General features: G+C 71.4%; 53 protein-coding genes and 1 pseudogene (2 of these 54 only partly in view). 22 read left to right on the forward strand and 32 right to left on the reverse strand.

Annotation, left to right across the window (positions count from 1 at the left end; translation table 11 throughout):
* Positions 1–1,444, forward strand: the 3' portion of a protein-coding gene (locus tag BG482_RS02915) for an ATP-binding cassette domain-containing protein (RefSeq protein WP_069767223.1). Its footprint begins 1,253 nt before the window's first position; 1,444 of the gene's 2,697 nt are visible here — the last part of the coding sequence; its start codon lies beyond the left edge, outside the window; its stop codon occupies positions 1,442–1,444.
* 70 nt (positions 1,445–1,514) lie between these two features.
* Here BG482_RS02915 and BG482_RS02920 read toward each other — a convergent pair whose 3' ends face one another.
* From BG482_RS02920 to fabG, 5 genes are read right to left on the reverse strand one after another with little or no spacing between them, the layout of a single operon-like run.
* Complete coding sequence (locus tag BG482_RS02920; protein ID WP_069767224.1) at positions 1,515–2,309, reverse strand: SDR family NAD(P)-dependent oxidoreductase; 795 nt, start codon at positions 2,307–2,309, stop codon at positions 1,515–1,517.
* A gap of 18 nt (positions 2,310–2,327) precedes the next feature.
* Positions 2,328–3,533 carry an acetyl-CoA acetyltransferase gene (locus BG482_RS02925; RefSeq protein ID WP_069767225.1) on the reverse strand — a complete coding sequence of 402 codons (1,206 nt, stop codon included), beginning with the start codon at positions 3,531–3,533 and terminating at the stop codon, positions 2,328–2,330.
* Positions 3,533–4,969, reverse strand: a complete 1,437-nt coding sequence (locus BG482_RS02930; protein ID WP_069767226.1) for an OB-fold domain-containing protein — start codon at positions 4,967–4,969, stop codon at positions 3,533–3,535. Before BG482_RS02930 ends, BG482_RS02925 begins: the two co-directional genes overlap by 1 nt.
* Position 4,970: 1 nt before the next feature.
* On the reverse strand, positions 4,971–6,221 hold the full coding sequence (locus tag BG482_RS02935; RefSeq protein ID WP_218108762.1) for an acetyl-CoA C-acetyltransferase: 1,251 nt from the start codon (positions 6,219–6,221) through the stop codon (positions 4,971–4,973).
* Positions 6,222–6,244: 23 nt separating this feature from the next.
* Entirely contained in the window at positions 6,245–6,991 is a 747-nt protein-coding gene (fabG, locus tag BG482_RS02940; protein ID WP_069767227.1) for a 3-oxoacyl-ACP reductase FabG, read from the reverse strand.
* Positions 6,992–7,071: 80 nt separating this feature from the next.
* Here fabG and BG482_RS02945 point away from each other — a divergent pair, with 80 nt between their 5' ends.
* A complete protein-coding gene (locus BG482_RS02945) occupies positions 7,072–8,331 on the forward strand; it encodes an acyl-CoA dehydrogenase family protein (protein ID WP_256096222.1) in 1,260 nt (419 codons plus the stop codon).
* 119 nt (positions 8,332–8,450) lie between these two features.
* Here BG482_RS02945 and BG482_RS02950 read toward each other — a convergent pair whose 3' ends face one another.
* Both BG482_RS02950 and BG482_RS02955 read right to left on the reverse strand, forming a co-directional pair.
* Entirely contained in the window at positions 8,451–9,041 is a 591-nt protein-coding gene (locus BG482_RS02950) for a DUF2889 domain-containing protein (protein ID WP_069767228.1), read from the reverse strand.
* On the reverse strand, positions 9,038–9,877 hold the full coding sequence (locus BG482_RS02955) for an enoyl-CoA hydratase-related protein (RefSeq protein WP_069767229.1): 840 nt from the start codon (positions 9,875–9,877) through the stop codon (positions 9,038–9,040). The genes BG482_RS02950 and BG482_RS02955 overlap by 4 nt, the downstream gene beginning before the upstream one ends.
* 177 nt (positions 9,878–10,054) lie before the next feature.
* Here BG482_RS02955 and BG482_RS02960 point away from each other — a divergent pair, with 177 nt between their 5' ends.
* Together BG482_RS02960 and BG482_RS02965 are read left to right on the forward strand one after the other, a co-directional pair.
* Positions 10,055–10,858: a FadR/GntR family transcriptional regulator gene (locus BG482_RS02960; protein WP_069767230.1), complete on the forward strand. Its 804-nt coding sequence runs from the start codon at positions 10,055–10,057 to the stop codon at positions 10,856–10,858.
* A 110-nt stretch (positions 10,859–10,968) separates the two neighbouring features.
* Positions 10,969–12,150 carry an amidohydrolase family protein gene (locus BG482_RS02965; RefSeq protein WP_069767231.1) on the forward strand — a complete coding sequence of 394 codons (1,182 nt, stop codon included), beginning with the start codon at positions 10,969–10,971 and terminating at the stop codon, positions 12,148–12,150.
* Here BG482_RS02965 and BG482_RS02970 read toward each other — a convergent pair.
* Genes BG482_RS02970 through BG482_RS02995 form a run of 6 tightly spaced genes read right to left on the reverse strand, consistent with a single transcriptional unit; the run spans position 12,140 to position 17,057 of the window.
* Complete coding sequence (locus BG482_RS02970; protein ID WP_256096223.1) at positions 12,140–13,336, reverse strand: serine hydrolase; 1,197 nt, start codon at positions 13,334–13,336, stop codon at positions 12,140–12,142. The two genes, BG482_RS02965 and BG482_RS02970, sit on opposite strands and share 11 nt — an antisense overlap.
* Positions 13,326–14,798 carry a class I adenylate-forming enzyme family protein gene (locus tag BG482_RS02975; RefSeq protein WP_079141547.1) on the reverse strand — a complete coding sequence of 491 codons (1,473 nt, stop codon included), beginning with the start codon at positions 14,796–14,798 and terminating at the stop codon, positions 13,326–13,328. The genes BG482_RS02970 and BG482_RS02975 overlap by 11 nt, the downstream gene beginning before the upstream one ends.
* A 4-nt stretch (positions 14,799–14,802) precedes the next feature.
* Entirely contained in the window at positions 14,803–15,225 is a 423-nt protein-coding gene (locus BG482_RS02980) for a MaoC/PaaZ C-terminal domain-containing protein (RefSeq protein ID WP_069767232.1), read from the reverse strand.
* Entirely contained in the window at positions 15,222–15,674 is a 453-nt protein-coding gene (locus BG482_RS02985; RefSeq protein WP_069767233.1) for a MaoC family dehydratase N-terminal domain-containing protein, read from the reverse strand. The genes BG482_RS02980 and BG482_RS02985 overlap by 4 nt, the downstream gene beginning before the upstream one ends.
* Before the next feature lie 23 nt (positions 15,675–15,697).
* Positions 15,698–16,561 (reverse strand): enoyl-CoA hydratase-related protein, encoded by an 864-nt coding sequence (locus BG482_RS02990; RefSeq protein ID WP_069767365.1) that lies wholly within the window; start codon positions 16,559–16,561, stop codon positions 15,698–15,700.
* A 4-nt stretch (positions 16,562–16,565) separates the two neighbouring features.
* Entirely contained in the window at positions 16,566–17,057 is a 492-nt protein-coding gene (locus BG482_RS02995) for a PaaI family thioesterase (RefSeq protein ID WP_069767234.1), read from the reverse strand.
* A 146-nt stretch (positions 17,058–17,203) separates the two neighbouring features.
* On the opposite strand from BG482_RS02995, the gene BG482_RS03000 reads away from it, so the two are divergent.
* On the forward strand, positions 17,204–18,415 hold the full coding sequence (locus BG482_RS03000) for a CaiB/BaiF CoA-transferase family protein (RefSeq protein ID WP_069767235.1): 1,212 nt from the start codon (positions 17,204–17,206) through the stop codon (positions 18,413–18,415).
* Positions 18,416–18,420: 5 nt separating this feature from the next.
* Here BG482_RS03000 and BG482_RS03005 read toward each other — a convergent pair whose 3' ends face one another.
* From BG482_RS03005 to BG482_RS03020, 4 genes are read right to left on the reverse strand one after another with little or no spacing between them, the layout of a single operon-like run.
* Positions 18,421–19,176, reverse strand: a complete 756-nt coding sequence (locus BG482_RS03005; RefSeq protein WP_069767236.1) for an SDR family NAD(P)-dependent oxidoreductase — start codon at positions 19,174–19,176, stop codon at positions 18,421–18,423.
* Complete coding sequence (locus BG482_RS03010) at positions 19,176–19,688, reverse strand: nuclear transport factor 2 family protein (RefSeq protein ID WP_069767237.1); 513 nt, start codon at positions 19,686–19,688, stop codon at positions 19,176–19,178. The genes BG482_RS03005 and BG482_RS03010 overlap by 1 nt, the downstream gene beginning before the upstream one ends.
* Complete coding sequence (locus BG482_RS03015) at positions 19,685–20,863, reverse strand: acyl-CoA dehydrogenase family protein (protein WP_069767238.1); 1,179 nt, start codon at positions 20,861–20,863, stop codon at positions 19,685–19,687. Before BG482_RS03015 ends, BG482_RS03010 begins: the two co-directional genes overlap by 4 nt.
* A 20-nt stretch (positions 20,864–20,883) precedes the next feature.
* Positions 20,884–22,008, reverse strand: a complete 1,125-nt coding sequence (locus BG482_RS03020) for an acyl-CoA dehydrogenase family protein (RefSeq protein ID WP_069767239.1) — start codon at positions 22,006–22,008, stop codon at positions 20,884–20,886.
* Positions 22,009–22,117: 109 nt separating this feature from the next.
* Between BG482_RS03020 and BG482_RS03025 the strand changes: the two genes are divergently transcribed.
* Together BG482_RS03025 and BG482_RS03030 are read left to right on the forward strand one after the other, a co-directional pair.
* A complete protein-coding gene (locus tag BG482_RS03025) occupies positions 22,118–22,939 on the forward strand; it encodes an enoyl-CoA hydratase/isomerase family protein (protein ID WP_069767240.1) in 822 nt (273 codons plus the stop codon).
* Between the two features lie 27 nt (positions 22,940–22,966).
* The gene (locus BG482_RS03030; RefSeq protein WP_069767241.1) at positions 22,967–23,467 is read left to right on the forward strand and encodes a MaoC/PaaZ C-terminal domain-containing protein; all 501 of its coding nucleotides are present in this window, start codon (positions 22,967–22,969) and stop codon (positions 23,465–23,467) included.
* Here the strand turns inward: BG482_RS03030 and BG482_RS03035 are convergent.
* Positions 23,446–24,861, reverse strand: a complete 1,416-nt coding sequence (locus BG482_RS03035; protein ID WP_069767242.1) for a family 1 glycosylhydrolase — start codon at positions 24,859–24,861, stop codon at positions 23,446–23,448. The two genes, BG482_RS03030 and BG482_RS03035, sit on opposite strands and share 22 nt — an antisense overlap.
* Before the next feature lie 1,077 nt (positions 24,862–25,938).
* Here BG482_RS03035 and BG482_RS40480 point away from each other — a divergent pair.
* Positions 25,939–26,163 (forward strand): annotated as a pseudogene (locus BG482_RS40480) (2Fe-2S iron-sulfur cluster-binding protein); the annotation flags it as partial.
* 69 nt (positions 26,164–26,232) lie between these two features.
* Here BG482_RS40480 and BG482_RS03040 read toward each other — a convergent pair.
* Complete coding sequence (locus BG482_RS03040; protein ID WP_069767243.1) at positions 26,233–27,126, reverse strand: crotonase/enoyl-CoA hydratase family protein; 894 nt, start codon at positions 27,124–27,126, stop codon at positions 26,233–26,235.
* An 84-nt stretch (positions 27,127–27,210) separates the two neighbouring features.
* On the opposite strand from BG482_RS03040, the gene BG482_RS03045 reads away from it, so the two are divergent.
* From BG482_RS03045 to BG482_RS03055, 3 genes are read left to right on the forward strand one after another with little or no spacing between them, the layout of a single operon-like run.
* A complete protein-coding gene (locus tag BG482_RS03045; protein WP_069767244.1) occupies positions 27,211–28,020 on the forward strand; it encodes an enoyl-CoA hydratase/isomerase family protein in 810 nt (269 codons plus the stop codon).
* A 3-nt stretch (positions 28,021–28,023) separates the two neighbouring features.
* Positions 28,024–29,184, forward strand: a complete 1,161-nt coding sequence (locus BG482_RS03050) for an acyl-CoA dehydrogenase family protein (protein ID WP_069767245.1) — start codon at positions 28,024–28,026, stop codon at positions 29,182–29,184.
* Positions 29,181–30,206, forward strand: coding sequence for a TIGR03617 family F420-dependent LLM class oxidoreductase (locus BG482_RS03055; RefSeq protein WP_069767246.1), 1,026 nt, complete (start codon positions 29,181–29,183; stop codon positions 30,204–30,206). Before BG482_RS03050 ends, BG482_RS03055 begins: the two co-directional genes overlap by 4 nt.
* A 3-nt stretch (positions 30,207–30,209) precedes the next feature.
* Here the strand turns inward: BG482_RS03055 and BG482_RS03060 are convergent, their stop codons facing one another.
* The 6 genes from BG482_RS03060 to BG482_RS03085 form a co-directional block, all read right to left on the reverse strand.
* Positions 30,210–30,959: a FadR/GntR family transcriptional regulator gene (locus BG482_RS03060; RefSeq protein ID WP_069767247.1), complete on the reverse strand. Its 750-nt coding sequence runs from the start codon at positions 30,957–30,959 to the stop codon at positions 30,210–30,212.
* 170 nt (positions 30,960–31,129) lie between these two features.
* Entirely contained in the window at positions 31,130–31,525 is a 396-nt protein-coding gene (locus tag BG482_RS03065) for a Zn-ribbon domain-containing OB-fold protein (RefSeq protein WP_069767248.1), read from the reverse strand.
* Positions 31,522–32,673: a thiolase family protein gene (locus BG482_RS03070; RefSeq protein WP_069767249.1), complete on the reverse strand. Its 1,152-nt coding sequence runs from the start codon at positions 32,671–32,673 to the stop codon at positions 31,522–31,524. Before BG482_RS03070 ends, BG482_RS03065 begins: the two co-directional genes overlap by 4 nt.
* Before the next feature lie 4 nt (positions 32,674–32,677).
* Positions 32,678–34,252, reverse strand: a complete 1,575-nt coding sequence (locus BG482_RS03075) for an AMP-binding protein (RefSeq protein WP_069767250.1) — start codon at positions 34,250–34,252, stop codon at positions 32,678–32,680.
* A gap of 37 nt (positions 34,253–34,289) precedes the next feature.
* Entirely contained in the window at positions 34,290–35,780 is a 1,491-nt protein-coding gene (locus tag BG482_RS03080) for an aldehyde dehydrogenase (protein WP_069767251.1), read from the reverse strand.
* A 103-nt stretch (positions 35,781–35,883) separates the two neighbouring features.
* Positions 35,884–37,026, reverse strand: coding sequence for an acyl-CoA dehydrogenase family protein (locus BG482_RS03085; RefSeq protein ID WP_069767252.1), 1,143 nt, complete (start codon positions 37,024–37,026; stop codon positions 35,884–35,886).
* Positions 37,027–37,111: 85 nt separating this feature from the next.
* On the opposite strand from BG482_RS03085, the gene BG482_RS03090 reads away from it, so the two are divergent.
* The 6 genes from BG482_RS03090 to BG482_RS03115 are packed head-to-tail and all read left to right on the forward strand — an operon-like array spanning position 37,112 to position 42,472.
* On the forward strand, positions 37,112–37,867 hold the full coding sequence (locus BG482_RS03090; RefSeq protein WP_069767253.1) for an SDR family NAD(P)-dependent oxidoreductase: 756 nt from the start codon (positions 37,112–37,114) through the stop codon (positions 37,865–37,867).
* Between the two features lies 1 nt (position 37,868).
* On the forward strand, positions 37,869–38,648 hold the full coding sequence (locus BG482_RS03095) for an enoyl-CoA hydratase/isomerase family protein (protein ID WP_069767254.1): 780 nt from the start codon (positions 37,869–37,871) through the stop codon (positions 38,646–38,648).
* A gap of 37 nt (positions 38,649–38,685) precedes the next feature.
* Entirely contained in the window at positions 38,686–39,840 is a 1,155-nt protein-coding gene (locus BG482_RS03100) for a CaiB/BaiF CoA-transferase family protein (RefSeq protein WP_079141548.1), read from the forward strand.
* Between the two features lie 23 nt (positions 39,841–39,863).
* On the forward strand, positions 39,864–40,775 hold the full coding sequence (locus BG482_RS03105; protein WP_069767256.1) for an SDR family NAD(P)-dependent oxidoreductase: 912 nt from the start codon (positions 39,864–39,866) through the stop codon (positions 40,773–40,775).
* Positions 40,772–41,284 carry a DoxX family protein gene (locus BG482_RS03110; protein WP_069767257.1) on the forward strand — a complete coding sequence of 171 codons (513 nt, stop codon included), beginning with the start codon at positions 40,772–40,774 and terminating at the stop codon, positions 41,282–41,284. The genes BG482_RS03105 and BG482_RS03110 overlap by 4 nt, the downstream gene beginning before the upstream one ends.
* 30 nt (positions 41,285–41,314) lie before the next feature.
* Complete coding sequence (locus BG482_RS03115; RefSeq protein WP_069767258.1) at positions 41,315–42,472, forward strand: acyl-CoA dehydrogenase family protein; 1,158 nt, start codon at positions 41,315–41,317, stop codon at positions 42,470–42,472.
* 58 nt (positions 42,473–42,530) lie between these two features.
* Here the strand turns inward: BG482_RS03115 and BG482_RS03120 are convergent, their stop codons facing one another.
* The 7 genes from BG482_RS03120 to BG482_RS03150 are packed head-to-tail and all read right to left on the reverse strand — an operon-like array spanning position 42,531 to position 49,521.
* A complete protein-coding gene (locus BG482_RS03120) occupies positions 42,531–43,649 on the reverse strand; it encodes an acyl-CoA dehydrogenase family protein (RefSeq protein ID WP_069767259.1) in 1,119 nt (372 codons plus the stop codon).
* Positions 43,646–44,890, reverse strand: a complete 1,245-nt coding sequence (locus BG482_RS03125) for an acyl-CoA dehydrogenase family protein (protein WP_069767260.1) — start codon at positions 44,888–44,890, stop codon at positions 43,646–43,648. Before BG482_RS03125 ends, BG482_RS03120 begins: the two co-directional genes overlap by 4 nt.
* 40 nt (positions 44,891–44,930) lie before the next feature.
* Positions 44,931–46,079, reverse strand: coding sequence for a thiolase family protein (locus BG482_RS03130; RefSeq protein WP_069767261.1), 1,149 nt, complete (start codon positions 46,077–46,079; stop codon positions 44,931–44,933).
* A complete protein-coding gene (locus BG482_RS03135) occupies positions 46,076–46,552 on the reverse strand; it encodes a Zn-ribbon domain-containing OB-fold protein (RefSeq protein ID WP_069767262.1) in 477 nt (158 codons plus the stop codon). The genes BG482_RS03130 and BG482_RS03135 overlap by 4 nt, the downstream gene beginning before the upstream one ends.
* A 1-nt stretch (position 46,553) precedes the next feature.
* The gene (locus BG482_RS03140; protein WP_069767263.1) at positions 46,554–47,465 is read right to left on the reverse strand and encodes an SDR family oxidoreductase; all 912 of its coding nucleotides are present in this window, start codon (positions 47,463–47,465) and stop codon (positions 46,554–46,556) included.
* A gap of 23 nt (positions 47,466–47,488) precedes the next feature.
* On the reverse strand, positions 47,489–48,199 hold the full coding sequence (locus BG482_RS03145) for a hypothetical protein (protein ID WP_069767264.1): 711 nt from the start codon (positions 48,197–48,199) through the stop codon (positions 47,489–47,491).
* Positions 48,199–49,521, reverse strand: coding sequence for a phenylacetate--CoA ligase family protein (locus tag BG482_RS03150; RefSeq protein ID WP_069767265.1), 1,323 nt, complete (start codon positions 49,519–49,521; stop codon positions 48,199–48,201). The genes BG482_RS03145 and BG482_RS03150 overlap by 1 nt, the downstream gene beginning before the upstream one ends.
* Positions 49,522–49,682: 161 nt before the next feature.
* On the opposite strand from BG482_RS03150, the gene BG482_RS03155 reads away from it, so the two are divergent.
* The 5 genes from BG482_RS03155 to BG482_RS03175 form a co-directional block, all read left to right on the forward strand.
* Entirely contained in the window at positions 49,683–50,444 is a 762-nt protein-coding gene (locus BG482_RS03155; protein WP_079141558.1) for an electron transfer flavoprotein subunit beta/FixA family protein, read from the forward strand.
* Between the two features lie 40 nt (positions 50,445–50,484).
* Entirely contained in the window at positions 50,485–51,447 is a 963-nt protein-coding gene (locus BG482_RS03160; protein WP_069767267.1) for an electron transfer flavoprotein subunit alpha/FixB family protein, read from the forward strand.
* Between the two features lie 98 nt (positions 51,448–51,545).
* A complete protein-coding gene (locus BG482_RS03165; RefSeq protein WP_069767268.1) occupies positions 51,546–52,625 on the forward strand; it encodes an amidohydrolase family protein in 1,080 nt (359 codons plus the stop codon).
* Positions 52,626–52,648: 23 nt separating this feature from the next.
* Positions 52,649–55,090, forward strand: coding sequence for a GNAT family N-acetyltransferase (locus BG482_RS03170; protein ID WP_069767269.1), 2,442 nt, complete (start codon positions 52,649–52,651; stop codon positions 55,088–55,090).
* Positions 55,087–55,866: the 5' portion of an LLM class flavin-dependent oxidoreductase gene (locus tag BG482_RS03175; RefSeq protein WP_069767270.1), read on the forward strand. Its footprint extends 195 nt past the window's final position; 780 of the gene's 975 nt are visible here — the first part of the coding sequence; its start codon is at positions 55,087–55,089; its stop codon lies off the right edge, out of view. Before BG482_RS03170 ends, BG482_RS03175 begins: the two co-directional genes overlap by 4 nt.

A 55,866-nucleotide genomic window follows, 5' to 3' on the forward strand; every position in this document is an offset into this window, starting at 1 on the left:
CCTGGAGGCGATGGTCTTCCAGAACACCGACCTGGCGACGACCCCAGGCAGCGACGGCATCGCGGTGGGCAAGCAGACACTCTTCGGCATCGGCATCTCGGGCGTCGACCATCCGCAGCGGTACGCCGCCGTGGTGCTCGTGCTGTTCGTCGCCGCCACACTCGTGGTCGCCAACGTGCGGCGCAGCCGGACCGGTCGCCGGCTGATCGCCGTACGGGCGAACGAGCGGGCCGCCGCCGCCCTCGGCATCGACGTCCGCGCCGCCAAGCTCTACGCCTTCGGCCTGTCCGCGGCCATCGCGGCGCTCGCCGGAGTGCTCACCGGCTTCCGCTCGACCTCGGTCGTCCTGTCCGACTTCGCGAGCTTCGGCTCCATCACCGCGCTCGGCCTCGCGGTCATCGGCGGGGTCGGTTTCCTCGTCGGTCCGCTGTTCGGCGCGACCTTCGCCGCGGGCACGGTGGGTGCCCGGTTCGGAGACCTGGTGCTGCCCGGACTCAGCGAGTGGATGCCGCTGATCGGCGGAATCATCCTGGTGCTGACGCTGGTGAGCAACCAGGACGGCATCGGAAAGGGGCTCGGCACACGGGCGGCGAGGAGCCGGCGCAAGCTGCCCACGCAGCGGCCGGTGACCGTCCCGAAGGACGAGCCGTCGGCCGCCCCGGCCGTGACCCGGGCGGCCCCACTCCCCCTCCAGGTACGGGACCTCACCGTCCGCTACGGCGGTGTCGTCGCCGTCGACGGGCTCTCCCTGGACGTCGGACCGGGCCAGGTCGTGGGGCTCATCGGTCCCAACGGCGCCGGCAAGACCTCCGCCATCGACGCCGTCACCGGCTTCACCCGGGCCGCGTCGGGCAGTGTGCGCCTCGGGGACCGGGACGCGACCCGGCTGCCGGTCCACCGGCGGGCCGCCGCCGGTCTGAGCCGGTCCTTCCAGTCCCTGGAGCTGTTCGAGGACATGACCGTCCTGGACAACCTGTACGCGGCCTGCGACCGGCCCGGCCGCTGGGCGTACCTCACGGACCTGGTCCGTCCCGGCAGCCGCCCACTGCCCGCCCATGTGCTCGTCGCGGTGGAGGAGTTCGGTCTCCAGGACAGTCTGGCCCGGCCGGTGGGCGACCTGTCGTACGGAGAGCGTCGGCTGCTGGCCATCGCCCGCGCCGTCGCCGCCTCGCCGTCCGTGCTGCTCCTCGACGAACCGGCGGCGGGCCTGTCGGACGACGAGACCGGGGAACTGGCCCACCTGGTACGGCGGCTCGCCGAGGACTGGGGCATGGGGGTGCTGCTCGTCGAGCACGACGTCGACATGGTGATGAGCGTCTGCGACCAGGTCGTCGTCCTGGATTTCGGCCGCCGCATCTGCGCCGGTACGCCGGAGGAGGTACGGCGCGATCCGGCAGTGCGGGCGGCCTACCTGGGCGACCTGGAGCCGGAGACGCTGGTCTGAGCGTCCCGGGCGACGCCGAGAACCGGAGGCGCTGATCTCAGTGCCTCCGGCGGCAGCCACAGGGGCCGTGTCAGGCGTCGCGCAGATCCGCGACATACGGCTGATGGGACAGCAGGCCGCCGTCCACGCGCAGGGTGTGGCCGGTGATGAACGCCGACTCGTCGGAGGCGAGGAAGACGACCGCCGACGCGACGTCCTCCGGGCGCCCCAGGCGCGGCGTGAGGTGATGGCGCAGCATCGCCTCGCGGATCGCCCCGTGGGCCGAACCGGAGCTGGCCGGCGTGACGATGAACCCCGGCGCGATGGCATTACAGCGCACGCCCTGCTTGCCGTACTGGGTGGCGACGTACTGCGTGAGGTTGACGAGGGCGGCCTTCGAGGCACCGTACGCCGGGTTGCGCAGGTCGCCCGAGAGCCCGGCCCCGGACGAGGTGTTGATGATGGAGCCGCCGCCGCGCGCGATCAGGTGCGGGACGGCGGCCTGGACGGCGACCATGGTTCCGCGCAGGTTGATGCGCATGGTGTCGTCCCACACCGCCGGGTCGGCCTCGACGACGGCGAGGTCCTGACGGGCGGCCAGGTGGGTGGCCGCCGCGTTGTTGTGCAGGACGTCGAGACCGCCGTACGTCTCGACCGCCGCGGCCACCATGGCCCGTACGCTCTCGATGTCGCCGAGGTCGACCTGGACCGCCGTCGCGGAGCCGCCGGCGGCGCGGATCTCCTCCGTCACCGCCCTGGCACCGTCGAGGTTCAGGTCGGCGGCCACCGTGTGCGCGCCCTCGGCCGCCAGCCGGCGTGCGGTGGCCGCGCCGATGCCGGACGCGGCCCCGGTGACGACGGCGATCTTGCCCTGGAGTCGCGTCATCGCGAACCGCCCGTTCTCCTAAGTGAGTTGACTGCCGACGACCGACACGAACGAGACACACTCGCCGGGTCCGCCGCCGAGGTTGTGGGTCAGGGCGAGCGAGCGTCCCTCGGCCACGGACTTCACCGTCCGCTCGGCCGGCGCCTCGCCGCGCAGCTGGAGCCAGGCCTCGAACATCATGCGCAGGCCGGAGGCGCCGATGGGGTGGCCGAACGCCTTCAGGCCGCCGTCCGGGTTGACCGGCAGCGAGCCGTCCAGGTCGAACGCCCCGCTGGTGACGTCCTTCCATCCCTGACCGCGCTCGGAGAAGCCCAGGTCCTCCATCAGCACCAACTCCGTGGGCGTGAAGCAGTCGTGGACCTCGGCGAGGGCGAGTTCGGCGCGCGGGTCGGTGATGCCCGCCTGCCGGTAGGCCTCCCGTGCGGAGGCGACGACCTCGGGGAAGGTGGTGAAGTCGTACTCCGGGTCGAGGAGCCCGTCCGCCGGACCGGCGACGAAGGACAGCGCCTTCACGAAGATCGGCTTGTCCGTGTACTTGTAGGCGTCCTCGGCGCGCACCACGATGGCGGCGGCCGAGCCGTCCGAGACGCCCGAGCAGTCGAACACGCCCAGCATGCCCGCGACGATCGGGGCCGACCGGATGCGCTCCAGCGGCACCTCCTTGCGGAACTGCGCGCGCGGGTTGCGGGCCCCGTTGACGTGGTTCTTCCAGGCGATACGGGTGATGACGTCCTTCATCTCCTCCCCCGCCAGGCCGTACTTGGCGGCATAGGCGGGGGCCAGGAGGGAGAAGTTGGCCGGGGCGGTGATCTCCCCGCGGCTGTCGTCGCCCGCGCCCGGGATGGCCGTACCGGACAGTCCGGACATGCCGGAGTCCTTGAGCTTCTCCACGCCGACGGCCATCGCCACGTCGTACGCCCCCGAAGCGACGGCGTAACAGGCGTTGCGCAGGGCCTCGGAGCCGGTCGCGCACATGTTCTCGACGCGGGTGACCGGCTTGTGGGGCAGGTGGAGCGCCCGGCTCAGGGTCAGTCCGGACACGCCGGACGCCTGGGTGCCGAACCAGTACGCGTCGATGTCGTCGAGGGTGATGCCGGCCGAGGTGACGGCCTCGCCGACGGCGTCGATCAGCAGGTCGTCCGCCGAGCGGGTCCAGTGCTCGCCGAAGGGTGTGCAGCCCATGCCGACGATCGCGACCCGGTCCCGTATTCCGTGCGAGCCCATCAGCGTGTCCCCTCGGTCTCGCCCGTGCGCACCGGCCGGGCCTTCCAGAAGTAGTTGTGGACGCCGGCCGCCGTGACCGTGCGCCGGAACGTCATCTCGACCCGCGCCCCGATGACGGCGTCGGCCTCGGTGGCGTCGGTCAGCTGGCAGCGGAACCGGCCGCCGCCGTCGTAGTCGACGACCACGACGAGCATCGGCGGGCTCGGCGTGGCCGCCAGGCGGTCGACGGTGAACGTGGCGACCGTGCCGCGCACGTGCGCCATCGGCTCGTCGGCCATGGCGTCGACGCTCCGGCAGGAGGTGCACACCCGGTCGGGCGGCAGATGCCGGGTGGCGCACTTCTCGCAACGGGAGGCCACGAAGCCGTACTTCCAGCCGGTGCGGCGGTGTGCGGGCGGCGCGTACGGCGGCTCGGGGTCCGGCCGACGGGGCGGTTCACGGTCGAGGAGGCCGCGCCAGGACAGGTAGGTGGCGTACGGCATCGGGGCGCTGCCCGCCGCGATCTGAGAGGCGACCGGGCGGGCCGCGCGGTGGGCCGGGAGCGCGTCGGTGGCGCGCAGCAGGAGGACTCCGGCGCCGTCGCCGAGCACGACGAGGGCGATGGTCTCGCCGGGCCGGGCCCGGTCGAGGACGTCGGCGAGGAGCAGACCGGGCTGCGCGGTGCCGGCGTTGCCGATCTCCCCGGCCAGGTCCGGGGTCACCGCCTCGGGGCGGACACCGGCGGTGCGCCGCACCGACGCGCACGCGCGCGTGTGCAGGCCCGCGACCACGAAGTGGTCTATCGAGCCGAGGTCGACCGCCGCGTGGTCGAGGGCCGCGGTGAGCGCCTTGTCCGCGAGGGACACGTAGATCTCCTCGGCGAAGCGCTCCTCCCAGACCCGGGAGACGGGCGCACCCGGCAGCCGCCAGCGGTCGAGGAGCTCGTCGCTGACCGTGTCGTGGGCGAGCAACTCCGCGATGACGGGGGCGCCGTTGCGGTGGCCGCCGAAGACGAACGCCGCCGCTCCGTCGCCGCCCGCGACCTCGTCGGCGCCGCCGGGCAGGCCGGTACGCAGGTCCGACAGGACCGTCAGGGTCGGGACCGGGGACCGGGCGGCCGTGACCAGGGCGCCGAGGCCGGAGCGCACGGAGCCGGCCATGTCGGCGGCGAGCACGTGCGGGTCGAGGCCGAGCGCGGCATGGACGGCGGCCGCGTTGGTCTTGTCGAGGTAGGCGGGTGCGGCGGTGGCGAGGAAGAGCTGGCTGACGCGGGCGCGCAGGCCGTCGCGGGCCAGGGCGCCGCGCGCCGCCTCGACGGCCATGGACGTGGTGTCCTCGTCATAGCCCGCGACCGTGCGGGTTCCCTTGCCTCCCCTGCCGCCCAGGGCGGCTGCCACATCCGTCCTCGCGAGGCGGTGGTACGGCACGTAGGCGCCGTACGCGATCAGTCCGGCCATGTCAGCGTCCTCCATGAACGTGGGTTGCGTCGGTCGGCCGTTCGAAGACGGCCGCCAGGCCCTGGCCCCCGCCGAGGCACATGGTCTCGAGGCCGTAGCGGGCCTGGCGGCGGTCGAGTTCGCGCAGCAGGGTGGCGAGGATGCGGCCTCCGGTGGCGCCGACGGGGTGGCCCAGCGAGATGCCGGAGCCGTTGACGTTGAACCGATCGAAGTCGGTCCCGGTCAGGCCCCATACGCGGGTGCAGGCCAGTACCTGGGCGGCGAAGGCCTCGTTGAGTTCGATCAGGTCGATGTCGGCGAGCTTCAGTCCGGCTCGCTCCAGGGCCCGAGCGGTGGCGGGTACCGGGCCGATGCCCATCGTCTCGGGCGGTACGCCGACGACGGCCCAGGAGACCAGCCGGCCCAGCGGACGCAGTCCGAGTTCGGCGGCACGCTCGGGGTGGGTCACGACGCACAGCGCGGCGCCGTCGTTCTGGCCGCTGGCGTTTCCCGCGGTGACGGTGGCCTCCGGGACCTGGCGGCCGAGCACGGGACGCAGCGCCGCGAGCTTCTCCAACGAGGAGTCGGGGCGCGGGTGTTCGTCCGTGTCGACGACCGTGACGCCCTTCCGGGACCATACGGCGACGGGCACGATCTCATCGGCGAAGCGGCCCTCCCGCTGGGCCGCCACGGCCTTCTCGTGGGAGCGCAGGGCGAGTCGGTCCTGTTCCTCGCGGGGGATGGCGTACTCGCGCCGAAGGTTCTCGGCGGTCTCCAGCATGCCCCCGGGGACCGGGTGGTTGGCGCCTCCCGACGTGACGCGCCCACGCGCCAGCCGGTCGTGCAGGGTGGCGCCGGCTCCGCGCACCCCCCAGCGCACACCGGTCGTGTAGAACTCGGCCTGGCTCATGGACTCGACGCCCCCGGCCAGCACGAGGTCGCTCGCACCGGTCTGCACCTGCATCGCCGCAGTGATGATCGCCTGCAGTCCGGAGCCGCAGCGGCGGTCGATCTGCAGTCCCGGCACGTCCACGGGCAGACCGGCGTCCAGGGCGGCCACGCGGCCGATGGCCGGGGCCTCGCCGTTGGGGTAGCACTGGCCCAGCAGGACGTCGTCCACGGCCGCGGGCGGTATGCCGGTGCGTTCCAGTACGGCGCGTACGACCGTGGCGGCGAGTTCGGCCGCCGTCACGTCCCGGAGGGCGCCGCCGTAGCCGCCGACGGGGGTACGCACGGGTTCGCAGATCACCGCGTCACGCAGGAGGGCGGGCATCAGCAGTTGCCTTTCATGAGGGGTCACATGTACCGGCCGCCGGTCACCTCGACCACCGCGCCGGTGACGTAGCCGGCCAGGTCGGAGGCGAGGAACAGGACGACCTGGGCGACCTCGGCGGGCTCTCCGGCACGTCCCATGGGGATCTCCGCGAGCTTCGCCTCCCAGGCGGCCCTGGGCATCGCCTCGGTCATGGCGGTACGGATCAGACCGGGCTGGACGGCGTTCACGCGGATCCCGGCCCGGGCGAGTTCCTTGGCGGAGGCCTTGGTGAGGCCGACGAGTCCCGCCTTGGCCGCGCTGTAGTTCGTCTGACCGAAGTTGCCGACCTTGCCGGCGATGGAGGAGATGTTGACGATGCTGCCGCCCAGACCGTGCGCGCGCATCGCCTCCGCGGCGTACCGGGTGCCGTTCCAGGCACCGGTCAGATGTACGTCGACCACGGCCCGGAAGTCGGCGACTGCCATCTTGCGCAGGGTCGCGTCCCGGGTGATCCCGGCGTTGTTGACCATCACGCCGACCGGTCCGAAGCTGTCGGTGCAGTGGGCGACGAGGGCGGCGACCTCGTCCTCGTCGGTGACGTCACAGCGCAGCGAGGTGGCGGCCACACCGTTCTCGGCCAGGCGTTGGGCGGCTTCCGCCGCCGCGTCCTCGTTGATGTCCCCGAGGACGACGGACGCCCCCTCGGCGCCGAGGACACCGGCGATCTCGAAGCCGATGCCCTGTGCGCCGCCGGTGATCACCGCGTTCCGGCCGTCCAGCAGTCCCATGTCAGCCCGCCCTGGCTCGACGCTATTCCTCTTAAATAGATAACCTATTATGCTGAAACAATCAATACAGCGACGGAGCCGTGCGCGCCGGACCGGACGAGGAGAGTACGCAGGTGGACATCAGCTATCCCCCCGAGACCGAAGCGTTCCGCACCGAGGTCAGGGCGTTCCTCGCCGAGACACTGCCGCCGGACTGGAACGGGATCGGGGCCCTCGACGAGGACGCGGCCTGGGCCTTCGCCCGCGACTGGCGTCGGCTGCTCGCAGAGCGCCGCTACCTCTCGCTGACCTGGCCCGAGCAGTACGGCGGCAGGGGCCTGACCAAGCTCCACCAGGTGGTGCTGATGGAGGAACTGGCGCTGGCAGGTGTGCCGTTCGGGCTGCCGCAGGACACCTTCGGCGTGAAGATGCTGGCCAACACGCTGCTGCGCTGGGGCACGGACGAGCAGAAGGCCCATTTCCTCCCTCGCATCCTCAGCGGTGAGGACACCTGGTGCCAGGGGTACTCGGAGCCGGACGCGGGCTCGGACCTCGCCTCGCTGCGGACGCGTGCGGTGCGCGACGGCGAGGAGTGGGTGATCGACGGCCAGAAGGTCTGGACCTCCGGCGCCCATCACAGCGACTGGATCTTCATGCTGGTCCGCACGAACCCCGACGCCCCCAGTCACCGCGGCATCTCCTTCCTCCTCGTCCCCCTCGGCCGGCCCGGCGTCGAGGTCCGGCCGTTCCGCATGATGAGCGGGCAGCTGCACTTCAACGAGGTGTTCTTCCAGGGCGCCCGCACCCGCGCGGATCTGGTCGTAGGCGGCGTCGACAACGGCTGGACGGTCGCCCAGAGCCTGCTGGGCGTGGAGCGCGGAGAGGAGGCGGCGACCAACCCGATCCTCTTCAAGGCGGAGGTGGAGCGTCTCGTCGAGCTGGCACGGCTGTACGGCAAGGACCGGGACCCGGTGATCCGCCAGCGGATCGCCTGGTGCTGGTCCAAGGTCGAGATCATGCGCTATCTCGGGTACCGGATCCTCACCGGCTGGCTCAAGGGCGCCGAGCCCGGACCCGAGTCGTCGATCGCCAAGCTGTACTGGAGCGAATACCACAACAAGGTCACCGACCTGGCGATGGACATCATGGGCCTGCACGGCCAGGTGCCGGTCGGCCGCCCGCCCCTGCGCACCTACCGCACCGACGACCCCGGCGCCGCGAACTCCTCGGCGTCGTGGTCGACGACCTATCTCATCGCCCGCTCCGGCACCCTCTACGCGGGGACCTCCCAGGTGCAGCGGAACATCCTTGCGGAGAAGGTGCTGGGGCTGCCGCGCGAACGGCGGGCAGCGGCGGGTTAGAGCCGGTCGGGGGCCGTGCCGGCGACGGCGGCGGGCCGCGTCGCGGGCGGGCGGGCGGCACCCGGTGGGCCCCGGCACCGCCGGCCTGGTGTCGCCGGGCCTGACGATCCTCGACCCGCTCAGGCGTCGGACGCCCCCGGGCCCCGTCGCTCGAAGGTCCTGAGCAGCGGCACCGGACGCGGCCCGGTCCCCGGGACCCAGCCCGTGTCCAGCTTGCGCAGGCCCACTCCGTCCGGCGCCCAGATGTGGCAGCTGTTCAGCACACCGGCCGTGGAGCGCGGGTCGTGGGCCTGCTCGCCGGCGTACCGCAGGCCCGCGTTCGCCGAGATGGCCGCCTGCACCACCGCGGGGCCCAGGGCGCGGGCCAGCTCGTGCAGGTGTGAACAGCCGGACACCCCGCGGAACCGCTCCTGGATGGCCCGGTTGTATCCGGCGGCGACGCTGAGCCCGACGAGCCCGTCGAACACCGGGGTGATCAACGGGCACTCGGCGTGCGGGAAGGTCCGCATGTCCGCGTCGGCGTGCACGACGACCATGTCGGCAAGGCGGACGCGCACGGCGAGCGCCATCCGGTGGACGACGCCGGCCGACGGCTCCGCCCAAGGGCGCACGTCGCTCAGTTCCGCCTCGACCGAGATCTCGTCGCCGCCTTCCGCGTACGCGGTGACGGTGATCGTGCGCCGGTGCAGCGGGAGTTCGGAGCGGGTCATGACGACGCCTCCTGCGCAAGCGTCGGCGCCACGGCCGCGGCATCCCCCAGCCCCGCGAACTCCGGCGGCCGGCGCTCGATGAAACTCCGCACGCCCTCGCGGTAGTCCGGGGCGCGCTTCGCCGTGGCCAGAAGGGCGGCAGCGTGGTCGCGGCTCTCGGTGAAGGTCCTCGCCTGGTCGTCGGCGAGCTGCCGCTTGATGAGGGACATCGCGTACGGGCTGGCCGAGCGAGCCAGCTCGCTCGCATAGGCGAGCGCCGCCGGGAGCAGGTCCCGCGGTTCGACCAGGCGGTTGACCAGTCCCATGGCCAGAGCCTCCGTCCCGTTGATCCGGCGCGAGGACAGCAGCAGGTCGGCGGCGTTGCCGTGGCCGACCACCCGGGGCAGGAGCCAGGACACGCCGTCCTCGGCCACCAGTCCGCGGGCGCTGAAGGCGGCGGCGAACCTGGCGTGCGGCACGGCGAACCGCACATCGCACATCAACGCCTGGTTGAACCCGATGCCGGCGCACGAACCGTTGACCGCCGCCACCACGGGCTTCGGGAAGGACATGGGGCGGGTGCGCGGGGGCAGCCGGTCGGTCGGCCAGGGGCGGGCGCCCGACGAGGCGGCGTCCAGGACGCTCATGTCCATTCCCGGGCAGAAGCTGCGCCCGGCGCCGGTGAGCACCACGGCCCGCACCCGTGGATCATGCTCCGCCCGGTCGAACAGTTCGTTGTAGAGCAGCTCCATCTCCAGCGTCCAGGCGTTGTGCCGCTCGGGCCGGTTCAGGGTCAGCAGCATGACTCCGTCATCGGTGAGATCGTTGAGGATCTCCGGGGCCGGGTTCTCGGTCATCGAGGTCACTCCCGCGGTATCCGTCGGCTGGACCGGCTTTATAGATAGATGAATCATCTATATACCAAAGGGCCGTCAGGACGCCAGATCAGGTCGCGCACGAGAAGGTCACCGAGGGCTTGACCTGGTACCCTCGATGCACTAAGACGATTCATTTAGCTATACGAGGAGCCCACCGTGGCCGAGGCAGCCCGCACCGCAGAAACGGCGACCGTGCCGGTCCCCGCCCGCAGTCGCGTAGGACGTCAGGTGCGGGTGCCGAAGACCGCCGAACTGGTCGCCGCGCACCTGCGTCGCCAGATCGTACGGGGCGAGCTGAAGCCCGACGACGCGCTGCCCCCGGAGTCGGGCCTGATGGAGCAGTTCGGCATCTCGCGGCCCACACTGCGCGAGGCGTTCAGGGTGCTGGAGTCGGAGTCCCTGATCACGGTGCGCCGCGGCGCCCACGGCGGAGCCCGGGTGAGTGCTCCGGACTCGGACGTCGCCGCGCGCTTCGCCGGCCTGATCCTCGAGTACCGCGGCGCCACCCTGGGTGACATCTACCGCGCCGCGGCCCTCATCGAGCCGCCCTGCGCCCGCCAGCTCGCCACCAAGCACACGGCCGACGACATCAAGCGGCTGCGCGACGCGGTGGCGACCGAGAAGGCCGCCCTCGACGACCCGCTCGCCCTGGTCGACGCGCAGGACGCCTTCCACGCCCTGCTGGTCGAACTCACCGGCAACCAGACCCTGATCCTGCTGTGCGGCATGCTGCGCAACATCATCGACCGGGCCAACGCCTCGTACACGGCGGGCGCGGCAGACGCCGAAGCCCAGAAGGCGCAAGCCCTCAAGGGACACCGGGCGCACGTGCGGATGGTCGGCCTGATCGAGTCCGGGAAGGCGGACGAGGCCGAGAAGCTGTGGCAGCGGCACATCTCCAGCGCGGACGACGTCGTGAACGCCGCGGGACCCAAGACGGTGCTCGAACTCCTCGACTGACCGGATCCACCTCGCGGCGGACCCGCCTCCGCTCCCCCCTTGCGCTCTCTAATCAGTTAGATAATTATAGAAGGCGTACTGAATAGTTCCTGGGGCCCGGAGGCGACGCCATGGCCGAACAGCGCAAGCCCATCTTCGACTGCGACCAGCACATGTACGAGGAGCGTGACTCCTTCACCCGCTACCTTCCGAAGGAGTTCCTCGGTGCGGCCGTCGCCCCGGTGACCCTGCCGGACGGGAGGGAGGTGATCCTCGCCGGGGACCGCATCGTCGTATGCCTGGAACCGGAGTTCGGGCAGGTGTACCGCCCCGGTTCGCTGAAGGAGATGCTCAAGGCGATGGCCTCGGGCAATCCCGAGGAGACGTACCAGTTCGAGCCGATGCACGAGTCGTACCAGAACCGCGACGCCCGGCTGCGCGTCATGGACGAACAGGGCCTGGACCAGACCATCATCTACCCGGGCGGCTGGGCGCTGGTCGCCGAGGAGTACGTGAAGGGCGTGGAGCCGCTCTACGCCAACTACCACTCCTTCAACCGGTACATGAACGAGGTCTGGGGCTTCGACCACCAGGGCCGCATCTACGCCCCCGCGCTGCTGTCCCTGCGCGACCTGCCCAGCGCGGTCAAGGAGTTGGAGTACGTCCTCGACCAGGGCGCCCGCTTCATCCTGCTGCCGACCGGCCCCGTGTACGGCCGCTCGCCGGGCGACCCGTACTTCGACCCGTTCTGGAAGCTGGTCAACGAGGCCAAGGCGAGCGTCTGCTACCACATCAGCGAGTTCTACTACAACTCGCAGGTGGCGCCCTCCTGGGGCTACGACCCGAACCCCATCCACTTCCGGATGTCGGCCTGGCAGTGGCAGAACACCTACGGCCAGCGCCCCGTCGAGGAGACGCTGTCCGCGCTGATCTTCGACAACCTTTTCGGCCGTTTCCCCGACATCAACGTCCTGGTGTCCGAGTTCGGCTCCGAATGGGTGCCGCACTTCGTGCGCCACATGGACAAGAGTCGCGGCATGGGCCGCAACGGCCCCTGGCTCGGCGGGCAGTTGGACGAGCGCCCCAGCCAGGTCTTCCGCAAGCACGTCCGCGTGGTGCCCTATCCGGAGGACGACATCGTGAACGTCGTCAGGCGCCTCGGTTATCACGAGTCCATCGTCATGGGCTCCGACTTCCCGCACGCCGAGGGCCTGGCCAATCCGGCCGACTTCCGCAAGCTCATCGCGGAACTCGACGAGTCCGCGCAGGACGACATCATGTTCAACAACGCTCAGCAGCTGATCAGCCGCTGAGCGGCAGGTTTCGAGCGGGGAGCCCGGTACCGGGATTCGGTACCGGGCTCAGATCCGTCCGGTCGGTGAGATCCGCCGCGAGATTCGCGATGTTGGTGAGCAGCGCCGTGCCACGCCGGGAGTGGTCGTAGCCGGCGAGCGGATAGCCGTTGCTCAGGCAGGCGAAGGACAGACCGGTCTCCGGGTCCATGAAGCCGAGTTGGTAGGCGGCTCCGGCGCTGCCGAAGAGGGCGGACGAACCGGTGGACGGCAGGTTGCTGCCCGCGTCCGGGCCGGCCACGGTGACGAAGAGGCCCATGCTGGTACGGCGGCCGGAGCCGCCCCCGTAGATCTGCTCGCCGTGCGGGTGGTCCGTCAGACGGATCCGGGTGCCCTGCGCCACCGCCTCCGGCTTCCACAGTCCCGAGTGCTCCAGCGCCTGGAAGTACAGGGCGACGTCGGCGGCCGTGGCCACCAGCGCGTGGCTGGGCTCCCCGGCCGCCAGCACCCGGGGGTCGGACAGGTACCAGGGGCCCCAGGGGTCGGGCTCCTGCTCGTCGCTCGTGCGGTCGGTGGCGGTCATCGGGGCGACGGTGCCGGGCTGCCGGTCCACCGGGACGCCGAGTTCGAGCGAGGACAGCCCGAGCGGCCCGGCGATCCGGTCGCGCAGATAGCCGGCGAACGCCAGGCCCGTACGCCGCTCCACGATCTCGGCGACCAGCCAGGCCGCCGAGGTGAGGTGGAACTGGAAGCGGCTGCCCGGCGGGTGGTCGAGCCGCCAGCGGCCGAAGGCGGCGAGACGCTGCTCGCGGTCGAGCATCTTCGGGTACCCGAGCGGTGCGAAGGGGAAGCCGGCGGTGTGGGTGAGCACCTGCTCGACCGTCACCTTCTCCTTCCCGTTGGGCGCGAACTCCGGGATGATCGCGGCGACTTCCTCGGCCACGTCCAGAAGGCCGTCGCCGATCAGCTTCCACACCGCTCCCGCGACGATCGACCGCCCGACGGACTGCAGGACGTATCGCGTGTCCGGTGCGGCGTCCCCCCAGGTCTCGAAGGCGACCAGCCTTCCGCCCCTCGCCACGGCGACCTGCACGGACGGCAACGGTCCGTGCTCGACCTCCAGACGGATCCGGCGCAGGAGCACGTCCAGCCGGTGCGGGTCGACGCCGACGGCCTGCGGGGCGACGACCGAGTGGTCAAGCGTCACGTGGTTCTCCTTCGAGCGCGATGGGTTCCCTGAGGCTTCGGCGTACGACCTTGCCGTTCGCGTTGCGTGGCAGGTCGTCCACGAACCACCAGCGGACGGGGACCTTGAACCCGGACAGCCGAGCGCGGGTGTGGCTGCTGAGTGCCGCGGGCTGCGGTGGGGCGTCGGGACAGGCGGGGACGACGAAGGCCACGACGGTCTGACCGAGCCGCTCGTCCGGAACTCCGGTGACCGCGGCGTCCGCCACCCCGGGGTGCGCGGACAGGACCGTCTCCACCTCCAGCGGGTGGACGTTCTCGCCACCACGGATGATCATGTCGGTGCGGCGGCCGAGCAGGTAGAGATACCCGTCCTCCGCCACGCGGCCCAGGTCGCCGCTGTGCAGCCAGCCCTCGGCGTCGATCCTGAAGAGGTGATCGGCGCGGGCGTGGATCTCTCCGACGCCGTCCGGGCCGGGATCGTGGACCCTGATCTCGACACCTGGTGCGGGCCGCCCCACCGACCGCAACAGCTCGGTGCGTCCGGCCACCGCCTCCCGGTGGTCCTCCGGAGTGAGCACGCTGATCGGCGAGCCCTCCGTCTGTCCGAACATGTTGAGCATGCGGACGCCGGGCATCGCCTCGTACGTCCGCCGAAGGGTGCCCGGACGTACAGGCGCGCCGCCGTACTGGAGGGTCCGCAGCGTCTCGTGGCGGGCCTGTCCGGCCGCCAGCAGCGTCTCCAGCATCGCGGGGACCATGCTGGTGTGCGTGGTGCCGAGGTCCCGCAGCAGGGCCCAGCCCTCGACGGTGAACCGGGGCAGGCCGGTGATCAGGGCGCCCGCGGCGAGGGCGACGGCGATGTTGCCGAGGCCCGCGATGTGATGGAAGGGGGCGCTGCCGCCGTAGAAGCTGTCGGGGTCCAGCCCGCACAGCCGCCCGTTCACCCGGGCCCGGGCGGCCAGGCGCAGCTGGCTCATGGGGACGGGCTTGGGCAGGCCCGTCGTCCCGGAGGTGTGCAGGACGGCGGCGAGGTCTCCGGGTCCGGCAGTCAACTGCCTTGCACCAGAGACGAGTTCGGGAACGACGGCCATCCGCCGACCGGAGAGTTCGGCGACCTGCCTGCCGAGGTCGGCGAACTCGGGCTGCGCCAGCAGGACGTGAGCCCGCGTCTGCTTGACCACCGCGGCGATCTCGTACGCCGTCATGCGGACGCCGAGCGGTGCGAGCGGGTGGCCGGATCCGGCACCGCCGATCACCAGCGCGAGGGCGTCGGCGGAGGTGGCGACCAGCGCGGGCACCGGTTCACCGGGCTTCAGGCCGAGGGTGTCCAGCCAGTCGGCCGCGCCGGCCGCACGGTCGAGGAGTTCGCGTCCGGTCCAGGTCAGGTCACCGAACCGGACGGCGGGACGGGCGTGGTCGTAGGCGCGGCTCACCAGGGCGGTCCAGGTGGCCGTCGTCCCGGCCTCCAGCGCGGCGGCCATCGGATCAGGGCTCCAGGCGGGCCGCCGCGGTGCCGGTGACCACCTCGGCGCCGTCCTGGTTGACGGTGCGCAGGCTGAAGTGCGCGACCGGGCCGGTCGTCGTGTCCTCGATCGAATCGACGGTGACCGTGGCGGTGAGGGTGTCGCCGGGCCAGACCTGAGCCTTGAAGCGCACGCCGTAGCGCAGCAGTGCCTCGGGGCCGACCCAGTCGGTCAGGACCCGGCCGGTCATGCCCATCGTCAGCATGCCGTGGGCGAACACGCCGGGGTAGCCCGCGGCCTCGACGGCGAACCGCTCGTCGGTGTGCAGCGGGTTGAAGTCGCCGGAGGCGCCCGCGTACTGCACGATCCGGGTGCGCCTGAGGTCGTCGACGAGGACGCTCTCGCGGGTCTCGCCGACCTTGATGCCGTCCGGGCTCGGGCTCATCGGGCGTCCTTCGGGGTCGCCGGGCCCTCGGGGACGACGGCCACGGTCACGGCGCTGACGACCGGTTCGCCGTCGGCGTCCCGGTACTCGGTGATGCGCTCGCTGAACAGCAGGCGGCCGGTGCGGCCCTGCTTCTCCCAGCTGCGACCGGTGCTGTTGTGCGCATAGAGGGTCTCGCCGGCGCGCACCGGGCGGTGGTACTCGAAGTGCTGCTCGGCGTGGAGCCCGCCACCGCCCTCGGCCATGACGCCGGCGTCACGCCCCGACCCGAACCACTCCTCGTCCGGCCTGGGACGCAGGTGGTAGTCGGAGTCGTAGTGGGCGCTCGCCATGGTGAAGGTGGGCGGTGCGAGTGCGGACTCACCCTCGTAGGCCGCGTTCTCGTCTCCGATGGCGCGGGCGAACATCATGATGTGCCCGGCCTCGACGGGGAAGGGTTGCCCTGTCATCTGCGTGTGCTCCTCGCATCGGTTCAGTACGGCAGAAACGCGTCGCGCGTGGCCTCGTCCGGGTCGAAGTCCGGGGGCAGTCCCTCGAACTCGGGCTCCCGCTTCTCCACGAAGCTCGACACGCCCTCACGGAAGTCGGGCGAGCCCGCGAAGAACTCCATGGCGGAGTAGGAGCGGGCGAGGGCGTCGGTGAAGGTGCGGTCCAGGTCGCCGTACACCTGGTGACGCAGGACGGCCATGGCCCGCGGCGAGCAGTTGCGGGCGATGTCCCGGGCGTAGGCGCGGGCGGCGTCGAGCAGGTCCTCGGGCTCCACGACGCGGCTGACCAGGCCGAGGCTCTGCGCCTCGTCGGCGTCGAAGACGCGGCCGGACAGCAGCAGGTCGAGCGCGTTCTCCAGACCGATGACACGCGGCAGCACGTACGGCAGGTTGTACTCGCCGGCCAGCCCGCGGCGGGTGAACGCGGTGGTGAAGCGGGCCCCGCGGGCGGCGAAGCGGACGTCGCAGATGAGGGCCTGGACCAGGCCGATGCCCGCGCAGGCGCCGTTGACGGCGGCGATCAGCGGCTTCGGCATGTTCCGCCTGCTGTACATGGGGACGCGGGCCTGGAGGTTGAGGGACTCCCCCGGCTGCGAGTTCTGCTCCAGGCGCTGCATGTCCATCCCTGGGCAGAAGGCCCTGCCCGCACCGGTGATGATCACGACTCTGACGGCGGGGTCCTGTGCGGCCTGGTCGAGGAGCGCGAAGAAGCGGCGCTCCATCGGCAGGCTCCACGCGTTCTTGCGCTCGGGCCGGTTGAGGGTGACGGTGGCGACGCCGTCCTCGTCGACCTCGTACAGGACCAGGTCCAGGTCCAGGTCCTCGGGGGCCATGGTCTCCTCGGGCATCACGTCACTCCTCGTCCAGCGGTTCGATCGGGTCGCCGACGCCGGGCCGTTCCCCGGAGATGGTCACCACCACCTGCCCGCGGGCGCAGACCCGTCCGTCGGCCCGCACGTCGACGTCGGCGAAGTGCACCCGGCCGCCCCGCCGCACACAGCGCGCGTACGCCACCGCCTCACGGCCGCGGGCGGGTGCGAGGTACTGCACCGACATCGACACGGTGCTGAGCCGGCTGCCCTTGGTGAAGTCGTGCCCGGCGATCACGGCTCCGGCGCCGGCCGTGTCGATGAGCGCGGAGATGACTCCGCCGTGGAAGACGTCCTCATGGGCCGAGAGGGACTCGGCGTAGGGGAGCACGATCTCGACCCCGTCCGCGTCCCAGCGCGTCACCCGTATGCGGCAGCGCCGGTTGAAGGCGACCCCGCGCTCCCAGCGGACCCGGAACCAGGCCCGGCGTTCGCGCTGTTGCTGATCGGTGAGGGTCCTCGCCGCGACGGTCATCAGCCCGCCCTCCGGTCCCGGCCTGGCGGCCGATCCATATAGTTACATGAATTGAACAGATGAGGCAATCGCCCGAGCCCGAAGCCGGACGCTAGATGTATTATTTATATAACTGATTCGCTGTCCGTGAACAGAGGGAGGCCCAGATGCCGTCGACCGCACTGGCCGGGATCCGCGTGCTCGATCTGTCCCGCATCCTCGCCGCGCCCCTGGCGACCCAGATGCTCGCCGATCTGGGCGCCGAGGTGATCAAGGTCGAGCGGCCCGGATCGGGGGACGACTCCCGGACGTACGGCCCTCCCTTCGCCCCCGGCCCCGGGGGCGAACGGACCGACACCGCCGCCTTCTACCTCTCCTGCAACCGCAACAAGCGGTCGGTCACCGTCAACCACGCCTCTCCCGAGGGACAGGAGCTGATCCGCGCCCTAGCCGCGCGGTCGGACGTGCTGGTGGAGAACTTCCGGACGGGCACGCTGGCCAAGTACGGCCTCGACCACAAGAGCCTGCGCGCGATCGACCCGCGCCTCGTCTACCTCTCGGTCACCGGCTTCGGCCAGACCGGCCCGTACGCCGACCGACCCGGCTACGACGGCATCTTCCAGGCCATGTCCGGGATGATGAGCGTCTCCGGGCACCCCGAGGAGCCGATGAAGGTCGGCGTCAGCATGATCGACATCCTCACCGGGCTCTACGCCTCCACGGCCGTCCTCGCGGCCCTGCGCCACCGGGACCGCACCGGCGAGGGGCAGTTCATCGACCTGTCCCTGCTGGACTGCGGCCTGGCCTCGCTGTCCCACTTCGCGATGAACTACCTGGTCTCCGGCGAGGTTCCGCAGCGGCGCGGCAACGGCGGGTACGGCGGGATCCCCTCTCAGGCCTTCCCCTGCAAGGACCGGCCGATCTTCCTGGTCGCGGGCAACGACAAGCAGTTCGCCGCGTTCTGCGCCGCGGCCGACCGCACCGACCTCCTCCAGGACGAACGGTTCGCCACGACCCCGGCCCGGATCGCGCACCGCGAGGAGATCCTGCCGGTGCTGGCGGCGATCCTTCGCACCCGCACCCGGGACGAGTGGCTGACCGTACTCGACGCACACGACGTCCCCGCGGGCCCGTACAACGAGCTGCCCGAGGTCTTCGCCGACCCGCAGATACAGCACCGGGGAATGCTGATCGAGGTCGAGGACCCGGCCTCCGGACAGCTCCCGATGCTCGCCAACCCCATCAGGTTCACGGCGACGCCGGTCGAGGGGTACACCCCGCCGCCGGCGCTGGGTGAACACACCGACGAAGTGCTCACCGCTCTTGCGGGGGTGACGGAAAGTCAGCTGGCTGCCCTGCGGGGCCGGGGTGTCGTGTAGCGGCGTCAGCCGATCAGGGTCCGGCCGCCCTCCAGCATCAGCGTCGCGCCGGTCAGATAGGCCATATCGTCGCTGACCAGCGCGACCACCGCCCGGCCGATGTCGGCCTCCGGGTCCCCGAGCCGGCCCAACGGGATCTGCCGGGCGAGCTCGTCCGCCTTGTGCGGGTGCGCCGCCAGATAGTCCTCGGCGGCCGGGCTGAGCGCGGCCGGACAGATGACGTTCACCCGGATCCCGTACGCGCCCCACTCGCGCGCGGCGACCCGGCTCAGGCCGCGGATCGCCTCCTTGGCCATCGCGTACGCCGCGAAGGTCGCCTCGCCCTGCACGGCGGCCGACGAGCCGAGGTTCACGACGCTGCCGCGGCTCTCCTTGAGATGGGGCAGGGCGGCCCGCATGGCGTGGAAGGCGGCCAACGGACCGCTCCGATAGGCGAGTTCGACATCCTCGTACGTCGTCTCCGCCAGCCGGCGCTGCACCGAGGACTGCGCGTTGTTGACGAGCACATCGAGACCGCCGAACTCCCGTACCGTCTCGGCCACCATGCGGTCGACGTCCTCCCGCTCCCCCACGTCCCCGACCACGGAGTACGCCCGTCCCCCGCGCTCGGCGATCACCCCGGCCGTGTCCGCCAGCTTGCCCTCGGTGCGACCGGTGATCACCACGGCCGCCCCTTCGGCGGCCAGCGCGAGCGCGATGCCGCGGCCCACGCCCTGCCCGCCGCCGGTGACCAGCGCCGTCCTCCCCGACAACCGTGCCATCACGTCTCCTTCCAGAAGCCCGTCCAGGCGGGGAAGGCCTCGGGCAGCGCCGGCTCTCCGGCACCCTCCCAGCCCTGGAATCCCACCGCCTGGGGGCGCTCGGTCACGTCCGCCGCGTACCAGTGCCGCTCGCGGCGCCGGGAGAAGTACCACTCGCCGTCCACGCGCGCGTAGTCGTCCCGGTAGCAGATCGCCATCACGATCCACCGCTCCCCCACCTCGTGTTCGGCCCGGCAGTACACCGCGCCGGTCGCCGTGTCACGGCCGGTGAACTCGATGCGGTGCCCGCAGATCTGGTGGACCGACCGGTGGAAGCCGCGCACCTGGGGTTCGATGTGTCGCCGCAGGACGTCCCGCCCGCGGCCGTGGCGCCCCATGTCCACGTCGGGCCGGAAGCAGCCGACCCACGCGTCCAGGTCGCGGCCGTCCACGGCGAGCGCGTAGCGGACGGGCAGCTGCTGGATGGCGAGCTGCGACTCGACGCGGTCGAGACGGTCCTCGACCGGCGTCACGGGCGCGGCTCCTTCGGCAGGCCCAGGACCTGTTCTCCGATGATGTTGCGCTGGATCTCGCTCGACCCGCCGTAGATCGTCTCCGCGAGGGCCAGCAGGAAGGAGCGCTGCCTGCGGTCCAGGGCGTAGTCTTCGCCGACGATCTGCCCGGCCGGACCAGCCAACTCCGTGGCCAGCTGGCCGAGTTGCTGGTGCCGGGTCGACGCGTACAGCTTCGCGGTGGTGGCCTGTGCTCCCGGCGTGCGGCCAGCGGTCAGTTCGGCGATGGTACGCAGGTTGGTGGTGCGCATGATGCGTACGGAGATCCAGGCGTCGACGATACGGCGGCGCAGCATCGGGTCGTCGAGCGCGCCCCGCTCCCGGGCCAGGTCGATCAGCGCCTCGGCCTCCCGCTCGAAGGTGAGCTGCTGGGGCAGGAGCGTGGTGCCGCGCTCGATGCCGAGCGTGGCCATCGCGGTGCGCCAGCCCTGACCGACCTCGCCGACGACCATGTCGGCGCCGGTACGGGCGTCGGAGAGGAAGACCTCGGCGAACTCGTCCTGGCCGGCGAGGTTGCGGATGGGACGGATCTCCACGCCGGGCTGGTCGGTGGGCACCAGCAGCAGGCTCAGGCCCTTGTGCCGCGCGGACTGCGGGTCCGTCCGGGTGAGGACGTAGAGCCAGTCGGCGTGCACACCGAACGAGGTCCACACCTTCTGTCCGCTGACCACCCACTCGTCGCCGTCCCGTTCGGCCCGGGTGCGCACGGACGCCAGGTCGGAGCCTGCGCCCGGCTCGCTGAAGCCCTGGCCCCACAGTTCCTCGACGGCGAGGATCGGCGGCAGGAAACGCTTCTTCTGCGCCTCGCTGCCCATCGTGAGGAGCATCGGGCCGAGCAGGTCGAGGGCGTTGACGGTGGCCCGGTACGGGGCGTTCACGCGGGCGTACTCGTACTCGAAGACGATCTCCTCGAGCAGCCCGAGCCCGCGTCCGCCGTACTCCCGGGGCCAGCCGATGCCCAGCCAGCCGCCTGCGGACAGTTCACGGTCCCAGGCGAGGCGGACCTCCCAGGCGGCTCCGTCGGTGGGGCCGCCCACGCCCCGGTGCTCGGCGAACTCCCCCACCAGGTGGTCCGCCAGCCAGTCCCGCACCTCGTCGCGGAAGTCGCGTGCCGCGGGCCCGAAGTCCAGCTCCATGTCAGCTTCTCCCTGAGGTCTCAGATGCCGAGCCGGGTGGCGAGCAGTTCCCGGTGGTACGACGGTGTGCCGAGCAGGACTTCGGAGCTCTTGGCCCGCTTGAGGTACAGGTGCGCGGGGTGCTCCCAGGTGAAGCCGATGCCGCCGTGGACCTGGATGTTGTCGGCGGCGACCTTGGTGAACGCCTCCGAGCAGAAGGTTTGGGCGAGCGCGGCGGCGAGGGCGATGTCCGTCCCGTCGTCCGCGTCCAGCGCCCACAGTCCGCCGTAGGCGGCCGAGCGGGCGGACTCGATCTCCACGAGCATGTCGGCGCACTTGTGCTTGATCCCCTGGAACGAGCCGATGGGACGGCCGTACTGCTCGCGGATCTTGGCGTACTCGACCGCGGCGTCCAGGGCGGCCGCGGCTCCTCCGACCTGTTCGGCGGACAGGAGTACGGCGGCGGTCGCGAGGGTGCGCTCCAGGGCGGGCCACGCCGTGCCCTCGGCGCCCAGGAGACGGGCAGGGGTGTCCGTGAACTCGAGCCGGGCCTGTTTGCGGGTCTGGTCGAGGGTGGGGAGAGGGGTGCGGGCGAGGCCTGGCGCGTCGGCGGTCTCGACCGCCAGGAGGCTGATGCCACCGGGCGTGCGGCCGGCGACCAGGAGCAGGTCTGCCAGGTGTCCGTCCGGGACGTACGTCTTCACGCCGTTCAGTCGCCAGCCGCCTGTCTCGTCGTGGGCGGCGGTGAGCCCGATGCCCTGCTCGTCCCAGCGGCCGCCGTCCTCGGTGAGCGCCAGGGTGGCCACCGTCCCGCCGGACGTGATGCCCGGCAGGAAGTCGTGCCGCGCCTGCTCGTCGGCGCAGCGCAGCAGGGCCTCGGCGGCGAGGGCGACGGTGGCGAAGTACGGCCCGCCGAGCAGCGCGCGGCCCGACTCCTCGAACACGATGCCGAGATCGACGTAGCCGAAGCCCGAGCCGCCGTACTTCTCCGGGACGGCGAGCCCCTGGAGGCCGAGTTCGCCGGCCATCCGCCGCCAGACGACGGGGTCGTGCCCCTGGGGGTCGGCGGCCAGGCGGCGCACGTTGGCCTCGTCGGAGTGCTTGGCGAGGAACGAGCGGACGACCTTGCGCAGTTCGTCCTGTTCCTCGCTGAAGGTGAGATCCATCCCGAACTTCCCGTCCTCCGCGCAACGTCCCGTGCGGCCCGCTTGCCGCCCAACCTTCGATACAGTTAGATAATTATAGTATCCACACTGAATACACCAGGAGCGCGACGTGACCGATCCCTACGCCCCGTTCACGAGCCTGACCTTCGAGCGGCCCGCGCCCGGTGTGCTGCGGATCGTGCTCGACGCCCCGAACCTGAACGCCGTGGATCCGCGGATGCACGGCGAACTCGCCGACGTCTGGTCCGTCGTGGACCGCGACCAGGAGACCCGTGCGGTGCTCGTCCAGGGGGCGGGCCGGGCGTTCTCGGCGGGCGGGACCTTCGACTCCATCGAGGCCATGACCGAGGACTACACGGTGCGCGCCCGGGTGATGCGGGAGGCACGCGACATGGTCTACGGCGTGCTCGACTGCTCCAAGCCGGTGGTCTCCGCGATCCACGGCCCGGCGGTCGGGGCGGGTCTGGTCATCGGCATGCTGGCGGACATCTCCGTCGCCGCCCGCACCGCGAAGATCGTCGACGGGCACACACGGCTCGGTGTCGCGGCCGGTGACCATGCCGCCATCTGCTGGCCCTTGCTGTGCGGCATGGCCAAGGCCAAGTACTACCTGCTCACCTGCGAGACCCTCACCGGCGAGGAGGCCGAGCGGATCGGGCTGGTGTCGAAGTGCGTGGACGACGCCGACGTGCACACCGAGGCGCTGCAGGTGGCGACCGCCCTGGCAGCCGGACCGGCCAGCGCGATCAGCTGGACGAAACGGTCCCTCAACCACTGGTACCGCACCGCCCAGCCCATCTTCGAGGCCTCGCTGGGGCTGGAGTTCTTCGGGTTCGGCGGGCACGAGGTCGTCGAGGGACTCGCCGCGCACCGCGAGAAGCGGACCGCGGACTTCGAGGGCGTCGGCGGCAAGCACCCGCTCGACCTGTGACCACCGTACGAGAGGAACCGATCGACCATGGCACCACAGCAGACCAGCACCGAGGTCCCCCTTCTGGTCAAGGGGCTGACCTATGAGGAGATGCCGGTCGGGCAGGTCTTCCGGACCGCTCGCCGCACCATCACGGAGACCGATCTGGTCAATTTCGTCACCTGGGGCGGCTTCACCGAGCCCCTTTTCTGGGACGCCTCGCACGCCGCGGACGGCGGCTACTCGGGGCGACTCGTCCCGGGGGGACTGACCTACTGCATCGCCGAAGGCCTCGTCCTCCAGACGAACGTGCTGCACGGCACGGGCCTCGCCTTCCTGCACATGGAGCTCACCGTGCGGGGTCCGGTGTACGTCGGCGACACCGTGCACGCCGTCGTGGAGACCACGGAGTGCCGGCCCTCCAGCAAGCCCGGCCGGGGCGTGGTGACCAGCCGGATCACCGTACGCAACCAGCGGGACGAGGACGTCCTCGTCTACACGCCGGTGCGACTGATCCGCGGCCGGGACTACGAGGCTCCGGCGTCCTGAGTCCGGGGAAGGGACGGCACCAGGCTCAGTCCTGTGGGCCGCCCCGCTTCGGGTACGGCGGCGCCGGCGAAGGCGCCGTGGTGCAGCCAGTCGGAGGGGATCGAGGGACGCGGCGGGGCCTCGTGGTCCGGGACCGCCATCGCGTACAGGCGGGTGTAGCGGAACTTGGCCTCCAGGTTGTCCAGGACCGACCAGTACTCGTAGCCGCACACCTGCACACCGGCCGCGGTGAGTCCGGCCAGCCAGGTGAGCCTGGCGCGCAGCAGGGCCCGGCGCCGGTCGTCGTCGCTGTGTCCCGTGGCGTCGACGAGGTCCAGGTCGCCCATGCCGTTGTCGATGACGGACAGCGGCGGCAGCACGTCGCCGTAGAGCTCGTAGAGGCCGGCGACGGCGTCGGCGAGCCCTTCGGGGATGATCGGCCAGCCGTAGGCGGTGGTCTCCACGTCGTCGAACGGGACGATCGCGAAGCCCAGGCCCACGAGCAGGCGGTTCACCTCGTTGAGGGCGCTCTGGCAGGTTCTCGTCGGCAGCACGCGGGGCAGGTTCTCGGGCGCGGTGACGCGGAACGGGGTGTGCCAGGACAGGCCCAGCAGGTCCTGCTCGGTGGTGATGGTCTCCAGGTCGCCGGGGCGCACGCAGCCGGTGTCCTCGACCGGTGAGTCGCCGTCCTCGGTCACCATGTGCTCGCCGAGCAGCAGGGGGTCGAGGAAGAGTCGGTTGGTCCAGCTCTCCAGGCGTTCCAGGGCGAGACGGTCGTATGGGTCCTCGGTGGCCGGGTAGCCGCCCACGAGGGTGACCGTGGTGCCGATCCGGCCTCGCGCGCCGGTGGCCCTCAGGGCCCGGGTGGCGAGCCCGTTGGCCAGCAGGATGTGGTGGACCGCGGGCAGTCCCGCCCGGCCCGCACCCCGGCTCGGGGGGTACATTCCGGCCACGTGGTCCGCGAGCGTGGGGCCTGCGAGGTCGGTGGAGGTGATCCAGCGTTCCACCCGGTCGCCGAAACGGCGGCCCAGCTCGGCTGCGTAGGCGGCGAAGTGCTCGGCGGTGTCGCGGGCGAGCCAGCCGCCGGCGGCGTCCACCCAAGGCGGCAGTGAGCGGTCGAGCAGGGTGAGGGCGGGGCGGCTGCCGTGCGCGAGCAGTGCGTCGAGCGCGCGGTCACAGCGGTCCAGGGCGTCCCGGTCCCAGCTGCCGGGGCCGTCGGGCTGGAGCTGCGGCCATCCGGCGACCATGCGGTGGGTGTCCGCGACGACACCGGTCAGCTGCTTCAGGTCGTCGGTCCACTGGCGGAAGTGCCCGCCGCGTTCCGGCAGGGGCGGCAAGGGCGCCGCGATGGTGTCCGCCGTGGCGACCCCCCAGTCGGCACGGCGAAGGGATTCATGCAGGAAACCATCGCTCATGGTTACCGTCCAGGCGGTGAATGGTTTAGCGCATTCAACTGAATGTCCGCCGACTGGACGCTAACAGGTCAAACACACCACGACAATGTTTCGGCCAGATCTACCGATATGGCATCCGGCCGTCCCCAGGACGAGGTCGGCCGCCCTCCACGCCATGGCCGGTGGGTCGAGGCCGAACCGGCTGGCCGAGCAGGCTGGCCGAGCAGGCTGGCCGAGCAGAACACCGCGACTTCGGGCCCGGGCCGCGGTGAACGCCTCATGTCCTCTCTCGGCTCCCGACCGGATCGGGCGGGGCGCGGCTCCTAGTGGCCCAGGCGGCGAGCGGTCGGCATGGTTCTCGCCCCGGCGGCGCCGACGCACGGCCGCTGTGCCCGTGTCGTGACCTGCTGGTCGTCCGAGCGGGGTGTGCCGTCCGTCTCGTACCGAGCCCGGCGGCGGATCTCGCAGGAGACGGTTCACCGATCGGACGGGCCGGCTCCGGCGATCCGTCGCCGAATTCGTCAAAGGGTTGAGCGCTTGTGGCCGACTGTTCACGATTTGCCTGTCAGGTGCCCGATGGCATGACCTCGGGCCCAGCGCTGCAGAAGCGAGTCCAGCATGGTGCGTGTCCGTGCGTCCCTGTCTCAACTGCCCGCCTACGTCCCGGGGCGCACACCACCCGGGGCCATCGTTCTGGCAAGCAACGAATCACCCCACGGGCTGCTGCCCGGGGTGGCCGGCACCCTCGCGGAGGCGGCGGGCGGAATCTCCAGGTACCCCGACCTCGATGCCACCGACCTCGTCCAGGTCCTGGCCGCGCACCACGGTGTCGAACGCCGTCAAGGTGCCCCTGCGCGATCACGCTCTCGACCTCGACGCCATGGCGGGAGCGATCACGGCCCGGACCCGGCTGGTGTTCGTGTGCAATCCCAACAACCCCACCTCGACCGCGGTCGGTGAGCGCCGTCTGTCCGACCGTGGTGGCCCTGCCGTCGAGGACCACGGTGACCTCGCTCGCCGGGCCGCGGTCGGTGGCGCCGTCGCGGTCATCGGTGGGCGTCGCGGGAGGGCCCTCGTCCGCGTGGAACAGTCTCCGCCCCGCCTCACCGCACCGTCCTCGACGGCGCGCAGCAGGTCCGCCCCGACCTGCCGTTCGCGTGCAGGGGCGGTGTGTGCGGAACCTGTCGCGCCCTCGTCACCCACGGCCGGGCCGACATGCGCCGCAACTACGCGCTCGAACCGGCGGAGGTCTCCGCGGGTTACGTCCTGACCTGCCAGACCTTCGCCGCCTCCGACACCCTCACGGTCGACTTCGACAGCTGAGGTACGACTGGCGCCTTTGCACGAATGTCGGCCCGTGGACCCCGCGCGCACCACGGGATGTGGTCGTCGTCAGCCCTCGCCCTCCGATGCCGGCGCCCGCTCCTCCAGGGGGCGGAACTCCTCCTCCCGCCACCAGGGATACAGGGGTGGCATGTCCTTGCTGACCCGGCCCGGGAACGCGGGCGGCCGTTTGGCGAGGAACGACTGGACGCCCTCCACCGGGTCCGGGCCGCCGCCGATCTGGCTCATGATCCGGGAGTCGAGCCGGTGGGCGGCCATCGGGTGGGGTTCGCCCAGCATCCGCCACATCATCTGGCGGGACAGGGCGACGGAGATCGCGGAGGTGTTGTCGGCGATCTCCCGGGCGAGTGCGTACGCCGCCGGCAGCAGTTCCTCCGGCGGGTGCACGGAGCGGACCAGCCCGGCCGCCAGTGCCTCGTCGGGGCCGAAGACGCGGCCCGTGGCCACCCACTCCATGGCCCGCTGCATGCCGACGGCCCGGGGCAGGAACCAGCTCGCCGCCGATTCCGGCACGATGCCGCGGCGGGCGAAGACGAAGCCGAACTTCGCCGAGGTCGACGCCAGGCGGATGTCCATGGGCAGGGTCATGCTGGCCCCGACGCCCGCGGCCGGGCCGTTGATCGCCGCGATCACGGGTTTGGTGCTGGAGAAGATCCGCAGGGCGACCCGGCCGCCGGTGTCCCGGTGCCAGGCGCCCGCCGTGCGGTGGTCGAAGGAGGAGCCGCCCGAGCTGACGTCGGCGCCCGCACAGAAGCCGCGCCCGGCGCCGGTCACCACGATCACCCGGATCTCGTCGTCGGCGTCGGCCGCGTCCAGGACGTCGAGCACGTCGGCCATCATCTGAGGATTGAAGGCATTCAGCTTCTCGGGCCGGTCGAGGGTGACGGTGAGGATCCGGTCCGCCACCTCGGTCCGCACGGTGTCGTACTCCTGCTCCTGCATACGCGTCCTCCGTCACTCCGGTGAGCCGTTTCCAGAAAGCTTAATTAGTTATAGCATTCAACTCTAACGACTCGTTCCTGGCTGATGGATGAACTGACGGCGGTGGAGATGACCGACCTGGTGGTGACGGCTGTCGGCCCGATCCGGCTCATCGAGCTGAACCGGCCCGACCAGCTCAACTCGATGAGCGAGGAGCTGCACTCCGGGCTCGCGTCCCTCTGGGACTCGCTCGCGGCGGACCCGGAGGCCCGGGTGGTCGTCCTCACCGGGCGCGGCCGGGCGTTCAGCGCCGGGGGCGACTTCGACATCATGACCCGGGTGCAGCGCGACCGCGCCTTCCGGGAACAGAACGTCGACGAGGCCCGGCGGATCATCACCGGCATGGTGCGCTGCCCGCTGCCGGTGATCGCGGCCGTCAACGGACCCGCGGTGGGCCTGGGATGCAGCCTGGCCCTGCTGAGCGACCTCGTCCTGATCGCGGACGACGCCCATCTCGCCGACCCGCACGTCCAGGTCGGGCTCGTCGCCGGTGACGGCGGCGCTCTCGTCCTGCCGTTGCTGGTCGGCCTGACCCGCGCGAAGGAACTGCTGTTCCTCGGCGACCGGGTGGGCGCCGAGGATGCGGTCCGGCTGGGCATCGCCAACCGCGCCGTGCCCAGGGACAAGCTCCTGGCCGAGGCCATGGCCCTCGCCGGACGACTGGCCGCCCTTCCCGCGCAGGCACTGCGCGAGACCAAGCGCGCGGTGAACCTGCATCTGGAGCAGGCGCTCGCCACCGTGCTCGAACCCGCCCTGCTCGCCGAGCAGGAGACCATGCACTCGCCGGACCACATCGCCGTCGTCGAGATGATCATCGCGTCCCGCGCCCGTCGCCGGACCCCCGGAGAGGGCTGAGACATGGACTTCGCGTTCAGCGAGGAGCAGGAGGAACTGGGGCGCACCGTACGGGCGTTCCTGACCCACACCTCACCCGAGACCGAGACGCGTCGCCTGATGGAGACGCCCGAGGGCTTCGACCGGGCGCTGTGGCTCCGGATGGGGAGGGAGCTCGGACTGCAGGGCCTCGCGGTCCCCGAGGAGTACGGCGGCGCCGGGTGCGGGCCGGTCGAAGTGGGCGTGGTGATGGAGGAGATGGGCCGCGCGTTGGTGTGTGCACCGTTCCTGTCCTCGGCCGTGCTGGCGACGACCACGCTGCTGCGCTGCGCCGACGAGGACGCCCGCAAGCTCCTGTTGCCGGGCCTGGCCTCCGGTGAACTCGTCGGGACATTCGCCCTGACCGAGGACTCCGCCCGCTGGGACGCGGCGGGGGTCCGGCTCACCGCCCGCGAGAGCAACGGGCGGTGGCTGCTGACCGGGCACAAGACGTTCGTGCTGGACGGCGCCACCGCCGATGTCGTCCTCACCGTCGCCCGCACCGGCGACGGCATCGGAGTGTTCTGCGTGGAGGGCGACGCGGTCGGCCTGACCCGCGCACCGCTGCCCACGCTGGACCCGACCCGCCGCCAGGCCCGCCTCGACTACCAGGACGTACCGGCGACCCGGTTGCGTACGCACGGCGACGGCTGGGAACTGGTCTCGGAGGTGCTCGACCGGGCCGCGGTGGCGCTGGCCGCCGAGCAGGTCGGGGTGGCCTCCCGCGCGCTCGACATGGCGGTGGAGTACGCCAAGGTGCGCCACCAGTTCGGGCGGCCCATCGGCTCCTTCCAGGCCGTCAAGCATCTGCTGGCCGACGTCCTACTGGAGGTGGAGTCGGCACGCGCCGCCGCCCACTACGCCCTTCTCGCCGCCGAGAACGCCGAGAACGCCGCCGACGCCGATCCGGAGCTGCCCGCCGTGGCCAGTCTCGCCAAGGCGTTCTGTTCCGACGCGTGCGTACAGGCGGCGCAGGAGAACATCCAGGTGCACGGCGGCATCGGCTTCACCTGGGAGCATCCGGCCCACCTGTATCTGAAGCGGGCCAAGACGTCACAGCTGCTGTTCGGGGACCCGGCTCACCACCGGGAGCTGCTCGCACGGCGCATCGGCATGGAAACGGAACAGGACGAGGGAGCGGCATGAAGGTCGACGGCAAGCTCAACGTGTGGCGGACCACGGAGGTCGTGGAGGAGGCCCGGCACCACGAGAAGGCCGGCTACGACGCCCTGTGGGCGTCGGAGTCCAAGCACGACCCCTTCCTGCCGCTGGTGCTGGCGGCCGAGCACACCGACCGGCTGGAGGTCGGCACGGCCATCGCGGTCGCCTTCGCCCGCTCCCCCATGCAGCTCGCGTACACCGCGCACGACCTGCAGACCTACTCCGGCGGACGGTTCTCGCTCGGCCTCGGCAGCCAGATCAAGGCGCACATCGAGCGGCGCTTCGACATGCCGTGGAGCCGGCCCGCGGCCCGCATGCGGGAGTACGTGAGCGCACTGCACGCGATCTGGGCCGCCTGGAACGAGGGCGAGAAGCTCAACTTCCGCGGCGACTTCTACTCGCACACCCTGATGTCGCCCTTCTTCTCTCCCCCGCCCGCCCCCGGCGGCGCGCCCAAGGTGTTCGTGGCCGCGGTCGGCCAGGCGATGACCAAAGTGGCCGGCGAGGTCGCCGACGGGCTCCTGGCGCACGGCTTCACCACCGAGCGGTATCTGCGGGAGATGACCCTGCCGACCGTGGAGGCGGGTCTGGCCGCGTCCGGCCGCACGCGGGCCGACTTCGCCGTCTCCCATCTGCTGCTGACCGCGACCGGCCGCACGGAGGAGGAGATGACCCGCGCGGTCGACGGCACCCGCGCCCAGATCGCCTTCTACGGCAGCACACCCGCCTACCGCGGGGTGCTGGAGCTGCACGGGTGGGGCGAACTCGGCGACGAGCTGCACGCGTTGTCGACGTCCCGGCGCGAGGACAAGTGGGAGGCGATGAGCCGCCTCGTCGACGACGAGGTCCTGCACACCTTCGCGGTCGTGGCGGAACCGGAGCGGGTCGCGGGCGAGATCCGTCGCCGGTACGGGGCACTGGTCGACCGGGTGTCCTTCTACACGGCGTACGAGATCGACGCCGAGGTGTGGGAGCCCATCGTGCAGGAGCTGCGCACACCCGAGTGACGGTCAGCCGAGCAGGTCCAGGACGGTGGTCATGGACCTGTTCTGCAGCAGGTAGTCCTCGGCCTCCTGGAGATGGAGGCGCCACAGCTCCTCGGCGGCCTCGGCCCGGCGCTCGGCGACCAGTTCGACGAGCGCGCCGTGGGCGCGGAATCCCCGGCGGTTGGCCCTGATGTTCTCGGGGCTGCCTGCGTCCAGGTCGACGTGGGACCAGTTCGCCTGGTCGATGATGTGCCGGACCATGCCGTTGAGGACGCTCAGCGTCTCGTTGCCCGCCAGTTCGACGACCAGGGCGTGGAACTCCATGTGGGCACGGATGAAGGCCGACGGGTCGTCCATCAGGGCCTCGGCCTCGGCGACGGCGGCCCGCAGCCGCTCCAGGTCCGCGTCCGTCCGCCCCTCGGCCAGCAGTCCGGCGCACGGTGCCTCGATGACCGTACGGGCGTCGTAGACGTCCTTGAGGGTCGTGCCCCGGTATTCCAGGACCACGCCGGCGTACCGGGCCGCGACCGTGCCCTCCGGGGTCTGCACCCGCGCGCCACCCCGGGCGCCCCGGCGCACGCTGATCAGCGACTCCGACTCCAGCACCCGGAACGCCTCGCGCAGCGTCGGCCGCGACACGGCGAACTCCGCCATCAGCGCCGACTCGGCCGGCAGCGCCTCGCCCTCCGCCAGTTCCCCGCGCACGATCTTCCGGCGCAGCTGTGCCGCCACCAGTTCGGCCATCTTGGGGACGCGGACCTTGACACCGTTCACACCGCCACCGCCCCGTCGCCCCGCCGCACTCATCACCGGTCCCACCTCCGTCCGCCCACAGGTGCGGGACACGGCCCGAGCACCGGGTAGACGGTTCACTCTACTAGATAACTGATTTGACTAGGTTATCGAGTTCTCACATTCCCCCGCATCGGTGTCCACCGATACGGTCAACGCTCCGGTACGAAACAGGGCAGTGTGATCTCGTCCGTGAGGGGCCGGAAGTCGACGCGCACGCGCATGCCGATGCCGACGGCCTCCGGATCGCCCGCGTCGACGTGGGAGAGCAGGGTGCCGCCTTCGTCGAGGTCGATCACGGCCAGCGCGAAGGGCGTGTCGAAGCCGGGGCCGGGCGCGCGGTGCACCACGGTCACCGAGTAGACGGTCCCCCGGCCCGCGCTCGGCGCGTAGTGCCAGTCCGGGGCCAGGCACCCGGGGCAGGCGGGCTCGGGGACGAAGAAGCGCAGGTCACAGCTCGGGCAGTAGGGGACGACCAGCTCGCCGCGCCGGGCCGCCTCCCAGAACGGTTCGGACAGTTCACCGGGGACGGGTACGGGCCGGCTCATCGCGCTCTCCCCAGCAGGCTCATCTCGTAGTGCTGCGCACCGGACCCGGCGTTCCCGACGACGGCGAGCTCGGCGCCCTCGACCTGGTGCACGGCGGTGCCGCGCAACTGCCGTACGGCCTCGACGACTTTGAGCGTCATCTGCTGGGTCCCGTTCCAGGCGTAGGACAGGCATCCCCCGTCGGGGTTGACGGGATGCTTGCCACCGACTGCGATGGCGCCACTGGCCGCGAGCGGTCCGCCCTCGCCCTCCCCGCACAGACCGAGTGCCTCCAACTGCCGGATGACCTCGAAGGAGTTGGGGTCGTACAGGGAGAACACGTCCACGTCATGGGGACCGACGCCGGCCATCGCGTAGGCGCGGGTGGCCGCGTCCCGGCCGAGTTGGCCGACCTCCCGGTACAGCGCCGGGTTGGCGTACGCGGCCTGGTGGTACTCCATGCCGCCGCCGAGGACGGCGACGGCCGGGTGCGGCAGGTCGCGGGCCCGTTCGGCGGTGGTGACCACCAGTGCGGCGCCGCCCTCGCCGACGATGCAGCAGTCCAGCAGGTGGAAGGGCGTGGCCACCGTCCGGGAGGCGAGGACGTCGTCGGCGGTGTAGGGCCCGCGCCCGTACATCATCGCCTCCGGGTTGGTGCTTCCGTTGTTGCGGATCGTGGCGGCGACCTCGGCCAGCTGGCGGGAGGTCGTGCCGTACTCGTGCATGTGCCGTGCCGCGACCAGCGCGAACTGGGCGACGACATAGCTGCCCCACACGTCGGCGAACTCCAGGGCCACCCCGGCTCCCACGGGACCGGCTCCGCGCGAGACCAGCTTGCAGCCGCCGACGACGACGGTGTCCGCGTATCCGGCGCTGATGGCGGCGGCCGCCTTCAGCAGGCCTCGTGAGCCGGCGTTGTCGAGCATCGAGTCGCTGGTCCAGCGCAGGTCCCGGCCGAGCATCCGCGCCCAGGAGCTGCCCTCGCCGGGTACGCCGCCGGGGCCGGGCCAGTCGACCTGGGCGCCGTCCACGTCGGCCGGGGTCAGTCCGGCGTCGGCGATCGCGCCGCGTACCGCTTCGAGGGCGAGGTCCATGGCGTCGCGGTCGGGCAGCGTCAGCGCCTGTTCGGTGGCGTGGACGCCGACGACCACGGGTTGGCGGCCGTTCACGAGGTCACCGTCCCGCGCCGAGGGTGTCGCCGCCGGGATAGCCGCCCCCGCCGAAGCGCTCGTCGAGCACCTCGTAGTCCTTGGCGTGGTCCTTCGTGCGCGGCAGGGCCTCGACGAACTCGACCGTCTTCGGCTTCTTGTACGAGGCGATCCGCGCCCGGCAGTGCTCGATGACGTCCGCCGCGGTGACCGGCTCGACGCCCGCCCGGAGCACCACCACGGCCTTCACGTCCTGCGCCCAGCGCTCGTTCGGCACGCCGATCACGGCGGCCTCCTTGACCGCGGGGTGGGACTCGATGCAGTTCTCCACCTCGGCGGGGAAGATGTTCTCCGCGGCCGACTTGAGCATGCGGGTCGTCGTCCCGAGGAAGCTGATCGTGCCGTCGGGCTCGCGCCGGCCGAGGTCGGTGGTGTGCCACCAGCCGAAGCGGAAGCGTTCCTCGTTGATCTCGGGCCGGTTCCAGTAGCCGAGATGCACGAGTTCCCCGCGGACACAGATCTCGCCGGCCTCGCCGACCGCGCACTCCCGGCCGGTGCCGTCCAGGACGCGTACGGCGGTGAAGGGGCCGGGCCGTCCCGCGTTGCCTGCGCCCGCGTCGCCGTAGGCGCCGGTCACCGCGAAGCCGGTCACCTCGGTCTGCCCGTACCCGCGGCCCATGCCGCCGCCGTTGCGGGTGAAGCGGCTCTGATCGGTGGGGACGGTGCCCTCCCAGAGCTGCGCGGCGACGCTCGCGCGCAGGTGGGAGAGGTCGTGGCCGGCCTCGCGGTTGAGGGCGACGAGCTGCGCGATGGTCGGGGGCATCAGGTAGGCGTGGGTGCACTTCTCGCCCGCCAGCAGCGGGAGCAGTTCCTCGGCGACCACGCGGCGCACGACCACGTTCTTGCCGCCGTGGACGAAGGCCGGGACGCCCCAGAACTGGTAGTTGCCGATGTGGAACATGGGGCCGGCGCCGAGGAAGGACGTCTCCGTGCCGATGTCCCCCATCCAGGCGGCGCTCGCGCCCATGGCGAGCAGGTTGCGGTGCGAGAGCATCGAGCCGGACTGCCGGCCGGAGATCGCCGCGGTGTAGATGACCAGCAGGGCCGCGTCGGGGTCGACGTCGGCGACGGGGTCCTCCGCCGAGCCGGAGGCCAGGAAGGACTCGTAGGAGTCGGCGCCGTCGGAGTCGTGCCGCAGCCACAACGCCCGGTGGTCGTCGCCGAGTTCGGCCCGGGCCTTGGCGACCGTGTCCCCGATCTCCTCGTCCTGCCAGACGACGACCGCGGGGTCGAAGTCCTCGACGGCGAAGGCCATCTCGGGCGCTGCCCAGCGCCAGTAGCCGGGGCAGACCATGGCGCCGATCTTCCCGGCGGCGCCGAGCAGCTCCCAGATGCGGAAGGAGTTCTGGCCCAGCCACAGGATGCGGTCGCCGGAGCCGACGCCCGCGTCCGCTAGGGCGCCTGCGAGTCGGTTGGTGCGCTCGTCCAACTGGGGCCAGGTCAGCCGGACGTCGCCGTCGACGAGGGCGACGCGGTCGGGGAAGGACCTTCGGTGCTCACGGATGATGTCGCCGAACGTCAGGCGACGGGCGGAATGCATGCTGTTGGCTCCAAAGGCTCCGGAGAGGTGGGGGCCGTCAGACGCGGCCGATACCCACACCCTTGACGTTGATGAACTCGTCCAGGCCGGCCTTGCCGCCTTCCCGCCCGAACCCGCTCATGCCGACGCCGCCGAACGGTGTGGCAGGCGAAGTGATGGGATTGGGCCCGGGGTTGACGTAGACCGTCCCGGCCCTCAGGCGCGGTACCAGACGGTTGACGCGCGCGATGTCACGGGACTGGATGTAGGCGGACAGGCCGTACGCGCTGTCGTTGGCCAGGGCGACGGCCTGGTCCTCGGTGTCGAACGGGGTGATGGCCAGGACCGGGCCGAAGATCTCCTGCTGGGCGAGATCGCTGCGGTTGTCGACGTCCGCGAAGACGGTCGGCGAGACGAAGTAGCCGTCGGCCGCGAGGTGTTCGCCGCCGAACACGAGCCGGCCCGCACCGTCCTCGACCGCTTTGTCTACCATGCCCCTGACCCGGTCGCGGGCGGCTTCGCTGATGAGGGGCCCGATGTACGTCGTGGGGTCGAGCGGGTCGCCCACGGGCAGGTGGGCGACCACCTCGGCGACCCGCGCGACGACCTCGTCGTAGACCGGGCGCTCCACCAGGAGCCGGGTGGGCAGTGCGCAGCCCTGTCCGGTGTTGCTCATGGCGAAGGCGGCACAGTAGGGGACGACGGTGTCCAGGTCGGTGTCGGCGAAGAGCAGGTTGGCGGACTTGCCGCCGAGCTCGAAGACGACCGGCTTGAGGCTGAGGGCCGCGTCGGCCATGATGCGGCGCGCGGTGGCGGGACCGCCGGTGAAGGACATCTTGTCGACGCCGGGGTGGGTCACCAGGGCCGATCCGGCGTCGCCGAGCCCGGTGACGACGTTGACCACGCCGTCGGGAATGCCCGCTTCGCGGGCCAGGTCGGCGAAGAGCAGCGCGGAGAACGGTGTGGACTCGGCCGGTTTGATGACCACGGTGTTGCCGGCCGCGAGCGACGGGGGGACTTTCATCGCCAGGGACAGGGCGGGAGAGTTCCAGGTGATGATGTGGCCGATGACGCCGTACGGCTCGGCGATGGTGTACTCGACGTTCTCGTGCGGGCTGTAGGCCGCGCCGACCATGCCTTCGGTCTTGTCGGCCCAGCCCGCGTAGTACTCGGTCCACTCGGCGACGTGCGCTCCGACGTTCTCCGCCCAGCCGCCGATGCACACGCCGTTCTCCAGCGGGCAGATCGCCGCGAAGTCGGGGATGTGGTCGCGCAGCAGCCCGGCGAAGCGGGTGAGCAGCCGGCGGCGCTCGGCGGGGCGCATGGTGCCCCATACCTCGAAGGCCTGGCGGGCGGCCGCGACCGCCTGGTCCACCTCGGTGGGGCCGGCCAGCGGGATGGAGGCCTGGACGAGGCCGGTGGCCGGGTTGCGGTGCTCGTAGTGGCCGCCGCTGGTGTCGGTGACGTCCTTGCCGCCGATGACCAGACGCGGCTGCGGCAGGTCGTGCTCGGCTCTGTCCTGGTGCAGCTCCACGTCGACCGTGACCACGGGTACCTCCTAGAGACCGCGCAACACTGCGCACATCCAGGCTAAATAGCTAACCTATTCAGCCAAGCTAGTCAATAAGTTCAGAAGACTCCGGGGCGGGGACCTACAGGCCCAGCGACCGCCCGATGATCTCCAGCATGATCTCCGAGGTTCCGCCGAAGACCCGCTGGACCCGGGTGTCGCGCCAGATGCGCGCGATCTCGTACTCGTTGACGTAGCCGTAGCCGCCGAAGAGCTGCATGCACCGGTCGATGACCTCCCAGCCGGTCTCGGAGGTCCAGTACTTGGCGGCGGCGGCCTCCTCGGCCGTCAGCTCGCCCTGGATCAGGGCCATGATGCAGCCGTCCACGTAGATGCGGGCGGCGTTCAACTTGGCCCTGATGCCGGCGAGCGCGAACCTGTTGGCCTGGAACTCTCCGATGGGCTGCCCGAAGGCGGTGCGGGTCTTGGCGTAGTCGAGCGCCAGCACGTAGGCCCGCTCCGCGGCCGCCAGCGAGGAGACGGCGATGGCCAGCCGTTCGGTGGGGAGGTTGCCCATCATGTGGTAGAAGCCGCGACCCTCCTGCCCGATGAGGTTGTCGGCCGGGACGCGGACCTCGTGGAAGAAGAGTTCGGCGGTGTCCTGGGCCTTCATGCCGACCTTGTCGAGCTTGCGTCCGCGCTCGAAGCCCTCGGCGCCGCGCTCGACGACGATCAGGCTGATGCCCTTGTGGCCGGCCTCCGGGTCGGTCTTGCAGGCGACGATCACCAGGTCCGCCAGGATGCCGTTGGTGATGAACGTCTTGGAGCCGTCGATCACCCACGCGTCGCCGTCCCGGCGGGCGGTGGTGCGGATGCCCTTGAGATCGGACCCGGCGGACGGCTCCGACAGTGCGAGCGCGCAGATCGTCTCGCCGCTGATGACACCGGGCAGCCAGCGGGCCTTCTGCTCAGGTGTGGTGAGGTTCGCCAGATAGGGCGGGAGGACGTCGTTCTGCAGCCCGAGTCCGATGCCGACCGAGCTGGTGGCCGCCATCTCCTCGGCCATGATGGCGTTGTAGCGGAAGTCCCGGACGCCCTGGCCGCCGTACTCCTCGGGGAACTGCCAGCCGATGAGTCCGGCCTTGCCCGCCGCCGCCCACGCGGCCCTGCTCACCTGGCCGTCGCGCTCCCACTGCTCGGCGTGCGGGGCGCATTCGCGCAGGTAGAAGGTGCGGGCGGTCTCGCGGAACAGCTCGTGCTCCTCGGTGAAGATCGTTCGGCGCATGCTCGACTCCACTCAGGCATCTCGCTTATTTAGCTGAAGTAGTTATACGATAGCGCTGTATCGAGGCCTGGGCGAGGGAGGGCGCGTGAGCGTACGGGACAAGGTGGCGCTCGTCACCGGAGCGGGACGCGGTATCGGCGAGGCGATCGCCGACCGACTCGCCGCCCAGGGAGCCGCGGTCGCCGTCTGCGACCTGGACCCGGAGGCCGCCGCCGAGGTCGCCGGCCGACTCGTCGAGCGGTACGCGGTGCGGGCGACGGCGGTCGGCGCGGACATCTCCGACAGCGCGGCCGTGCATGCGGCCGTGAAGCGGGTGACCGTCGAGCTCGGTCCGGTGGACGTCCTCGTCAACAACGCGGCCGTCGACGTCATCGGCCGCTTCGTCGACAGCACCGAGGACACCTGGGACCGGATCATCGACGTCAATCTGCGCGGCACGATCACGATGACCCGGGCCGTGCTGGACTCGATGATCGGGAGCGGGGGCGGCCGGATCGTGCACATCGCCTCGGACGCCGGCCGCGTCGGCTCGTCCGGCGAGGTGGTCTACTCCGCGACGAAGGGCGGGGTCATCGCCTTCGGCAAGGCGCTGGCCCGCGAGGTCGCCCGGCACGGCATCACCGTCAACAGCGTCTGCCCGGGCCCGACCGACACCGCACTGCTCGGACAGGTCGCCGACTACAGCCAGAAGATGTACGACGCGACGGTGCGGGCCATCCCGCTGCGCCGCGTCGCCCGGCCCGACGAGATCGCCTGTGTGGTGGCCTTCCTCGCGTCCGACGACGCCGCCTACATGACCGGGCAGACGCTCTCGGTCAGCGGCGGCCTCACGATGGTCTGAGGTGAACACCGTGCTGCGTGTCGAACTCCGGGACAGAATCGCCGTGTTGACGCTCGACCGGCCGGGGCAGCTCAACGCCCTCGGTTCCGAGACCGCTGAACAGCTGAAACGAGCTCTCGACGACCTCCGCGACAACGACGACGTGCGCGCCCTGGTCATCACCGGCGCGGGACGGGCCTTCTCGGCCGGCGCCGACCTCGGTGAGATCGAGTCGTTCACGGCGCCCGGGGAGTTCCGTGCCTTCGTGGGGCGCCTGACCGAGGCGTTCGCGCTGCTGGAGGACTTCCCCAAGCCGTCGGTGGCGGCCGTCCACGGGTTCGCCTTCGGCGGCGGCCTGGAACTGGCCCTCGCCTGCGACCTGCGGGTGGCCGAGCGCGGCACCCGGCTGGGCCTGCCCGAGATGAAACTCGGCGTGCTTCCGGGCGCGGGCGGCACCCAGCGGCTGCCCCGCCTCCTGCCGCCGGCGATCGCCAAGCAGATGATCCTCACCGGCGAGCCGATCGACGCGGAGCGGGCCCACGCGCTCGGGCTCGTCAACGAACTCGCCGAGCCCGGCGGCGCGCTCAAGACCGCCGAAGCCCTGGCCGCGAAGCTGAGCGCCGGCGCCCCGCTCGCGCTCGCGGCGGGAAAACGGCTGATCGACTACGGGCTCGGCATGGACCTGGAGGCGGCGATCGCGTACGAGCGCGAAACCGTCGCGGTGCTGTTCAGCACCGAGGACCGGTCCGAGGGACTCAAGGCCTTCCGGGAACGCCGACCGGGCGACTTCCGCGGCGTGTAGCAGGCGTGCAAGCGCCCGAGTGATCTGGAGGTGGGCCGTGCGGCCACTGGAGGGCTGTTCCGTGGTGGAGTTGGGCATGTGGGTGGCGGCACCGGCCGCGGCCACCATGCTCGCCGACTGGGGCGCGGACGTGGTGAAGGTGGAGGCGCCGACCGGCGACCCCAACCGCTACACGCTCAAGCACGTCGGCCAGGACATCGACAGCGCGCCCCCGTTCGAGACCGACAACCGCGGCAAACGCGGGATCGTCCTCGACCTGCGCTCGCCGGAAGGCAAGGACGTACTGGAGCGGCTGCTGGATCGCGCCGACGTGTTCGTCACCAACCTCCGGCCGGGTGCCCTGGAACGGCTGGGCCTGTCCCCGGACGAGCTGTGCACCCGCCATCCCCGCCTGGTCGTCGGCACGTTGACGGGCTACGGCTGGACGGGCGCCGAGCGTGACCGCGCCGGGTACGACGTCTCCGCGTTCTGGGCCCGGCCCGGCATCGCCGCCATGCTCAACCCGGCCGGGGAGCCGCCGCCCGGCATCCGGCCCGGACTCGGCGACCGTACGGCTGCGGCCAACCTGGTCGCCGGCGTACTGGCCGCGCTGCTGCGACGCGAACGCACCGGCGAAGGCGGCGTGGTGGACGTGTCCCTGCTGCGGTCCGGCACCTACGCCAACGGGAACGACCTCGCCCTGCAGAACTTCTTCGGCAAGCGCGGCCGTACCCGCCACCGCACCGAGCACGAGTCGCCGCTCTACAACTCCTACCGGGCCGCCGACGACCGCTGGTTCTGGCTGGTCGGCCTCGAGGGCAACCGGCACTGGCCCGGTGTCGTCAAGGCACTCGGGCGCGAGGACCTGGAGACGGACGAACGGTTCGCCACCGGCAAGGCCCGGCGCGGCCACGTACGCGAACTGATCGCCGTGTTCGACGAGGAGTTCGCCGAGCGGCCGCTGGACGAGTGGGCCGAGCGTTTCGACGCCGAGGGGGTGTGGTGGGCGCCCGTGCAGACCCTGGCGGAGGTGGCGGCCGATCCGCAGGCGGAGGCGGTCGGGGCGTTCGTCGAACAGCCAGGCATGGGTGACGCGCCGCCGCTGCGGACGGTGGCGACCCCGGTCGCCTTCTGGGGCGTCGACGAGAAGCCCCGCGGCGGCGCACCGACGCTCGGCGAGCACACCGACGAAGTGCTCCGCGAACTCAACTGAACTCTCAACCCTGGAGGTACGGCGTGGGCATCCTCGACGACAAGGTCGCCATCGTCACCGGCGGCGGAAGAGGCCTTGGCCGGGCGCACTGTCTGGCGCTCGCCGAGGCCGGCGCGACCGTGGTGGTGAACGACCTCGGCTCCGGCATACACGGCGAGCAGACCGGTGACTCCCCCGCCGACGAGGTCGTCGCCGAGATCACCAAGCTCGGTGGCCGGGCGATCGCCAACCACTCCTCGGTGACGGACTGGGCGGCGACCGAGACCATGGTCGCGGACACCGTCGACGAGTTCGGCCGCCTCGACATCGTCGTGAACAACGCGGGCATCGTGCGCGACCGCATGCTGTTCTCGATGACCGAAGCCGAGTTCGACACCGTCATCGCGGTGCATCTCAAGGGCACGTTCGCGCTCACCCGGCACGCGTGTGCGTACTGGCGTGAGGCGTCCAAGCGAGGCGAGCGCGTGGCAGGCCGCGTGATCAACACGACCTCCGGAACCGGCCTGTTCGGCAACCAGGGCCAGTCCAACTACGGGGCCGCGAAGGCCGGGATCGCCGGACTCACCGTTCTCACGGCCCTGGAGATGCGCAAGTACGGTGTCACCGCGAACGCCATCTCACCGATCGCCGCGACGCGGATGACGGACGGGCTGGCCGTCGGCGAGTCCCTCCAGGCCACCGAGGGCTTCGACCCGCGCGACCCGGCCAACGCCTCCGGAGTCGTCGTCTACCTGGCCTCCGACAGCGCGGCCTGGCTGACCGGCCAGGTCCTGCGCATCGAGGGCAACCGCCTCAACCGCCTCCAGGGCTGGACCGTCGCCGCCGTCCACCCCAGCCGGTCAGGACAGGCCCTCACCTACGACGAACTCGTCGACGCCGTACCGCAGTTGTACGGCGCCGTTCCCGTGGGCCGGGCGACGGGCGTCGGCCAGTGAAGGGCCACGACACCGCCGCCCTCGTGCTGCGCGCGACCCTCGGACCGATGCTCTTCGCGCACGGCTGGAACAAGGTCGCCGGACCGGGCGGGCTCAAGGGCACCACGGGCTGGTTCGAGGCGCTGGGCCTCCGGCCGGCCGAGGTGCACGCCCGTATGGCGGCCGGCACCGAGATGGCGGCGGGCGTCGGCATCACGCTCGGCGCCGCCAACCCCCTCCCCGCAGCGGCGGCCGTCGGCCTGATGACCGTGGCCGCGCGCACCGACCACCGCGGCAAGGGCTTCTTCGTCTTCAAGGGTGGCTGGGAGTACGCCGGCGTCGTGGGCGGCGCGGCCGTCGCACTGGCCGCGCTGGGCAACGGCCGGTACTCGCTGGACGGCCTGCTGCACCGCCGACGCGCCGACACGCGGCACGCGTTGCTGGCGGCCGGGATCGGCACCGCGAGCGCGGCGGCACTGCTGGCACTGTGCTACCGGCCGGAGCGCGAGCCGGACGAGACAGATCGATGAGACCGATGAGGGCAACAAGGGAGAGTCGACATGGACGCGGCTGACTTCAGCGCGGTGCTGTCCGAGGTCCGGCGTTTCGTGCGGGACCGTGTCGTGCCGCTCGAGGCGGAGATCGACGAGAAGGACGAGATGCCCCCGGACATCCGCGAGGCGGCCAAGAAGATGGGTCTGTTCGGTTTCGCGCTCCCCGAGGAGTACGGCGGACTGGGTCTGTCGATGCTCGAAGAGGCCCGGTTGATGTTCGAGCTGGGCTACACGACCCCGTCGCTGCGCTCGATGTTCGGCACCAACAACGGCATCGCGGGTCATGTCCTCATGGTCGGCGGTACGGAGGAACAGAAGGCTCAGTGGCTGCCGAGGATCGCGTCGGGTGAGGTTCTGGCGTCGTTCGCGCTCACCGAGCCGGAGGCCGGTTCCGACCCCTCGACGCTCACCACGAAGGCACATCTCGACGGCGACGACTGGGTGATCAACGGCGCGAAGCGCTACATCACCAACGCCCCGCTCGCCGACGTGTTCATGGTCTTCGCCCGCACCGACCCCGACGCACCGCGCACCCGCGGCATCTCCACCTTCCTGGTCCCGGCCGGCGCCGCCGGTCTCACCGTGGCTCCCAAGGACCACAAGATGGGCCAGTTCGGCGCCTGGACCGCGGACGTGTACTTCGACGACGTCCGCGTGCCGGCCTCCGCGCTCGTCGGCGGCGAGGACGGCCTGAACCGCGGCTTCGGCACCGCGATGGGCTGTATCGCGCACGGACGGGTCCACATCTCCGCGCTGATGGTCGGCATGGCCGAGCGCCTGGTCGACGAGTCCGTGGCGTACGCGAGCACCCGCAAGCAGGCCGGGAGGACCATCGGCTCCTTCCAGCTCGTCCAGGGCTTGATCGCGGACTCGCAGACCGACTACTACGCGGGCCGCGCCACCGTCCTGGAGGCCGCCCGCGCCTTCGACGCCGACACGGACACCAAGATCGGGCCGTCCTGCACGAAGTACTTCGCCAGCGAGATGGTGTGGCGGGTCGCGGACCGCGCCGTGCAGATCCACGGCGGCGCGGGCTACATGCGCGGAGTCGCCGTCGAGCGCTTCTACCGCGATGCCCGGCTGTTCCGCATCTACGAGGGCACCAGCCAGATCCAGCAGGTCATCATCGCGAAGGCACTGCTGGGGGAGGCGGCGCGCGGCTGAGCGCCACATGGGTGAGGGGCTCCGGGTCACCCGGAGCCCCTCACCCATGTGGCGTCTGTCAGATCCCGAGCCTGTCCAGCAACCGCTCGTGGTACACCGCCGGGCCCCCGAACAGCAGCTGCGAGGACTTGGCCCGTCGGAAGTACAGATGGGCCGGATGCTCCCAGGTGAACCCGATGCCACCGTGGACCTGGATGTTCTCCGTAGCGGCGACCATGTACGCCCGTGAGCAGGAAGCGTGCGCCACGGCCGCGGCAACGGGGAAGTCCGGGGAACCCTCGTCGGCCAGCCGCGCCGCCTCACGGGAGGACGCTTCGGCCAGCTCCACCTGGACGAGCATGTCGGCGCACTTGTGCTTGACCGCCTGGAAGGAGCCGATCGGCCGGCCGAACTGATGACGGACGCGGGCGTGGTCCGCGCTCGCCTCCAGGCACCGCCGTGCCCCGCCCGCCTGTTCGGCGGCCAGCCCGACCGAGGCGATGTCGAGGACCCTGGCCATGATGCGGCCGCCCACCCCCTCCGACCCCACGAGGGTCGCGGGCACGGCGTCCAGGGTCACCCGGGCCATGGCCCGGGTGGCGTCCAGCGTCTCCATCGGTTCCGCCGTGAGTCCCGCGGCGTCCCGCTCCACCGCGAAGAGCGTGGGGCCTGCCACGGTACGGGCGACGACGAGGATCAGGTCTGCCGTCGTACCGTCGACGACGAAGCACTTGCGGCCCCGTACGGTCCAACCGCCGCCGTCGCCGTCCGGCACGGCGCGCGCGGAGACCATGGCGGGGTCCCAGGAGCCGTGGTCCTCGGCGACGGCGAGGGTGGCCGTGGTGCGTCCGGCGGCGATGCCGGGGAGGAGGCGTGCGCAGGCCTCTTCGTCCCCCGAGGCCAGCAGGGCGTGGGCAGCCAGGAGGACGGTGGCGAAGAAGGGCGCGCAGAACAGCGCGCGGCCCATCTCCTCCAGGACGACGCCGAGTTCGACAAGGCCGAAGCCGTCACCGCCGTACTCCTCCGGGATCGCAAGGGCCGGCAGCCGCAGTTGGTCGGCCGCCTGGGACCACACGGCCGGGTCGAAGCGAGGTTCGCTCTCCATGAGCTTGCGCACGGCATCCTCCGGCGACTTGGCATCCATGAACTCCCGTACGGATGCCCGCAGTTCCCGCAATTCGCTCTCGTCGGCGGTCACGGCCGCACCTCCTTGGCAGCGGCGGTCACCGGTTCCTTGGGCAGGCCCAGGATCCGTTCCGCGAGGATGTTCTTCATGATCTCCTCGGTGCCGCCGAGGATGCGCAACGCCGGTGTGGCGAGGAGGAGTTCGGTCCAGGCGTACGTGCCCCACTGGCCGGTGTCGGCGATCGCGCGCGGGCCGAGGGCGTCCGCCACGAAGTGGGCGGCACGGGTGAGGTTCTGGGCGTACATCAGCTTGGACACGGACATCTCGGGGCCCGGCGCCACCCCGCCGCGCAGCTTGCGCAGGGCGCGTTCGTTGAGATGCCGGGTGGCCATGACGTCCACGAGGAGTTCGGCGAGGCGGGCGCGCAGGGCGCGGTCGTCCCACGTCCAGGTGGCGCGCATGAGCGCGGAGAGCCGGTCCGGGGACAGGGCGGCGGCCACCGGACCGACTCCCTCGCTGCCGACGGTCGCGCGCTCGTTCATCAGGGTGGTCAGGGCGACGGTCCAGCCGCCGTCGACCTCGCCGAGCCGGTGGTCGTCGGGGACCCGTACGTCGGTGAGGAAGACCTCGTTGAAGTCCGCGCCGCCGGTCATCTGCCGCAGCGGCCGGACCTCGACTCCGGGGGCGTCCATGGGGACGAGGAACGCCGTGATGCCGCGGTGCTTGGGCGCGTCCGGGTTCGTCCGGGTGAGGGCGAGGCCGATCTGGCTGTGCTGGGCGACCGAGGTCCACACCTTCTGCCCGTTCAGCACCCAGTCCTCGCCCTCGCGGACGGCCCGGGTCGCCACGCTCGCCAGGTCGGATCCTGCCCCGGGCTCGCTGAACAGCTGGCAGGCGATGGCGTCTCCGCGGTACATCGCGGGCAGCCAGCGGTCCTTGACGTGCGGTTGGGCGTGGGCGAGGAGCGTCGGCCCGATCATGCCGAGGCCCACCACGCTCAGCACGCCGGTGTCGGCCACGTCGTACTCGGATTCGACGGCGTCGTACAGCAGGTCGTGGACCGGGGTCAGGCCCCGGCCGCCGTACTCCACCGGTCCCGTGATCCAGCCGAAGCCGTTCTCGTGGCGGATCCGCTGCCACAGGCGTGCCCGGCGGACGTGCTCGTGCTCCTCCTCGGGCGGGAGGCTGCTGAAGTACGCCATCGAGTCGTCGCCCTCGCCCCAGGTGAAGGCGGTGCGGTCGGGGGCCTTCGCCGCGTGCGCGTCGAGGAAGCGGCGCGCCTCGGCGGCGAAGTCCTGCATGTCCTGTTCCATGGCGGGTCCCTGCTGCTCTCAGGTCGATCTCAGGCCGGTCTCAGGTCGAGAGGATCGTCACCGCCGACGCGCCGGGCGCGCCGTACAGGTGGGTGTAGCCGACGCGCGGTGTGCCGGGGATCTGGCGGGTGCCCGCCGTGCCGCGCAGCTGGAGGACGATCTCGTGGATCTGGCGCAGTCCGGACGCGCCGATCGGTTCCCCGTTGCCGAGCAGTCCGCCGTCGGTGTTGACCGGGAGCCAGCCGCCGATCTCGGTGGCGCCCTCGGCGATGAGGCGTTCCTGCTCGCCGTCCTTGCAGAGGCCGTTCTCCGCCATGTGGATGATCTCCGAACCGGCGTCGGTGTCCTGGAGCTGGGCGACGTCGACGTCCTCGGGGCCGATGCCCGCGCGCTCGTACGCGTCCCGCGAGGCGTCCACGCTCGGGCTGTCCACGGCCTCGCCGACCGGGAACGACGGGCTCTGCACCTCGAACGCGCCGAGCCTGCGGCTGCGCAGGGCGGTGGCGCGTACCCGTACGGGTGTGGAGGTGTACTTGTGGGCCTGGTCGGCCCGGCACATCACGATCGCCGCCGCGCCCTCGTTCGGGCCGCAGTACATGAACTGACGCAGGGGGTGGTTGAGGACCGGGGAGGCGAGGACCTCCTCCGCCGACAGGGGCGTGCGGCGCCAGGCCTTCTCGTTCCCGGCCGCGTTGCGGAAGTTCTTGGAGGCCACGCGGGCGAGCGACTCGTGGGAGATGCCGTGCTCGTGCATGTAGCGGTTGATCTTCATGCCGAAGAAGTGGGTGGTGAGGAAGAGCCCGGTCTGCCCGTACCAGGAGGGGATGCCGGCCACGGACGGGTCGGCGGCGAACGCGCCGCGTGGGTGCTTGTCCAGGCCGATGGCGATGGTCAGGTCGTGCTCGCCGGTCTCGATGGCGCGGGCGGCCAGCGCCACCGCCGTACCGGCCGTCGCGCAACCGTTGAAGACACCGCGCAGGGGTACCCCGGTCAGGCCGAGCCGGCCGACGATCGCGTCCGGGTTGGCGACCTCGTAACTGCCGATGTAACCACCCTGGATCTGCGGCCAGTTCACGCCCGCGTCGGCCAGGGCCAGCCGTACCGCGTCCGCGCCCATGTCCAGCGCGGGCTTGCCGGGGAAGCGCCCGAAGGGGTGCAGGCCCACCCCGATGATGACGGCCTCGGTCATGACGCCTCCTCCTCGGTCCCGGTGGGTTCCTCGATCTCCGTGAGTTCCTCGGCCGGGGCGAACGCGAACGTCATGACCTCCGTGCCGTCGTCCTGCACCGTGTAGGGCACCAGCGTCAGCCGCATGGCCTGCCCGATCCACAGCTTGTCGGGGTCGGGTTCGGTCAGTCGCGCCTCGACGAGCAGCTCGCCGGGGAGCTCGATGTATCCGACGGAGTACGGCTCGAAGGCCTCGGGGCCGTCGTACGGCGGGGACGGCGGGCGGAAGTCCTGCGTCGTGTACGTCCACAGCGTGCCGCGGTCCGCCAGGAGCCGCTCCTTCGACTCGTCGCTCGCGCACCGGACGCAGGTCGCGGCCGCCGGGAAGCTCACCAGGCCGCACACCCTGCACTCGGAGCCGATCAGCCGGAGGGGTGCGGCGGCAGGCGGCCAGGTGAACAGGCCCTCCGCGACGGGGCGTTGTGCCGTGGCCATCTCAGGCTCCGTTCCGGTTGCCCAGGACGTCGGCGTTCGGAGCCGCCTTGGCCACCAGGTTCGGGACGACGGAGGACAGCTCCTCCGGCGCCCAGCGGGTGTCGGCACTCGCGGTGGGCCCGTTGACCCAGCCCTCCAGTACCGTGATGCGGTTGCCGACGACGCCGAACACCCGGCCGGTGACCTCGCGCGAGACGGACGAGCCCAGCCACACCACGAGCGGCGAGATGGCTTCGGGGGTCAGGTCCTGGCTCTCGGCGGCCTGCTTCATCATCTCGATGTCGTCGGTGAGCCGGGTCAGTGCGGTGGGCGCGATGGCGTTCACCGTCACGCCGTAGCGGGCGAGTTCGGCGGCGGCGATGAGGGTGAGACTGGCGATGCCGGCCTTCGCCGAGCCGTAGTTGGACTGGCCGGGGTTGCCGAAGATGCCGGACGGGGAGGTCGTGTTGATCACCCGGGCGTCGTTGTCCCTTCCGGACTTGGCGCGCTCGCGCCAGTACGCGGCCGCGTGGTGCAGGGTGGCGAAGCTGCCCTTGAGGTGGACGGCGATCACGCTGTCGAAGTCCCGCTCGGTCATCGACACGATCATCCGGTCGCGCAGGATGCCGGCGTTGTTGACCAGTACGTCGAGACCGCCGTAGGTGTCCACGGCCTGCCGGACGAGCCGGCCGGCGCCCTCCCAGGTGGAGATGTCGTCCGTGTTGGCCACCGCCTCGCCGCCGGCCGCGACGATCTCGTCGACCACGCTCTGGGCGGGTCCGGCGGAGGCGCCCGCGCCGTCCCGTCCGCCGCCCAGGTCGTTGACGACGACCTTCGCCCCGTGCGCGGCGAACGCCAGGGCGTGCGCCCGGCCGATCCCGTTGCCGGCGCCGGTGACGACCGCGATCCGGCCTTCGACCACTCCTTCAGACATGCTCGATTCCTCCATCGGAAAGGTCAGTTGGCCTGGGCGAGCAGGACTCGCGGGTTGTCGCTGCCGCAGCCGCAGCGGCCCGCGACGACGCGTCCGGTGACGCCGAGCGGTGTCTCGGGCAGGGGCGAGGTGCGGCCCTCCCCCGCGGCCACGGTCAGCTGTCCGTCCCGCTCGCCGAACCGCCATTCGGCGGCGTTGACATGGGCGCCGCTCCGCTCGGGGCACTCCAGCGCGAGAGCCGGTCCCACCGCCGAGATCACGGAGGCGGCCACCCCCACCGCCCGCAGCAGGGGTACGGCGGCGGGCCGGGCCAGCACGACGGGCGTGGACCGGAACATCTCACCGATGTCGGCCGTGCCGGCGAGCCCTTCCAGCGTCTCCGCCGACAGGCCGATGACCGCGTGCGGGGTCAGTTCGCGGTGGAAGACGGCGGTGCGGCGGTGGTCCCAGCCCATCGCCTCGGCGATGCCGTACGGCACCTTCAGCGTGCGCAGGGCGCCGATGACCGCGAGTCCCCAGAAGCCCTCGAAGCCGGAGGCGGTGAGCAGGGCCCGCTGCCCGGCGGCGAGGCCGTGTTCGCGCAGCCGTGCGGTGGCCCACTCGGTGTCGCGGGCGAGTTCCGCCCAGGTCAGCTCCAGGTCCCGCATGCCGTCGGCGGTGGGGAAGCGCAGGAGGTACGCGAGTTCGGGCCGGTCGAGCGTCCTGGCACGGGCCAGGGTGTCGGCGCGGGCCATCAGGTCTTCACCACCCGGGGGAATTTGGCGACGCTGGTCATGGTCTTCAACAGGTCCTCCTCGGTGCGCATGTCGAGCACCGGTTTGACTCCGGTCCGTTCGCGCACGGCCTCGCTCAGACGTCCGGCCAGGGCGTCGACGTCGCCGGTGAGATGGGGGTCGTAGCCGACGCGCAGCCGCAGTTCGTCGACCTCGCGCCGGTCCCGGACGATCTGGAAGACGCCCGCGACGGTCTCCGGCTGGTCCTCGACCGCCTGCCAGACGTCCCGCAGGACGACGGAGCGCCCCTGGACCACCGTCTCGTCGCCGCGCCGTCCGGCCACCCACATGCGTGCGTGGGTGCGCCCGCAGCCGCAGGTGTCGCGGGAGAGGCGGACGAGGTCCTCGCTGCGGTAGCGGATCAGCGGCGCGGCCCGGTTGTCCAGGTCGGTGGCGACCAGTTCGCCGAGGTCGCTCTCGGGGACGTCGTGCCAGCCGTGCTCGTCGACCTCGACGCACTCGGCGAAGACGGTGTCCTCCCAGAGGTGGAAGCCGTCGTGCTCGCGGCACTCCCACGCGGTGCCGGTGTCGGCGGCGCTGGTGTACTCGTAGACGTCGATGCCCCAGTCGCCGCGGATCCGCTCGCGCATCTTCCGGCTGAGGGGCTGGCCGGCGCAGGAGGCTCCCTTGAGGGAGGAGAAGGCTTCCCTCAGGTCGGTCGTCTCGGACAGGTGTTCCAGCTCCACCATCTGCGGATACATCATCTGCAGGTAGGCGGGTCGGTAGGTGCGCAGCGCCTCGACGACCTCGGTCATGTTGCCCATCCAGGTGTCGACCTCGATGACCACCGCACCCAGCGCCTGGAAGCCGGCGTCCATGAAGTTGCGGAAGGTGCCGGGCGGGCTCAGGACCCGGTCGCCGGGTCTCAGGCCCAGCTCCCACAGGTCCCTTACCTGTGCGGTCACCAGGGGCGGGGCGTCCTGCCAGATCTCGGCGAAGAACTCCGGGTCGCCGGTGGTGCCGGAACTGGAGGAGACCGAGGTCAGTTCCTCGACCGGGACGCAGAGCAGGCCGGCGAAGGGATCGCCGGTACGGCTGCGGCAGGCGCGGATCATGTCCTTGGTGATGAACGGGATGCGTGCCCGGAAGTCCGCCAGGGACTGGATGTCGCGGGGGTGGACCCCGTGCTCGTCCCACAGCTCGCGGTAGAACACCGAGTTGGCGTAGGCGTACTCCACGAGCTCCAGGAGTCGTTCCTCCTGCCGCGCGCGCAGTTCCTGGCGCGGCATGGTCTCCACCTGGGGCTCGAAGTACCTGTCAGCGGTGTCCCTGTCACCGACCATGGCGCCTCCTCGCGGCTCAGTGCCCAGATCTTCCAGCTATCAGCGCAATCAGTCAACCAATTGGACGGATTAGACGCGAGACTCGCGCTCCATCGATCTATATAGTTAACTATTAGAACTCATTCAACCACAGGAGGGCTGTCGTGAAGATCGTTGTCTGCGTGAAGCACGTGCCCGACGCCACGGCGGACCGCACCTTCACCGAGGACGGCACCACCGACCGGACGTCGGTCGACTCACTGCTGTCCGAACTCGACGAGTACGCCGTCGAGCAGGCACTGCGCCTGGCCGAGTCGGACGCCGACGCGGAGATCAGCTATCTCACCGTCGGACCGGACGACGCGCGTGACGCCCTGCGCAAGGCCCTGGCCATGGGCGGTGACTCGGCGATCCATGTCAGCGACGAGGGCATCGAGGGCAGCGACGCGTTCGGTACGTCACTGGTGCTGGCCAGGGCGATCGAGCGGCACGGCTTCGATCTCGTGCTGTGCGGGATGGCCTCGACGGACGGCACCATGGGCGTGCTGCCCGCGCTGCTGGCCGAGCGGCTCGGCGTCCCGGCCGTCACCCATCTCGAAGACCTGGAGATCGAGGACGGAACCGTCACCGGGCGCCGCGAGGGAGACAGCGCGACCGTACGGATCCAGGGCGCCCTGCCCGCCGTCGTCTCGGTGACCGACCGCTCAGGGGACGCCCGCTACCCCTCCTTCAAGGGGATCATGGCCGCGAAGAAGAAGCCGGTCGAGACTCTCGGCCTCGCCGAGCTCGGCATCGAGGCCGCACAGGTCGGCGCGGCCGGAGCCCGGTCGGCCGTGGACACCGCGACCCGGCGCCCGCCGCGCACCAAGGGCGAGATCGTCGCCGACGAGGGAACGGGCGGCATCGCACTGGCCGCGTTCCTCACGGTCAAGAAGTTCATCTGACCCCCCGCCCCGAAATATCTGCCGAAGGAGTTGCATCACCGTGGCCGAGATCCTCGTCCTCGTCGACCACGTCGACGGTGCCGTACGCAAGCCGACCCTCGAACTGCTCACCCTGGCCCGCCGCCTGGGCGAACCCTCGGCCGTCTTCCTGGGGCCGGGCGCGGACCGCGCGACCGAGGTTCTCGGCCGGTACGGCGCCCGGAAGATCCATGTCGTGGACGCCCCCGAGGTCGACGAGTACCTCGTCACCCCGGTCGTGGACGCCCTCACACAGCTCGCCGAGCGCACCGGCCCGGCCGCGATCCTGCTGCCGTCCGGGCCGGACGGCAAGGAGATCGCCGCACGGGTCGCGCTGCGGCTCGGCTCCGGACTCATCACCGATGCCGTCGATGTCACCGCGGGACCCGGCGGGCCGGTCACCGAGCAGTCGGCGTTCGCCGCGACGTACCAGGTCACCGCGCACGTCACCCAGGGCGTGCCGGTGATCACGGTCAAGCCGAACGCCACCGCCCCCGAGGCCGCCCCCGCCGAACCCGTCACAGAGAAACAGGACGTCACCTTCGGGCCGCCCTCGCAGGCCGTCCGGGTCCTGTCCCGCACACCGCGGGAACGCGGCGACCGGCCCGAGCTGGCCGAGGCCGACATCGTGGTGTCCGGCGGTCGCGGAGTGAACGGCGCCGAGAACTTCGCCCTCATCGAGCGGGTCGCGGACGCGCTCGGTGCGGCCGTCGGGGCGTCCCGCGCGGCCGTGGACGCGGGCTGGTACCCGCACAGCCACCAGGTCGGCCAGACAGGCACCCAGGTCTCCCCCCAGCTCTACCTCGCCGCCGGCATCTCCGGCGCGATCCAGCACCGGGCGGGCATGCAGACGTCCAAGACCATCGTCGCCGTCAACAAGGACGCCGACGCACCGATCTTCGAGCTCGCCGACCACGGCGTTGTCGGGGACCTGTTCGCGGTGCTGCCGCAGTTGGCGGACGAGATCGAGCGGCGCCGGAGCTGATCTTTCACGGCCCGGCCTTCCCTTCAGCCGACCATACAACTAAAATCGCTAACTGATTGCATCCATTGATGCGTGCAGCCTTGACCCGAAGGAGTGTCATGACGAAGATCTGGGTCAACTCCGGGGACTCCCATGTGATGGAGCCCGCCGACGTGTGGACCGCGCGGTTGTCCGCGCGGCTGGGCACACGGGCGCCGCGCAGCGAGCGCGGCGAGAAGTACGAGATGCTCTACATCGACGGCGAGCGCATCGACCGGCAGCTCGGCGACTTCATGGACGCGATGCGTCCGCCGGGCGCCTGGGACCTGAAGGTCCGGCTCAAGGACCTCGACCAGGAGGGCGTGTGGGGTCAACTGGCCTTCCCCTCCATGGGGTTCTGGCTCGTGTCGATCACCGACCGGGAGCTCGCCCGGGAGACGGTGCGGGCCTGGAACGACTGGGCCCACGAGGAGATCCTCAGCAAGAACAAGCGCGTCATCACCACCGCGTGCGTCTCGACGGCCGACATCGACGACGCGGTCGCCGAGGTCGAGCGGGTGGCGGAGCTGGGCTTCAAGGCGGTCTTCCTGCCGTGTTCGACACGACCGGGCGAGGAGTACGCCCTGGACCGCTGGGAGCCGTTGTGGACCGCGGTCGAGCGGGCGGGACTGGTGCTCGGCTTCCACATCGGCACCGGCGCGCAGAACGTCGTCTTCCGCGGACCCGGCGGCGCGGTCGTCAACTACATGGAGACCACGTACCCGGGCATGCGCGTCGTGTCCCACATGGTCGCCGGCGGCGCGCTGGACCGCCACCCCGACCTGAGGATCCTCATCGCGGAGGGCGGCGCGGGCTGGATGCCGGCCATCGGCGACCGGATGGACGAGGCCTACCGCCAGCACGGCATGTTCGTCCGGCCGAAGCTGAGCCGGCTGCCCAGCGAGATCATCAGGCAGCAGGTGTACGCCTCCTTCCAGCACGACAAGAGCTCGGTGGAGATCGTCGAGTCGACCGGCTACCGCAACGTGATGTGGGGCGACGACTACCCCCACCTGGAAGGCACTTACGGCCACACCCAGTCCACGCTCCACGACCTGTTCGACGGCGTGCCGGACGACATCCGCGAGCGCGTCACACGCGGCACCTTCAACGAACTCTTCCGCCTGCCGGAGCAGACTCCCCAGGAGGCGGCCGTCTGAGCGGCGCCGGCGGAACCACTGCGGTGACCACTCCCCCGTACCCCTCGTATCCCGAAGACCTGGAACGGCCCGGACTCGTCAGGACCGGGCGGTCGACCTTCGTCCGGCCCATCCGGCCGGAGGACGCCGACCGCCTGGTCGCCTTCGTCGGCACCCTGTCCCGGGCCACCCTGGCCTACCGCTCCCTCGGCCCGGTGGTCCGCGCCCGCGACGACGTCATCCGGCGCGGCGCCCACGTGGACTACCTCAACGAGCTGGCACTCGTCGCCCTGGCCGGTGACGAGATCGCCGGCCTGGTGCGCTACGTCCGCGACCCGGAGGAACCGGAACACGCCGAGGTCACGTTCACCATCCGGGACGACCACCAGAGCGAGGGATTCGGCAGGCTGCTCCTGGAGCACATCGCCGCCGCCGCGCGAGCACGGGGCATCCGGGTGCTGGAAGCCGACGTCCTCGCCGACAACGCCCGGATGATCAACGTGTTCCTGGGCTCCGGCTACCGGACACAAGCCGGTCCGCCCGGCCAGATCATCCATTTCGAGATCGCCGTCGACCCGCAGGCCCAGGCCGTGGCGCGGGCCGAGCGTCGCGAGCAGACGGCCGTACGGCGCTCGCTCAGACCCCTGCTCGAACCGCGCTCCGTCGCCGTCATCGGCGCCAACCGCGACCCGCTGACGATCGGCCACGAGATCGTCGCCAACCTGCTGCGGGGCGGCTTCGCCGGCAGTGTCTTCCCCGTCAACCCGCGGGCCGCGGAGATCGCCGGGGCGCGGGCGTACGCAAGCGTGCGGGACCTGCCCGAGCCGCCGGACCTGGCGCTGGTGGCCGTGCGCGCCGAGGCCGTGCCCGGTGTCGTGAGGGAGTGCGCGGAGGTCGGGGTCAAAGCGGTGGTCGTCGTCTCGACGGGCTTCGGAGAGACCGGAGTCGAAGGACGAGCCGGCGAGCTGGAGCTGGCGCGTTTCGCCCGCGCCTCCGGAATGCGGCTGGTGGGCCCGAACTGCATGGGCGTGGTCAACACGACCCCCGCGGCGCGGCTGGCCGCGACCTTCTCGCCCGCCCTGCCGACGCCCGGCCGGGTGGCGATGTCCAGCCAGTCCGGGCCGCTCGGGCTGGCGGTGCTCGACTTCGCCCGGCGGCTGCGGCTCGGCTTCTCGGGCTTCGTGTCGGTGGGCCACGCCGTCGACGTCTCCACCGACGAACTGCTCCAGTGGTGGGAGGAGGACCCGGGGACGTCGGTGATCCTGCTGCACGTCGAGACCTTCGGCGACCCGCGCCGGTTCGCCCGCGTCGCCCGCCGGGTCGCACCGCGCAAACCCATCGTCGCGGTTCATCCGGGCCACGCGGATTCGGCCGTGAGCTCGCTGTTCGCCCAGTCCGGTGTGATCCGTACCCGCAGCCTCCAAGAGCTGTTCGACGTCGCCCTGTTGCTCGCCCACCAGCCTCCCCCGCCCGGCGACCGGGTCGCCGTGATCACCAACGCGGGCGGCCCGGCGGCGCTGACGGTCGGCGCGTGCGCGGCGAGCGGCCTGTGCGTGCCCGCGCTCGGTGAGCGCACCCGGCAGACGCTCCGTCCGGCCCTCGCGCCCCACGCCGACGTCTCCAACCCGATCGACCTGACACCCACCGCCACCGCCGCCCACTACCGGCAGGCGCTGGACGCCGCCCTGGCGGACGACGGCATCGACGCGGCCGTCGTCCTGTTCATGCCACCGCTGGCGGACAAGCCCGACGAGGTGGCGTCGGCGATCCTGGACGCGGCCGCGGCCCGGCCCGACAAGCCCGTGCTGGCCAGCTTCCTGGGCGGTGCGGGCGTCGCCGACCTCCTGCACCGGGGCGACCTGGTGGTACCGACGTACACGTTCCCCGAGGCCGCTGCCACCTCGCTCGGACATGCGGCGGCCTACCAGACCTGGCGCAGCACCCCCGCGGGCGTCGTACCCGACCTCGCGGGAGTCGACGCCGAGCGGGCCCGCACGCTGATCGCCTCCTGTGCCCCAGGGCCGGTCCCGGCGACGGCCGCCGCCGAACTGCTCGCCTCGTACGGGATCCTCGTACGCGGGAGCGAACCGGGCCCCGGATCGGATGGTGGACCGGACGCGTTCCTCACCGTCCGTGCCGACCCCGTCTTCGGCCCGGTGGTCGCCTTCGGCCTCACCGGGGACTACGCCGACCTCATGGCGGACGTCGCCCACCGCGTCACCCCCCTCAGCGACCGCGACGCCCGGGAGATGGTCCGCTCGCTGCGGGCCGCCCCACTGCTGGACGGCCGGACCGGGGGCCCGGGAGTGGACCTCACGGCCCTGGAGGAGACCGTCCTGCGCATCTCGGCGATGGTCGAGGACCACCCCGAGATCGAGGCGCTGGAACTGCGCCCGGTACGGCTCCTGGCACCCGGGGACGGAGTGGACGTCGCGCACGCGACGATCCGGCTGGCCGACACCACAGCAGCGGGAGGTTCCTCGTGAAGGTGGGCATCTACTTCGACCTGCGCAACCCGCCGCCATGGCGGCAGAGTTGGTCGCGGGTGTACGGGTTCGCCCTGGAGATGTGCGAGGAGGCGGACCGCCTCGGCCTCGACTCGGTCTGGTTCTCCGAACACCACGGCTTCGAGGACGGCTATCTCCCCCAGCCGCTCACCATGGCAGCCGCGGCCGCCGCCCGCACCCGCCGCGTCCGCCTGGGCACCGCGGTCATCCCCGCACCGCTGCACGCGGCCCCCGAGATCGCCGAACAGGCCGCGCTCGTGGACATCATCAGCGACGGCCGTCTGGACCTCGGGCTCGGCACCGGCTACCGGGTGCCCGAGTACCGGCTGTACGACGCCGATCTCTCCAGGCGCTACACCACCACCGATCGGCGGGTACGGGAGATCCGCGGCCTGTGGGCCGAATCCCTGGTCACCCCGGGCCCGGTCCAGGATCCGCTCCCGATCTGGCTCGGCTACCAGGGCCCGCAGGGCGCCCGCCGGGCCGGCCGACTCGGCACAGGGCTGCTGTCGCTCGACCCGGCCCTGCTGACGCCGTACCGGGAAGGGCTCGCCGAGAGCGGGTACGACGTGGCGGCGGGCCGGATGCAGGGCTCGTTCACCACGTTCGTCACCGAGGACCCCGACGGCGACTGGCCGGTGGTGCGCAGGCACCTGGCGTACCAGTGGGACAGCTACCGCCGGTACATGGTGGAGGGCACCGACCAGCCGCTCCCCCGCCCCATCGACCCCGAGAAGTGGCGGGAGACGGGACTG

It is taken from the genome of Streptomyces sp. LUP30 (assembly GCF_001746365.1).
Lineage (GTDB): Bacteria > Actinomycetota > Actinomycetes > Streptomycetales > Streptomycetaceae > Streptomyces.

What these genes read in the sequence shown, in the direction of transcription:
- BG482_RS03045 (WP_069767244.1), top strand. Translation starts at nt 27,211, where the DNA reads ATGGATGAACTGACGGCGGTGGAGATGACCGACCTGGTGGTGACGGCT.
- BG482_RS03035 (WP_069767242.1), bottom strand. Translation starts at nt 24,861, where the DNA reads ATGAGCGATGGTTTCCTGCATGAATCCCTTCGCCGTGCCGACTGGGGG.
- BG482_RS02990 (WP_069767365.1), bottom strand. Translation starts at nt 16,561, where the DNA reads ATGCCCGAGGAGACCATGGCCCCCGAGGACCTGGACCTGGACCTGGTC.
- BG482_RS03140 (WP_069767263.1), bottom strand. Translation starts at nt 47,465, where the DNA reads ATGTCTGAAGGAGTGGTCGAAGGCCGGATCGCGGTCGTCACCGGCGCC.
- fabG (WP_069767227.1), bottom strand. Translation starts at nt 6,991, where the DNA reads ATGGGACTGCTGGACGGCCGGAACGCGGTGATCACCGGCGGCGCACAG.
- BG482_RS03150 (WP_069767265.1), bottom strand. Translation starts at nt 49,521, where the DNA reads ATGGTCGGTGACAGGGACACCGCTGACAGGTACTTCGAGCCCCAGGTG.
- BG482_RS03085 (WP_069767252.1), bottom strand. Translation starts at nt 37,026, where the DNA reads ATGCGCCGAACGATCTTCACCGAGGAGCACGAGCTGTTCCGCGAGACC.
- BG482_RS02925 (WP_069767225.1), bottom strand. Translation starts at nt 3,533, where the DNA reads ATGGGCTCGCACGGAATACGGGACCGGGTCGCGATCGTCGGCATGGGC.
- BG482_RS03165 (WP_069767268.1), top strand. Translation starts at nt 51,546, where the DNA reads ATGACGAAGATCTGGGTCAACTCCGGGGACTCCCATGTGATGGAGCCC.
- BG482_RS03135 (WP_069767262.1), bottom strand. Translation starts at nt 46,552, where the DNA reads ATGGCCACGGCACAACGCCCCGTCGCGGAGGGCCTGTTCACCTGGCCG.
- BG482_RS03050 (WP_069767245.1), top strand. Translation starts at nt 28,024, where the DNA reads ATGGACTTCGCGTTCAGCGAGGAGCAGGAGGAACTGGGGCGCACCGTA.
- BG482_RS03125 (WP_069767260.1), bottom strand. Translation starts at nt 44,890, where the DNA reads ATGGAACAGGACATGCAGGACTTCGCCGCCGAGGCGCGCCGCTTCCTC.
- BG482_RS03020 (WP_069767239.1), bottom strand. Translation starts at nt 22,008, where the DNA reads ATGGATCTCACCTTCAGCGAGGAACAGGACGAACTGCGCAAGGTCGTC.
- BG482_RS03015 (WP_069767238.1), bottom strand. Translation starts at nt 20,863, where the DNA reads ATGGAGCTGGACTTCGGGCCCGCGGCACGCGACTTCCGCGACGAGGTG.
- BG482_RS02965 (WP_069767231.1), top strand. Translation starts at nt 10,969, where the DNA reads ATGGCCGAACAGCGCAAGCCCATCTTCGACTGCGACCAGCACATGTAC.
- BG482_RS03130 (WP_069767261.1), bottom strand. Translation starts at nt 46,079, where the DNA reads ATGACCGAGGCCGTCATCATCGGGGTGGGCCTGCACCCCTTCGGGCGC.
- BG482_RS02955 (WP_069767229.1), bottom strand. Translation starts at nt 9,877, where the DNA reads ATGACCGAGAACCCGGCCCCGGAGATCCTCAACGATCTCACCGATGAC.
- BG482_RS02920 (WP_069767224.1), bottom strand. Translation starts at nt 2,309, where the DNA reads ATGACGCGACTCCAGGGCAAGATCGCCGTCGTCACCGGGGCCGCGTCC.
- BG482_RS02995 (WP_069767234.1), bottom strand. Translation starts at nt 17,057, where the DNA reads ATGACCGTCGCGGCGAGGACCCTCACCGATCAGCAACAGCGCGAACGC.
- BG482_RS02980 (WP_069767232.1), bottom strand. Translation starts at nt 15,225, where the DNA reads ATGAGCCCGAGCCCGGACGGCATCAAGGTCGGCGAGACCCGCGAGAGC.
- BG482_RS02930 (WP_069767226.1), bottom strand. Translation starts at nt 4,969, where the DNA reads ATGGCCGGACTGATCGCGTACGGCGCCTACGTGCCGTACCACCGCCTC.
- BG482_RS03055 (WP_069767246.1), top strand. Translation starts at nt 29,181, where the DNA reads ATGAAGGTCGACGGCAAGCTCAACGTGTGGCGGACCACGGAGGTCGTG.
- BG482_RS03000 (WP_069767235.1), top strand. Translation starts at nt 17,204, where the DNA reads ATGCCGTCGACCGCACTGGCCGGGATCCGCGTGCTCGATCTGTCCCGC.
- BG482_RS03005 (WP_069767236.1), bottom strand. Translation starts at nt 19,176, where the DNA reads ATGGCACGGTTGTCGGGGAGGACGGCGCTGGTCACCGGCGGCGGGCAG.
- BG482_RS02985 (WP_069767233.1), bottom strand. Translation starts at nt 15,674, where the DNA reads ATGACAGGGCAACCCTTCCCCGTCGAGGCCGGGCACATCATGATGTTC.
- BG482_RS03040 (WP_069767243.1), bottom strand. Translation starts at nt 27,126, where the DNA reads ATGCAGGAGCAGGAGTACGACACCGTGCGGACCGAGGTGGCGGACCGG.
- BG482_RS02935 (WP_218108762.1), bottom strand. Translation starts at nt 6,221, where the DNA reads ATGCCCGCCCTCCTGCGTGACGCGGTGATCTGCGAACCCGTGCGTACC.
- BG482_RS02950 (WP_069767228.1), bottom strand. Translation starts at nt 9,041, where the DNA reads ATGACCCGCTCCGAACTCCCGCTGCACCGGCGCACGATCACCGTCACC.
- BG482_RS03075 (WP_069767250.1), bottom strand. Translation starts at nt 34,252, where the DNA reads ATGCATTCCGCCCGTCGCCTGACGTTCGGCGACATCATCCGTGAGCAC.
- BG482_RS02975 (WP_079141547.1), bottom strand. Translation starts at nt 14,798, where the DNA reads ATGGCCGCCGCGCTGGAGGCCGGGACGACGGCCACCTGGACCGCCCTG.
- BG482_RS03030 (WP_069767241.1), top strand. Translation starts at nt 22,967, where the DNA reads ATGGCACCACAGCAGACCAGCACCGAGGTCCCCCTTCTGGTCAAGGGG.
- BG482_RS03145 (WP_069767264.1), bottom strand. Translation starts at nt 48,199, where the DNA reads ATGGCCCGCGCCGACACCCTGGCCCGTGCCAGGACGCTCGACCGGCCC.
- BG482_RS03115 (WP_069767258.1), top strand. Translation starts at nt 41,315, where the DNA reads ATGGACGCGGCTGACTTCAGCGCGGTGCTGTCCGAGGTCCGGCGTTTC.
- BG482_RS03065 (WP_069767248.1), bottom strand. Translation starts at nt 31,525, where the DNA reads ATGAGCCGGCCCGTACCCGTCCCCGGTGAACTGTCCGAACCGTTCTGG.